Annotated in this window: 39 protein-coding genes; 13 read left to right on the plus strand and 26 right to left on the minus strand. The window is 72.4% G+C overall.

Going from position 1 to position 47,011, the window contains the following annotated elements; all coding sequences use genetic code 11:
• The first annotated feature begins 8 nt into the window (after window positions 1–8).
• Window positions 9–608, plus strand: a complete 600-nt coding sequence (locus ABT070_RS29920) for a GNAT family N-acetyltransferase (RefSeq protein ID WP_351765015.1) — start codon at window positions 9–11, stop codon at window positions 606–608.
• 40 nt (window positions 609–648) lie between these two features.
• Here the strand turns inward: ABT070_RS29920 and ABT070_RS29925 are convergent, their stop codons facing one another.
• The 3 genes from ABT070_RS29925 to ABT070_RS29935 all read right to left on the minus strand — a co-directional run bounded on the left by ABT070_RS29925 (window position 649) and on the right by ABT070_RS29935 (window position 3,702).
• Entirely contained in the window at window positions 649–2,100 is a 1,452-nt protein-coding gene (locus ABT070_RS29925) for a hydrolase (RefSeq protein ID WP_351765017.1), read from the minus strand.
• 386 nt (window positions 2,101–2,486) lie between these two features.
• Window positions 2,487–3,263: a GNAT family N-acetyltransferase gene (locus ABT070_RS29930; RefSeq protein ID WP_351765019.1), complete on the minus strand. Its 777-nt coding sequence runs from the start codon at window positions 3,261–3,263 to the stop codon at window positions 2,487–2,489.
• A 40-nt stretch (window positions 3,264–3,303) separates the two neighbouring features.
• Window positions 3,304–3,702 (minus strand): MerR family transcriptional regulator, encoded by a 399-nt coding sequence (locus ABT070_RS29935; protein ID WP_351765021.1) that lies wholly within the window; start codon window positions 3,700–3,702, stop codon window positions 3,304–3,306.
• A gap of 108 nt (window positions 3,703–3,810) precedes the next feature.
• On the opposite strand from ABT070_RS29935, the gene ABT070_RS29940 reads away from it, so the two are divergent.
• On the plus strand, window positions 3,811–5,010 hold the full coding sequence (locus ABT070_RS29940; protein WP_351765022.1) for an MFS transporter: 1,200 nt from the start codon (window positions 3,811–3,813) through the stop codon (window positions 5,008–5,010).
• Between the two features lie 411 nt (window positions 5,011–5,421).
• On the opposite strand, the gene ABT070_RS29945 is transcribed toward ABT070_RS29940, so the two are convergent.
• Entirely contained in the window at window positions 5,422–6,150 is a 729-nt protein-coding gene (locus ABT070_RS29945; RefSeq protein WP_351765091.1) for a chaplin, read from the minus strand.
• A 329-nt stretch (window positions 6,151–6,479) separates the two neighbouring features.
• On the opposite strand from ABT070_RS29945, the gene ABT070_RS29950 reads away from it, so the two are divergent.
• Both ABT070_RS29950 and ABT070_RS29955 read left to right on the plus strand, forming a co-directional pair.
• Entirely contained in the window at window positions 6,480–8,099 is a 1,620-nt protein-coding gene (locus ABT070_RS29950) for an alpha/beta hydrolase (RefSeq protein ID WP_351765093.1), read from the plus strand.
• The gene (locus tag ABT070_RS29955) at window positions 8,100–9,590 is read left to right on the plus strand and encodes a glutamate synthase-related protein (RefSeq protein WP_351765024.1); all 1,491 of its coding nucleotides are present in this window, start codon (window positions 8,100–8,102) and stop codon (window positions 9,588–9,590) included. It begins immediately after the preceding gene.
• A 126-nt stretch (window positions 9,591–9,716) separates the two neighbouring features.
• Here the strand turns inward: ABT070_RS29955 and ABT070_RS29960 are convergent, their stop codons facing one another.
• The 3 genes from ABT070_RS29960 to ABT070_RS29970 all read right to left on the minus strand — a co-directional run bounded on the left by ABT070_RS29960 (window position 9,717) and on the right by ABT070_RS29970 (window position 13,290).
• Window positions 9,717–10,499: an alpha/beta fold hydrolase gene (locus tag ABT070_RS29960; protein ID WP_351765026.1), complete on the minus strand. Its 783-nt coding sequence runs from the start codon at window positions 10,497–10,499 to the stop codon at window positions 9,717–9,719.
• 92 nt (window positions 10,500–10,591) lie between these two features.
• A complete protein-coding gene (locus ABT070_RS29965) occupies window positions 10,592–11,848 on the minus strand; it encodes an arginine deiminase (protein WP_351765027.1) in 1,257 nt (418 codons plus the stop codon).
• A 26-nt stretch (window positions 11,849–11,874) separates the two neighbouring features.
• Window positions 11,875–13,290, minus strand: a complete 1,416-nt coding sequence (locus ABT070_RS29970) for a basic amino acid/polyamine antiporter (RefSeq protein ID WP_351765029.1) — start codon at window positions 13,288–13,290, stop codon at window positions 11,875–11,877.
• A 150-nt stretch (window positions 13,291–13,440) separates the two neighbouring features.
• Between ABT070_RS29970 and ABT070_RS29975 the strand changes: the two genes are divergently transcribed.
• Together ABT070_RS29975 and ABT070_RS29980 are read left to right on the plus strand one after the other, a co-directional pair.
• On the plus strand, window positions 13,441–14,535 hold the full coding sequence (locus ABT070_RS29975) for a baeRF3 domain-containing protein (RefSeq protein WP_351765030.1): 1,095 nt from the start codon (window positions 13,441–13,443) through the stop codon (window positions 14,533–14,535).
• Window positions 14,536–14,653: 118 nt separating this feature from the next.
• Window positions 14,654–15,679 carry a Gfo/Idh/MocA family protein gene (locus ABT070_RS29980; protein WP_351765032.1) on the plus strand — a complete coding sequence of 342 codons (1,026 nt, stop codon included), beginning with the start codon at window positions 14,654–14,656 and terminating at the stop codon, window positions 15,677–15,679.
• Window positions 15,680–15,689: 10 nt separating this feature from the next.
• On the opposite strand, the gene ABT070_RS29985 is transcribed toward ABT070_RS29980, so the two are convergent.
• Entirely contained in the window at window positions 15,690–16,103 is a 414-nt protein-coding gene (locus tag ABT070_RS29985) for an SsgA family sporulation/cell division regulator (protein WP_351765034.1), read from the minus strand.
• 349 nt (window positions 16,104–16,452) lie between these two features.
• On the opposite strand from ABT070_RS29985, the gene ABT070_RS29990 reads away from it, so the two are divergent.
• Window positions 16,453–17,850, plus strand: coding sequence for a PP2C family protein-serine/threonine phosphatase (locus ABT070_RS29990; RefSeq protein ID WP_351765036.1), 1,398 nt, complete (start codon window positions 16,453–16,455; stop codon window positions 17,848–17,850).
• A 25-nt stretch (window positions 17,851–17,875) separates the two neighbouring features.
• On the opposite strand, the gene ABT070_RS29995 is transcribed toward ABT070_RS29990, so the two are convergent.
• Entirely contained in the window at window positions 17,876–19,387 is a 1,512-nt protein-coding gene (locus ABT070_RS29995; RefSeq protein WP_351765037.1) for a DNA-binding protein NsdB, read from the minus strand.
• A 233-nt stretch (window positions 19,388–19,620) separates the two neighbouring features.
• Here ABT070_RS29995 and ABT070_RS30000 point away from each other — a divergent pair, with 233 nt between their 5' ends.
• Both ABT070_RS30000 and ABT070_RS30005 read left to right on the plus strand, forming a co-directional pair.
• Window positions 19,621–20,760 carry an aminoglycoside phosphotransferase family protein gene (locus ABT070_RS30000; protein WP_351765038.1) on the plus strand — a complete coding sequence of 380 codons (1,140 nt, stop codon included), beginning with the start codon at window positions 19,621–19,623 and terminating at the stop codon, window positions 20,758–20,760.
• 242 nt (window positions 20,761–21,002) lie between these two features.
• Window positions 21,003–22,931 carry an N-acetylmuramoyl-L-alanine amidase gene (locus tag ABT070_RS30005; protein WP_351765039.1) on the plus strand — a complete coding sequence of 643 codons (1,929 nt, stop codon included), beginning with the start codon at window positions 21,003–21,005 and terminating at the stop codon, window positions 22,929–22,931.
• Window positions 22,932–22,949: 18 nt separating this feature from the next.
• Here ABT070_RS30005 and ABT070_RS30010 read toward each other — a convergent pair whose 3' ends face one another.
• The 6 genes from ABT070_RS30010 to ABT070_RS30035 all read right to left on the minus strand — a co-directional run bounded on the left by ABT070_RS30010 (window position 22,950) and on the right by ABT070_RS30035 (window position 28,023).
• Window positions 22,950–23,447, minus strand: a complete 498-nt coding sequence (locus ABT070_RS30010; RefSeq protein ID WP_256905972.1) for a hypothetical protein — start codon at window positions 23,445–23,447, stop codon at window positions 22,950–22,952.
• Window positions 23,448–23,612: 165 nt separating this feature from the next.
• Window positions 23,613–23,855, minus strand: a complete 243-nt coding sequence (locus ABT070_RS30015; RefSeq protein WP_351765040.1) for a DUF397 domain-containing protein — start codon at window positions 23,853–23,855, stop codon at window positions 23,613–23,615.
• 83 nt (window positions 23,856–23,938) lie between these two features.
• A complete protein-coding gene (locus tag ABT070_RS30020) occupies window positions 23,939–25,105 on the minus strand; it encodes a thiolase family protein (protein ID WP_351765041.1) in 1,167 nt (388 codons plus the stop codon).
• Window positions 25,102–26,151, minus strand: coding sequence for a thiolase family protein (locus ABT070_RS30025; protein ID WP_351765042.1), 1,050 nt, complete (start codon window positions 26,149–26,151; stop codon window positions 25,102–25,104). Before ABT070_RS30025 ends, ABT070_RS30020 begins: the two co-directional genes overlap by 4 nt.
• Window positions 26,148–27,089, minus strand: a complete 942-nt coding sequence (locus ABT070_RS30030; protein ID WP_351765043.1) for a Zn-ribbon domain-containing OB-fold protein — start codon at window positions 27,087–27,089, stop codon at window positions 26,148–26,150. The genes ABT070_RS30025 and ABT070_RS30030 overlap by 4 nt, the downstream gene beginning before the upstream one ends.
• Window positions 27,090–27,222: 133 nt before the next feature.
• A complete protein-coding gene (locus tag ABT070_RS30035; RefSeq protein WP_351765045.1) occupies window positions 27,223–28,023 on the minus strand; it encodes a crotonase/enoyl-CoA hydratase family protein in 801 nt (266 codons plus the stop codon).
• 174 nt (window positions 28,024–28,197) lie between these two features.
• Between ABT070_RS30035 and ABT070_RS30040 the strand changes: the two genes are divergently transcribed.
• Window positions 28,198–29,802 carry an acyl-CoA synthetase gene (locus tag ABT070_RS30040; protein ID WP_351765047.1) on the plus strand — a complete coding sequence of 535 codons (1,605 nt, stop codon included), beginning with the start codon at window positions 28,198–28,200 and terminating at the stop codon, window positions 29,800–29,802.
• Between the two features lie 12 nt (window positions 29,803–29,814).
• On the opposite strand, the gene ABT070_RS30045 is transcribed toward ABT070_RS30040, so the two are convergent.
• Complete coding sequence (locus tag ABT070_RS30045) at window positions 29,815–31,323, minus strand: esterase/lipase family protein (protein ID WP_351765049.1); 1,509 nt, start codon at window positions 31,321–31,323, stop codon at window positions 29,815–29,817.
• A gap of 44 nt (window positions 31,324–31,367) precedes the next feature.
• A complete protein-coding gene (locus ABT070_RS30050) occupies window positions 31,368–32,237 on the minus strand; it encodes an alpha/beta fold hydrolase (protein WP_351765051.1) in 870 nt (289 codons plus the stop codon).
• A gap of 200 nt (window positions 32,238–32,437) precedes the next feature.
• Between ABT070_RS30050 and paaK the strand changes: the two genes are divergently transcribed.
• Window positions 32,438–33,733 carry a phenylacetate--CoA ligase PaaK gene (gene paaK / locus ABT070_RS30055; protein WP_351765053.1) on the plus strand — a complete coding sequence of 432 codons (1,296 nt, stop codon included), beginning with the start codon at window positions 32,438–32,440 and terminating at the stop codon, window positions 33,731–33,733.
• Here the strand turns inward: paaK and ABT070_RS30060 are convergent.
• From ABT070_RS30060 to ABT070_RS30075, 4 genes are all read right to left on the minus strand, one after another.
• The gene (locus ABT070_RS30060; protein ID WP_351765055.1) at window positions 33,728–35,224 is read right to left on the minus strand and encodes an acyl-CoA synthetase; all 1,497 of its coding nucleotides are present in this window, start codon (window positions 35,222–35,224) and stop codon (window positions 33,728–33,730) included. The two genes, paaK and ABT070_RS30060, sit on opposite strands and share 6 nt — an antisense overlap.
• A gap of 124 nt (window positions 35,225–35,348) precedes the next feature.
• Window positions 35,349–36,902, minus strand: coding sequence for an acyl-CoA synthetase (locus ABT070_RS30065; RefSeq protein WP_351765057.1), 1,554 nt, complete (start codon window positions 36,900–36,902; stop codon window positions 35,349–35,351).
• The gene (locus tag ABT070_RS30070) at window positions 36,899–38,008 is read right to left on the minus strand and encodes an NAD(P)H-dependent flavin oxidoreductase (RefSeq protein ID WP_351765059.1); all 1,110 of its coding nucleotides are present in this window, start codon (window positions 38,006–38,008) and stop codon (window positions 36,899–36,901) included. The genes ABT070_RS30065 and ABT070_RS30070 overlap by 4 nt, the downstream gene beginning before the upstream one ends.
• 69 nt (window positions 38,009–38,077) lie before the next feature.
• On the minus strand, window positions 38,078–38,929 hold the full coding sequence (locus ABT070_RS30075) for a helix-turn-helix transcriptional regulator (protein WP_351765061.1): 852 nt from the start codon (window positions 38,927–38,929) through the stop codon (window positions 38,078–38,080).
• 87 nt (window positions 38,930–39,016) lie between these two features.
• On the opposite strand from ABT070_RS30075, the gene ABT070_RS30080 reads away from it, so the two are divergent.
• Complete coding sequence (locus ABT070_RS30080) at window positions 39,017–39,826, plus strand: SDR family NAD(P)-dependent oxidoreductase (RefSeq protein ID WP_351765064.1); 810 nt, start codon at window positions 39,017–39,019, stop codon at window positions 39,824–39,826.
• Between the two features lie 17 nt (window positions 39,827–39,843).
• Here the strand turns inward: ABT070_RS30080 and ABT070_RS30085 are convergent, their stop codons facing one another.
• The 5 genes from ABT070_RS30085 to ABT070_RS30105 all read right to left on the minus strand — a co-directional run bounded on the left by ABT070_RS30085 (window position 39,844) and on the right by ABT070_RS30105 (window position 46,335).
• Window positions 39,844–41,460: a phytoene desaturase family protein gene (locus ABT070_RS30085; RefSeq protein WP_351765066.1), complete on the minus strand. Its 1,617-nt coding sequence runs from the start codon at window positions 41,458–41,460 to the stop codon at window positions 39,844–39,846.
• A 45-nt stretch (window positions 41,461–41,505) separates the two neighbouring features.
• Window positions 41,506–43,740 carry a serine/threonine-protein kinase gene (locus ABT070_RS30090; RefSeq protein WP_351765068.1) on the minus strand — a complete coding sequence of 745 codons (2,235 nt, stop codon included), beginning with the start codon at window positions 43,738–43,740 and terminating at the stop codon, window positions 41,506–41,508.
• 58 nt (window positions 43,741–43,798) lie between these two features.
• Window positions 43,799–44,644 (minus strand): oxygenase MpaB family protein, encoded by an 846-nt coding sequence (locus ABT070_RS30095; protein WP_351765070.1) that lies wholly within the window; start codon window positions 44,642–44,644, stop codon window positions 43,799–43,801.
• A 9-nt stretch (window positions 44,645–44,653) separates the two neighbouring features.
• Window positions 44,654–45,832, minus strand: coding sequence for an acyl-CoA dehydrogenase family protein (locus tag ABT070_RS30100; protein ID WP_351765072.1), 1,179 nt, complete (start codon window positions 45,830–45,832; stop codon window positions 44,654–44,656).
• A gap of 110 nt (window positions 45,833–45,942) precedes the next feature.
• On the minus strand, window positions 45,943–46,335 hold the full coding sequence (locus tag ABT070_RS30105; RefSeq protein ID WP_351765074.1) for a four-helix bundle copper-binding protein: 393 nt from the start codon (window positions 46,333–46,335) through the stop codon (window positions 45,943–45,945).
• A gap of 146 nt (window positions 46,336–46,481) precedes the next feature.
• On the opposite strand from ABT070_RS30105, the gene ABT070_RS30110 reads away from it, so the two are divergent.
• Window positions 46,482–46,847, plus strand: coding sequence for a DUF6479 family protein (locus tag ABT070_RS30110; RefSeq protein ID WP_351765076.1), 366 nt, complete (start codon window positions 46,482–46,484; stop codon window positions 46,845–46,847).
• The last annotated feature ends 164 nt before the right edge of the window (window positions 46,848–47,011 follow it).

Here is a 47,011-nt window from a genome sequence, read left to right on the forward strand (position 1 = left end):
TCACCCGCATGTCACGGGCCGCCACCGGCCAGGATCTGCTCATGCAGACCAAGGGGAGTTTCGTCGTGCCGCCCGCACCGCTGCGGCTCGAAGGCGCGGGGATCGTCCTGCGCGAATGGACCGATGACGACCTGGACGCCCTGGTGGAGGTGTACGACGACCCCGAGATCGCCCGATGGACCCCGGTCGTCTCCCCCTTCGACGCCCGGGCGGCCCGCGCCTACCTCGACAGGGCGCGGACGAGCCGGGCCGAAGGCCGTACGGCGCAGCTCGCGATCACCACGGACGGCGGGCGCCCCAGGGGCGAGGTGCTGCTGTTCCGCAGCGGATCGGACGAGCGGGACGCCGAACTCGCCTACGGGGTCGGCGCCGGACACCGCGGGCAGGGCCTCGCCGGCCGGGCCGTGCGCCTGGTCACGGAGCTCGCGCTGCGCGAACCACGGCCACGGCGTGTGGTGTTGTGCATCGAACACGGGAACACCGCGAGCGAGGCCGTCGCCCGCACGTGCGGGTTCACGCTCGCCGCCGAGCCGCCCGCACTCCGGCAGGCCAAGGGCCGCGAGGTCCGCTTGCGCACCTGGTCCCTCCGGCCGGAGGGTACCGGGTGACGGCCGGGCCACCCGAGGGGGCGACCCGGCCGCCGTCGGGTCAACCGACGTCGAGCGCGGTGTCGTCGATGACGAACGACGTCTGGAGGGTCGAGCCCTCCGTGCCGGTGAACTTGAGGGTCACCGTCTGTCCGGCGTAGCTCGCCAGGCTGAACGAGCGCAGGGTGTAGCCGCTCGCGGCGTTCAGGTTCGAATAGGTCGCCAGGGTGCTCAGCACGGTGCCCGAGCTGTTGAGCACCTGGACCTTGAGGGTGTCGTAGGCCGTGCTGGTGGTGGTCTCCGCCGTGTCGATGTGCAGAGCGAAGCTCAGGGCGGCGGTGGTGCAGCCGGACGGGACGGTCACCGACTGGGAGAGCGTGTCGGTGGTCGCGCTGCCGTAGCCGTCGAGCCAGGCGTAGTACGAGCCCGAACGCGCCGACTGGCTACTGGAGTTGGTGATGACACCGCTGGTGGCGCTCCAGGTGACGGCGCCGGACTCGAAGCCGTTGTTGCCGAGGAGCTGTGCGGCGGCGCAGGTGCCTCCGTCGTCACCGCCGTCGTCGCCCCCGCTGCCGCTCGCGCCGGAGAGCCACTCGGTGGCGTTCAGGGCGAGGGCGGCGTTGGTGGCGCCGGTGTCGTTCCAGCCGTCGTAGAGGGTGTTGCCGGACTGGCCGGTTCCGTCGTCGATCGGTGAGCTGTCGCCCCAGAAGGCGACGCGGCCGCTGCCGAAGGTGCTGGTGGCGAAGAAGGCGCCGGTGTTCCCGGAGTAGCCGCTGCGGTACAGCAGGCCCTTGACCGAGGAGTTGTCGGCCGGCTTGAGCGTGGCCGTGGTGCCGGAGGCGATCAGGCTCTTGGTGACGGTGCCGAAGGAGCCGTGCAGGACGGGGTCGCTGCTGTCGCTGATCGCGGCCGGATAACCGGAGCTGACGGAGAGGGAGTCGACGGAGAAACCGAACGGGTCGGTGGAGTCGACGCTGTTGTTGGTCATCAGATCGTTGAGGATCTCGACCGCGTCCTCGCCGTCGTTGTTGCGGTCGGCGCCCGTGTGGTCGGAGACCATGAACAGGCCGCCGCCGTTCTTCACGAAGTTCATGATCGCCGTCTTCTCGGCGGTGGTGAACAGCGTGTTGGGCTCCGGCAGGACCAGCGTGTCGAAGTTCGACAGGTCGGTGGTGGCCGAGCCGCCGTAGGTGAGGGCGCTCGTGGCGGTCTTGAGGCTGTAGTCGCCGGTCTTCTGCAGGGCGACGCCCCACGACGACAGCGCGCCGGTCCAGTCCGTCTCGGAGGACGGGGAGGAGTCCTGGGAGAGCGGGTCGGGCTTGCTGGTCGAGATGATCCAGTCGGCGTTGCCGGCCTCCTCCGCGTGGCCGTCGTCGAACAGGATGCGGTGGGGGGTGGCCGCGTGGGCGGGCGTGGCGCTGGTGCTGATCTGAAGGGCGGCTCCGGTGACGAGCAGTCCGAGACCGGCCAGGACGGTGGTGACCTTACGGCGGGATCTCTGTGATCCGAGCATCCGGCGAACCTCCGTGAGATGGGGGGACACGAGGCGGGTGCGGGCGCCAAAATCTGCGCGCGTAGATACCGCATTCGAGGGTTCTACCCGCGTGGAACGATTGAAAGGTACATGGCATGACTGAGCGGTGAACATCAAACGCAGGCAATAACGCGACCGAAAACGTCAACACCCGGCCGCTGGTGCCACCACCCCCACCGCCAAGGTCGTCGACGCCGCCCGGCGCGTGGCGCGACCCGGCCGCAGCGACCCGGCCGCGACGGGCGCCGTGGCGCCCTGCCGCGCTGCCGCGCTGCCCTTCCCCCTCTGCCCCTCTGCCCCTCTGTCCCTCAGCCCCTCAGCCCCTCTGTTCCTCTCCCCCTCTGTTCCTCTCCCCCTCAGCCGTTCTACCGCGCGTACACGTACGGCGTCGTGGTGGTCAGCGGCGCGAAGCCCAGGCGTTCGAGGATGGGGCGGCTCTGGTCGGAGGCGTCCACCTGGAGGTAGCGGTAGCCGCGCTCGGCGGCGATACGGGCGCGGTGCGCGATCAGCGCGCGGTACACACCCCGGCCGCGCCAGCCCTCGACGGTGCCGCCGCCCCACAGGCCCGCGAACCGCGCGCCCGGGATGAGCTCCATCCGCGCCGAGCTCACCGGCACGTCCCCGGCCATCGCGAGGAGGGCCACGATCGCGTCCGGGTCGACGGCGAGACGGGCGAGCAGGAGGTCCCGGAGCCAGGAGCCGTCGTGACCGAACGCCTTCTCGTTCGCCTCGACCATCAGCTCGACGCCCGCCCGGTCGGCGACGGGAACGATGCGGACCCCCTCGGGCGGTTCGGCGTCGACCAGCTGGTCACAGGTCTCGCCGACCATCAGCGTCTCCTCCGGATCGGCGGTGAAACCGGCCGAGACGAGACGTAGGCCGAGGTCGGCGGGACGGTCGTGCCCGTGCAGCTTCCACTCGAACTCGTGGCCGAGCCCGGTGAAGTAGGCGACCTGCTGCGCGATCACCGCGTCGGCGTCGACGGAGTCCAGGTCCGACCAGAGCACCCCGCTCCAGCCGCCCTCGCCGCCGACATGGCGGACCACGCCCCCGGTGCGTTCGACGCGCGCGTCGGAGCTCTCGGGGCGCGCGCCTTCGCGCATGTCCCGGTCGTACAGGGCCAGTACCGCAGCGTGATCCATACGCCCACTCCAGCACCCCCGAGCGGCCCCGACAACGGAATTACCGATGCTGGACCGAGCCGGACGCCGCCACGCCGTCCGGCCGCACCGCCGCCAGATACGCGCTCAGCCGGTCGCGGTTGCGGGCCAGGCAGTCGATCCGGGCCTGGATACGGTCGATGTGCCCCTCGAGCAGGGCGGCGGTCTGCGGGGTGAGGTGCTCGGCGGGCAGGATGATCTCCTCGGGTCCCGACAGATACGGCAGGATCGCGCGGATCATCTCGGTGGTGAGGCCGGAGTCGAGCAGCCCGCGGATCTGCTGGACGTCCCGGACGGCCGCCTCCCCGTAGGAGCGGTAGCCGTTCTCACCGCGCTCGGGGTGCAGCAGATCCTGCTCCTCGTAATAGCGCAGCAGCCGGGTGGGGACACCGGTGCGCCCGGAGAGGTCGCCGATCTTCATCCCGCGCTCCGATCGTCGCTCCGCGTCGCCGCTCCTGGCCGTCGCTGCGTGAGCGGCTCCAGGACCACGCTTGCCTTCACACTGATGTGAATGTTCGACCATGGTCGCATGTCCACCACCTCCACGGTCAAGGGCACAGCCCTGCCCGCATCCCTGCCCTGGCCGGGGCTGCTCGCCCTGTCCACGGCCGCCTTCACCGCCGTGGTGACCGAGCTGCTGCCCGCCGGGCTGCTGCCGCACATAGCACCGGCCCTCGGCGTTCCCGAGGCCCGGGTGGGTTTCCTGGTCACCGGGTACGCGGTGGCGTCGTTCGTGGCGGCGATCCCGGTGACCGCGCTGCTGCGCGGTCTGCCGCGCCGGCCGGTTCTCGTCGGCACCCTGCTGGGCTTCGCGCTGAGCAACGCGGTGGTCGCGCTGTCGTCGTCGTACGGCCTCACCTTCGCGGCGCGCCTGGTGGCCGGCGTCATGGGCGGCACGCTGTGGGCGATGCTCGCCGGGTACGCGGCGCGGATGGTGCCGGCCGAGCGACGCGGCCGGGCGATCGCGGTCGTGCTCGCCGGCATCACGCTCGCGCTGTCGCTGGGGGTGCCCGCCGGGACGGCGCTCGCCGAGGTGGTGGGCTGGCGCGCGGCGTTCGGGCTGCTGTCCGGGCTCGCGGTGCTGCTCGTGGGCTGGGTGCGGTGGCGGGTCCCGGGCTTCCCGGGCGAGGCGCGGGGTGAGCGGGTGCCGCTCGCCCGGGTCGCCCTGCTGCCCGGGCTCCCGGTGATCCTTTCCGTCACCCTGTTCCTGCTGCTGGGGCACCAGGTGCTGTACACGTACATCGCGCCCTTCGCCGAGCACGCCGGGTTCGGGCGTACGGATGTGGTGCTGCTGGTGTTCGGGGCGTCCACGGTCGCCGGGATCTGGGCGACGGGCCTGCTGGTGGACCGGCGCCCGCGGGCCACGCTGCTCGGCGCGCTCGCCCTCTGCGCGGCGGTCATGGCGGCCCTCGGCCGGTACGCCGACACGCCCGCCGTGCTGCTCGTCTCGGTCGCCCTGTGGGGAGTGGCCTTCGGCGGGGCGCCGACCCTCATCCAGACGGCGCTGGTGAACGCCTCGGGGCCCGCGGCCTCCGACGTGGCGACCTCACTCCAGACCACCGTGTACAACGCGGGCATCGCGGGCGGTTCGCTGACCGGAGGTGTGGCCCTGGAGGCGCTGGGCGCGGGGGCACTGCCGTGGACGGCGCTGCCGCTGGTCGCGCTGGCCCTCACCGCGGTCGCACTGGGCCGCCGGCACGCGTTCCCGGTGGCGCGGAACCCAGCCTAGGCCGGGGAGCAAAGCCCGTCCCGGCCTCGCCGGACGGTTCCGCCGAGTCGATCGGCGGGATGGTGCGGCCGAGAGGTCCACCAGGGTGATGCGGCGGGGCGGTCCGGCGGGGTGGTCCGACCGAGCCGTCAGGCGGAGTGGTCCGACCGAGTCGATCGGCCGAGGGCGCGGCCGAGTCGATCGGCGGGGTGATGCGGCCGAGTGGTCCGGCCGGGGGTGGTCCCGGCCAAATCGATCGGCGGCGGGCGCGGCCGAGTCGGCCGGCGGGATGATGCGGCCGAGTCGGCCGGGCGGCTGCGGCGGGCCCGGCCGCGGAAGCCGCCGGGCCGCCACAGGCCCCCTCCCCCGCTCAGCCGGCCGGTGTCACCGGCGTCGAGGGGGCCTGCACACCGTCCGCTGCGAGGCGGCGGCTCAGCGCTCCGCGTGCGGGCGGAAGCGCCGCTGGAGGGCCAGACCGGCGAGCAGCAGGGCCGCGCTGCCGCCGAGGGCGGGCAGGGTGGCGTCGGCTCCCGTGTGGGCGAGCGACGACGCGGCCTCGGGCACCCCGCCCTGGTGGGCAGGGGTCGGCGCCTGCGGACCCTCCTGCGGGCCCGGGTTCTGGGGCTCCGAGGGCGGGTTGTGCCGGGTCGGCGGCTTCGGCTTGGGCGCCGGCTCGGGCTCGGCGGGCGGCGCCGGCTGCTCACCGGAGACGTTGACGGACTCGTTGCCGAACGCCGGGTTCGCGATGCCGACGACGTTCACACTGTTTCCGCTGACGTTCACCGGGAGCTGTACCGGCAGCTGGACGCCGTTGCCGGAGACGACGCCCGGGGAGCCCTGCGTGGCGCCGTGCGCGGTGGCGCCGCCGCCGGACGACGCGCCGTGCTTCCCGGGGGCGGTGGCACCACCACCGGACGAGGCGCCGTGCTTCCCCGGCGCGGCCGCCGCGCCCTTGTTGACGCAGGTGTTGCCTGCGGCGGGGTTCAGCACGCCCACCACGTTCACCGTGTTCCCGCACAGGTTCACCGGGAGGTGCACCGGGAGCTGGACGCCGTTGCCGGAGATCAGTCCGGGCGAGCCGGCCGCGGCGCCGTCCGCCGTGGAGTCGGCGTGTGCGGGCAGTGTCACAGCCATCGCGCCGGAGACTGCGGCGACGGCCATCACACCGGTTCGGGTAACCCGTCTCATGGGTCCCTGCCTTCCAGACTTGAATCGCGGGCACTCGCCCGCACCCGGTAGAACGTCGGCGCACCGTCCGGGTTATGCCTGAACACCCTTTCACCCCATTGGGCCCCCTCCGCGACCCCCCTTCGGTCCTCTCGTCGAACTGGTGTCAGCCCCGCCGCGCGGGCGCCGCAGGGCGCGCGGAGAACGGTCCGAGAAGGGGCGCGGGGCGGCCCCTGTCCGCCCGGAGGCGGGTCGTCGGCAGGCCGCCTATCGTGAGCGAGGGCGCCGTTCCCGGACCGCTGCGGGCGTCCCTGGAGGCACCGATGCTGGTCAAGCTGCCGACACCGCCCGGGCTGCGACGCTGCGCGCTCGCCGCCACCGCCGCACTGACCCTGCTGGGCGCGGGCCTGCCGACGGCGACCGCGAACCGGAACGCCGACGGGGACGACCGTCCCGACCTCTCCCGGTTCTACGGCCAGAAGGTCACGTGGTCGGCGTGCGAGGGCGACGGCATGCCCGAGGACCTCCAGTGCGCCGACCTGACCGTCCCCCTCGACTACGCCCACCCCAGGGCCGGCACGCTCGACCTCGCGCTCGGCCGCTACCGGGCCACGGGCGACAAGCGCGGCTCGGTGGTGCTCAACTTCGGCGGGCCCGGCGGCCCCGGAGTCCCCGAACTCGCCTACGGCGGCAAGGAGTTCATGGACCTCACCGACGGCTACGACGTGGTCACCCTCGATCCCCGGGGCGTCGGCCGCTCCTCCCCCGTCAGCTGCGGGGACGGTGAGGACAGCGGGCTGGCCTCCCTCGACGACGACTCGGCCCTCGCCGACCCGCAGGCGCTCCTCACCCGGTTGAAGCAGGTCGCCGCCGACTGCGCCGAGCACTCCGGACCGGTGCTGCCGCACATAGGCACCGTCGACGCGGCCCAGGACCTGGACGTGCTGCGCGCGGCACTCGGCGACCGGAAGCTCAACTACCTGGGGTTCTCGTACGGCACCCGGCTCGGCGCGGTCTACGCCGCCCGGTTCCCCGACAAGGTGGGCCGGCTGGTCCTCGACGGCGTCGACACCCTGACCGAGCCGCTCACCGAGCAGGGCATCGCGGGCGCCCGGGGGCAGCAGGTGGCGCTGGACGACTTCGTCGGCTGGTGCACCAAGGACATCGCCTGCCCGTTCGGGCAGGATCCGCGGGTGGCCCGCGAGGAGGTCGTCCGGCTCGTGCGCTCGCTGGACGAGGACCCGTTGCCGACCGACTTCGGCGCGGACTTCACCGGGCAGGATCTCGTCGGCGCCCTCGGACAAGGGCTGTACAGCAAGGAACTGTGGCCCCTGCTGGAACGGGCGCTGGCGCAGCTCGTCGAGAGCGGCGACGCCAGCGGCGTACTCGGCTTCGCGACCGGCGGCATCGCCCTTCCGCTGCCGTTCCCGCTGCGCGCCGCCGACCGCGGCGAGCCCTCCCCCGGGGCGCTGGTCGACGAGGAGGACGTCCCCCTCGACAACCTGCCCGCGGCGCTCATGGCGATCAACTGCGCCGACGACCCCGACCGGCCCACGGCGGCGCAGATCACCGCGGACATCGAGCGGCTGCGCGCCGCCTACGACAAGGCCTCACCGGTCTTCGGCCCGTACCGCCTCACCGAGGTCCTGATGTGCTACGGCCGCCCCAAGGGCACCGACTTCATCCGCGACGAGGTGAAGAACCTGGACACTCCGGACATGCTGCTGGTCGGCACCCGCGGCGACCCGGCGACGCCGTACCGCTGGACGGTGGAGACGGCGAAGCGTCTCGGCACCCCGGCCGTGGTGCTCGACAACAAAGGCGACGGCCACACCGGGTACGGCTCGTCCAAGTGCGTGCACCGCAAGGTCGACGACTTCCTGCTGTACGGCTCCCTCCCGCCCAGCGGCAGTTCTTGCGGGCCCGACGAGGACGACGACTAGGTGCGCCGGCTCCTGCCGCTGGGGCTCGTCTGTCTCCTCGCGACCGGGGCGACGGTCGCCGCGTCCGCCCGGTCCGCCTGGTGGTGGCTCGCGGCCGGACCGCTGCTCGCGTCGGCCTGTCTGGGCGGCCGGGACCTGCTCCAGCGGCGCCGTCCCGTGCTGCGCAACCACCCGCTGGTCGGACGGCTGCGCCGTCCGGCGGAGCAGGTGGGCGTGCGTACCGGGAGCGGTGATGCCCGGGAGCCGTTCGGCGGCGACCGGGACGGGCACGAGTATCTGGTGCCGTCGCTGCGGCCGGTCGAGCCGCCCGAGGAGCCGCCGGTGGTGCGGGTGGGCGGCCCGGACTGCTCCCAGCCCTACGACATGGCGCTGCTGAATGTGTCCGCGATGAGCTTCGGGGCGCTGTCGTCGCGTGCGGTCCTCGCCCTCAACAGAGGTGCGGCGCTCGGGCGTTTCGCGCAGGACACCGGGGAGGGCGGGCTGTCCGAGCACCATCTGCGCGGCGGCGGCGACCTGGTCTGGGAGATCGGGACGGGGTACTTCGGCTGCCGTGGCGCCGACGGCGGCTTCGACGCACGGGAGTTCGCGGACAAGGCGGCGCTGCCCGAGGTGAGGTGTGTGTCGCTGAAGCTGTCCCAGGGGTCGGCGCCGGGTACCGGCGGGGTGCTGCCCGGGGTGAAGGTGACCGCCGAGATCGCGCGGGAGCGCAAGGTCCCGGTGGGCGAGACGGTGGTGTCGCCGCCGTCGCACCGGGAGTTCTCGACGCCGCGTGAACTGGTGCTGTTCCTGGGCCGGCTGCGTGAACTGGCGGGCGGCAAACCGACCGGGTTCAAGCTGTGCGTGGGCTCACGCCGGGAGTTCCTCGCGGTGTGCGCGGCGATGGTCGCGGAGGGGCTGACACCCGACTTCGTGGTGGTGGACGGATCGGAGGGCGGCACCGGCGCCGGGCCGGCGGGGTTCGCCGGGCACCTCGGCATGCCGCTCACCGAGGGGCTGATCACGGTGCACAACGCCCTGGTCGGCGTCGGGCTCCGGGACCGGGTGCGGATCGGGGTGAGCGGCCGGGTCGCCACCGGCTCGGACATCGTCACCCGCCTCGCGCAGGGCGCCGACTACACCAACGCGGCCCGGGCGATGATGCGCGCCGTCGGCTGTGTCGGCGCCCTGCGGTGTCATACGGGGACCTGCCCGGCCGGCGTCGCGACCCAGGATCCGCTGCGGGCCCGCGCCCTGAACGTGGCCGACACGGCCCGGCGGGTCCGGCGCTACCAGCGCGACACGGTCCGTGACGCCGTCCGGATCATGGCGGCGATGGGCCTCCGCGAGCCGGCCGGGCTCACGCCGGGCCATCTGGTCCGGCGGACGCGGCCGGGCACGGTCCGCTCGTACGCTGAGCTGTACGAGTGGCTGGCGCCGGGCGAACTGCTCGCCGGACCACCGGAGTCCTGGGCGGCGGACTGGAAGGCCGCCGACCCGGACAGCTTCGGCTAGCACCCCCGCGGTCGACGGCCACGACGGCCACGACGGCCACCAGGGCTACGCCAGTTGCGAGGGCTGCGAGGGCCACGAAGGCCACGAGGGCTACGAGGGCTACGAGGGCTACGAGGGCTACGAGGGCTACGAGGGCTTGACGGTGACGAAGGCGTCGATCGCCGCCGTCAGCTCGGCCGGCTTCTCGACGGGGAGTTCGTGGCCGGCGTCGAGGACGCGGACGGTGGCGTCCGGATACGCCTTGGCCATGCGCAGCATCTGCTGCACCGGAAGCTGGATGTCGTGGTAGCCGTGGATCATCAGGGTCGGGGCCTGGATCTCGCCGACCCGGTCCAGCACGTCGAAGGCACGCATGGCGCCGTACAGCGTCATGACCACCTCGCGCGGGGTGTCCGCGGAGGACTTGATGTACGCGCGGATCTCCTCGCGGGGGTAGCCGGGGGCGAAGGCCCGCTGGATGTTGGTGGCGACGAACAGCTTGAAGGGGACGAGGGTGGAGACGCCCATCAGCAGACCCCTGCCCCGGCTGTAGGTCATCTTGCCGATGGAGTTCACCAGCACCATGCGCTCCACCCGTGCGGGGTGGGAGAGAGCGACGGTCTGCGAGATCATCCCGCCCATCGAGTGACCGACCAGCACGAACCGTTCGATCTCCAGGTGGTCGAGGAGGGCCAGCAGGTCCGTCGCCAGCTCCGCGATCGTCTTCACGCCCGCGCCGCTGCTCTCGCCGTGCCCGCGCAGGTCGAACCGGATCACCCGGCGCCGCTCGGCGAAGTGCGCCACCTGGTGGTCCCAGCGGTGCCGGTTCGCCGTCCAGCCGTGCACGAACACCAGGGGCACCCCGTCGCCGTCGCGCGGACCGTCGTCGTCGTACGTCAGTGCTGCGCCGTCGACTTCGAGCTGCGGCATGGGTGCCTCCTGCGGTGCGGTCCCGGTTACTGACGCGTACGGTAACCGGCCGAAGGGGTCGCCGTCACCGTCCGGCGCCTGCGGGATCCCGCTCAGAACTCCACAGGATCGCGCAGGAGGGGGCAGGTCATGCAGTGTCCGCCGCCGCGTCCGCGCCCGAGCTCGGCGCCCACGATGGTGATGACCTCGATGCCCGCCTTGCGCAGCAGGGTGTTGGTCTGGGTGTTGCGGTCGTAGGTGAAGACCACCCCGGGCTCCAGGGCGACCGCGTTGTTGCCGCTGTCCCACTGCTGGCGTTCGGAGGCGTAGACGTCGCCGCCCGTCTCGACGATCCGCAGCGCGGGCAGGCCCAGCGCCTTGGCGACGACGTCGGTGAAGGGCGTGGTGCCCTCGTCGGTGATGTCGAAGCCCGGCGCCCGGTCGCTCGGGCGCAGCGAGAAGGTGTGGACGCCGTCCATGATCGCCGGGTAGAGCGTCACCAGGTCGCGGTCGGCGAAGGTGAAGACCGTGTCGAGGTGCATCGCGGACCGCAGTCTCGGCATCCCGGCCACGATCACGCGTTCGGCGGCGCCCTGGTCGAACAGCGCCTTGGCCACCTGGGTGACGGCCTGCCGCGAGGTGCGCTCGCTCATGCCCATCAGCACGACGCCGTTACCGACGGGCATGATGTCCCCGCCCTCGAACGTCGCCTGCCCCCAGTCGAGTTCGGGGTCGCCCCACCACACGGTGGAGCCCGCGTAGTCGGGGTGGAAGGTGTAGATCGCCTTCATCAGCAGGGTCTCGTCGTGCCGGGCGGGCCAGTACAGCGGGTTGAGGGTGAGACCGCCGTAGAGCCAGCAGGTGGTGTCCCGGGTGTAGAGCGTGTTGGGCAGCGGCGGCATGAGGTACTCGCGGACGCCGGTCGACTCACGGGCCAGGGCGAGGTGGCCGGTGCGGTACTCGTCCGGCAGGTCGGTGGTGGCCAGGCCGCCGATCAGATACCTGGCCAGCCGCTCCGGTTCGAGGGTCTCCAGGTAGGCGCGGGTGGTGTCGATGAGGCCGAGACCGACCTCGCCTGCGACGATCTTCCGGTCCAGCAGCCAGTCCCGCGCTTCGGGGATCGCCATGGTCCGCGCGAGCAGATCGTGCAACTCCACGACCTCCACGTCGCGTTCACGCAGCTTGTTGACGAAGTCGGCGTGGTCGCGCTGGGCGTTCTCGACCCACATCACGTCGTCGAAGAGCAGGTCGTCGGAGTTGGTGGGGGTGAGTCTGCGGTGGGCGAGCCCGGGGGCGCAGACGAGGACCTTGCGCAGCCTGCCGACCTCGGAGTGGACGCCGTACGCGGGACGGGCTTCTTGACTGGTCACGGGGTGCCTTTCCGGAATCGGCGGACTCAGAGGCTGATCCAGCCCAGGGCCAGGGCGACCACGCCGACGACCGCGCCGGCCACCGAGACCGCGAGGACGAGCAGTTCGCGCGGCGAGAAGAGCCGTCGGCCCTGTTCCTTGCGGACCTTGACGAACAGGGCCGTCGCGGGGGCGTAGACGATGAGCGAGACGAGGAGGTATTTCAGACCGGCCGCGTAGATGAGGAACGCGGTGTAGACGGTGGCGAGGAGGGCGACCGCCAGTTCGCCGGGCGGGCCGGTCCGTCCGATCCGCACGGCGAAGCCCGCCGCCAGCAGGAACGGGACGAGGCTCAGTGCGCTGGTCAGGTCGAGGGCGAAGTTGAAGGCGTCGTCCGAGAACAGGGTGACGACCAGGACGACTTGGCTGAGCAGGGTGGTCATGGCCAGCGCGGGGACCGGTACGTCGTCGGCCGTCGAGCGCTTCAGGAAGCGGGGCATGTCGTCGTCCCGGGCGGCGACGAACAGCACCTCGGCGGCCATCAACGTCCAGGCGAGATAGGCGCCGAGCACGGAGACGATCAGTCCGACGCTGACGAAGACCTTCCCCCAGGTGCCGACCGCGTGCTCCAGCACCCCCGCCATGGACGGCTGGCGCAGTTCGGCGATCTCGCCCATCGGCATGATGCCGTACGAGACGATGGTGACCGACGCGAAGATCGCGAACACGCTCAGGAAGCCCAGCACGGTGGCCCGGCCGACGTCCTCGCGGCGGCGCGCGTGCCGGGAGTAGACGCTGGCGCCCTCGACCCCGAGGAAGACGAAGACGGTGGCCAGCATGGTGCCCTTGACCTGGGAGAACAGCGACCCCGCGTAGTCGGCTCCGGCGAAGTTGTCGGCGAAGACGCCCGGTTCGAGGTAGAAGAGCGCGAGCACGACGAAGACGAGGATCGGCACGAGTTTGGCCACCGTGACGATCCGGTTGATCGCGGCGGCCTCCTTCACTCCCCGGCTGATGAGCAGGAAGAACAGCCACAGCCCGGCCGAGGAGAGGACGACCGCGAGCACGGTGTCACCGTCCCCGAGGGCGGGTGCGATCGCGCCGATGGTCGACATGATCAGCACCCAGTACGTCACGTTGCCCACGCAGGCGCTGGCCCAGTAGCCGAACGCGGCGAAGAAGCCGAGGTATTCGCCGAACCCGGCCTTGGCGTAGGCGTAGACACCGGCGTCGAGGTCGGGGCGGCGCACCGCGAGGTTCTGGAAGACGAAGGCGAGCATCAGCATCCCGGTGCCCGCCACGGCCCAGGCGATCAGCGCGCCGGCGACGCCCGTCTCCTGGGCGAACCGGCTCGGCAGGGAGAAGACACCGGCCCCGACCATCGAGCCGACGACCATGGTGGTGAGTGTCGGCAGGCTCAGTTTCGCGGTGGCCGGCCGGGACCCGGTCTCGGTCTGCGTCATGGGTGCCCTACGACGGAGGGACGGAAGTGGTGCGCAGGCGGCCGAGGAACGCCCGCCGACCACCGCTGCGACCTTAACCACGCATGCGCCCGGACATGTATTTGTATTGCCCCAAATGCCTGAACGTCGATTGGGACCTATCGTGCTGATATGGAGCACGCACTGAGCCCAGCGACCCTCTCCGAACTGCGCCGCCCGCGCCCCTATCCGGCGGTGTCCGTGCTGACGCCGACACACCGGCGGGAACCCGAGAACACCCAGGACCGGGTCCGGCTGCGCAATGTCGTGGCCGAGGCGAAGAAACAGCTGGAGACCGACCCGGCGGTCAGCCGCGAGCGGCGCGCCGACGTCGCCGACCAGCTCGACCTGGCCCTGGCCGAGGTCGACCTGGCGCACACCGAGGACGGCCTGGTCATCTACGCGGCCCCGGGCGAGCACCAGGTGTGGTCCCTGGCCCGTGCCGTCCCCGAACGCGTCGTGCTCTCCGACACCTTCCTGACCCGCAACCTGGTCTCGGCCCAGGCCGCCGAACGGCCGTTCTGGGTGCTGTCGGTCTCCGCCGACCACGTCACGCTGTGGAACGGCGGCATCGACCGGGTCACCGAGGAACACGCCGGTGGCTTCCCCCTGGTCAGGAGTCAGCCGAACTTCGACGCCGAGCGCATGGAGCGGATCGGCGACTCGCCCAGCACGTTCCGCGACGAAGGCACCCGCCACTTCCTGCGCGAGGCCGACACCGCCCTGGGCAGGCTGCTGCGCGAGGACCCGCGACCGCTGTACGTCACCGGCGAGCAGGCGGCGCTGTCGCTCCTCGACGAGCTGGGCGGAGTCACCCGGGACGCGGTGCACGTCGCGCACGGCGGCCTCTCCCACGGCACACCCGACTCCGTGTGGCAGGCCGTGCGCCCGCTGCACGACGCGGAGGGCCGCCGCAACACCGCGGCCGTCGCCCGGGAGCTCGACTCGGCCCGTGGACACAAGATGTTCGCGGCCGGGGTCGACGAGCTCTGGCAGAGCGCGCGGGAGGGCCGGATCCGGCTGCTGGCCGTCGAGGAGAACTACCGGGTCACGGTCCGCGACGGCGGCGACCATCTCGTCCCCGCCGTGAGCGGCGACCTCGACGCCCGCGAGGACATCGTGGACGAGATCGTCGAGCAGTGCCTGGAGACGGGCGCCGAGGTGCGCTTCGTCCCCGACGGCACACTGGGCGACGCGGACGGGATGGCAGGCGTGCTGCGCTACTGACCCGCGACCGCCCCGCACAGCGGCGGCTCGGCCGGTTGCCCTGGTCGGGGGCCCGTTCGGCGGCTCTCACCGGCGGCGTACGCTACGGCGTGATCGTCGACCGGGAGGGTGAGTACGCGTGAGTGACCTGCTGGGCGTGGCCGTACTGGGTGCCGGACACATGGGCGCCGACCATGTACGCCGCCTCGATCGCGTGGTGAGCGGAGCCCGGGTCGCCGCGGTGGCCGATCCCGACGCCGCGCGCGCGAAGGAGGCCGTGGCCGGGATCGAGGGCGTGACGGTCCACACGGATGCCGAGGCCGCGCTCGACGCGCCCGGCGTCGAGGCCGTACTGATCGCGTCGCCCGGCCCCGCGCACCAGGAGGCGCTGCTCGCGGCCTTCGCCCGCGGGCTCCCGGTGCTGTGCGAGAAGCCCATGGTGCCGGACTCGGCCGGGGCGCTGCGCGTGCTGGAGGCGGAGGCCCGGCTGGGACGGCGGCTGACGCAGATCGGGTTCATGCGGCGCTACGACGCCGGGTACCGCAGCCTCAAGACGCTGCTGGACGACGGGCGGCTCGGCCGGCCGCTGATGCTGCACTGCGTGCACCGCAACGTCTCCTCACCGCCTGGCTTCACCAGCGCGATGCTGATCGACAGCTCGGTGTCGCACGAGATCGACGCGGCCCGCTGGCTGCTCGGCCAGGAGCTGACCGCGGTCACCGTACGGCGCCCGCGCCCCTCCGCCGGCGCCCCGCAGGGCCTGCTCGACCCGCAGTTCGTGCTCTTCGAGACCGACGGGGGCGCCCTGGTCGACGTGGAGGTCTTCGTCAACTGCGGATTCGGCTACCAGGTGCGCTGCGAGGCCGTGTGCGAGGCGGGCAGCGCGCGGATCGGCGACGAGCAGGGAATGCTCGTCACCACCGGGGGCACCGCCGGCGCGGACGTGCCCCAGGACTACCTCGTGCGGTTCGCGGACGCCTACGACCGCGAGGTGCAGGCCTGGGTCGACGCCACCCGGCGCGGTCTGGTCACCGGCCCGACCCTCTGGGACGGCTACGCGGCCTCCGTCGTCGCCGAAGCGGGGATCCGGGCCCTGGAGAGCGACACCCGCGTCGCGGTCGAACTCGCCCCGCGGCCCGGCCTGTACACCGCGGAAGGTCACTGACACCCGGGGCTCAGACATTGCCGAGCAGGGCCTCCAGTCCCTGGTCGACGGCGGCGCCGACATCCTCCCGGCCCGCCGCGACCACGGCGTAGCTGCGCAGCAGGAACCGGCGCAGGGCGTCCGTGTCGAACTGGAGCAAGGCCAGGCCGAGCGGGGAGTGGAACTCCACGACCGTACGGACCGGCCCACAGGGCCAGATGTGCACGTCCCCGCTCCCCGCCGGACCGCTCACCCCCTGCTCCAGCAGGGTCCGTCCGAAGGTCCAGGTGACCGCCTCGCCCGCGAGGGAGACCTCCGGCGGGAAGTCGACGTGCACGGCGAACGGGTCGGAGGAGACGTAGCGGAGCGTGGCGGGCACGGGCAGCTCCTGGTCCTCCGCGGTGATCAAGCGGGCGCGGACGGGTTGTTCCAGAGTGATGTCCATGCAAGTACGACCTCGCGGGGGCCACTTGCATTACGCGAAAGCGGTGTCCAATTCATGTGACCTGCGTCACAACGCCCCTTGCCTGGAACATCAGGCCTCCGAACAGGCGACCGATGGTCACCTCGAACCCCCCAGGAGTCCCCCAAGTCACGTACGTCACCTACGACTTGAGATGCTTCCGGGGCCCGCCGGCCACCTCCCGCCACCCCTCCTTGAAGACACTGGCATATGCCAGAAGCACCACCGAATCGTGTGTTGCCAAATCCCTTACACACCGTCGCGGGCTGTGCAACAGTCGTAACGGCCCTTGTGCCAGCCTTCGCCGTACCGTCCCGCATCGGAGTGCGTCATGCCGCCCCATGTCTCCGCGGACCGCTCAGCCGCCCAGCCGCCGGGGCGCGGCTCGGTCGACGCGCTGATCACGCAGACCCGGCGACTCAAGGGCGACATGGACGCCGTACGGCAGGACGCCCGCGGCGACACGGCGGACCCGCAGAGCCGCTGGCAGCGCGCGCTCTACGACCTGGCGCTGCACCAACTCGACGACCTCGACACGCACCTGGCGCAGTTGCGGGACGGTCCGCCGCCCGTGCCGGCCGCCGATCACCCGCCGGCCGCACCGGCCGCGCCCCGGCGCGAGTCGCTGCTCAGCCGGGTCGGCAGCGCGGAGTGGAACCTGCTGACGGACGAGGCGGTCTGGTCCGAGGAGCTCTACGGGATCCTCGGCCGCGACACCGCCGCTCCCCCGCTCACCCTCGACGAACTGCCCGCGCTCGTCCTCGACGAGGACCGGCCGAGGCTGACGGCCATGGTCACGGACTGCCTGATCGACGCCCGCCCCATCGACGGCGAGTTCCGCGTCGTGCGCCCGGACGGCGAGCACCGCACCGTGCACATGATGGGCGAACCCGTGCTCGACGCCGAGGGCGGCACCACCTCGATGTGGGCCGTGCTGCGGGACGTCAGCGCACTGCGCCGCAGCCAGCGGGCGGTGCACGAGAGCCGTGACTCGCTCCAGCGGCAGCGCCACCACGCCCAGACCGAACACCGGCTCGCGGTGGAGCTCCAGGAGGCCGTGCTGCCGCCGTGGCGCGGCTCCCCGCGCCTGCCGCACCAGGGCCCCCGCTCCCTCGACCTCGCCGCCCACTACCTGCCCGCCGCGACGACCTCCCGGATCGGCGGCGACTGGTACGACGCGCTCGAACTCTCCGACGGCCAGACGCTGCTGAGCGTCGGTGATCTCACCGGCCACGGCCCGACCGTCACCTCGACCACGGCGATGCTGCTGGGCGCCCTGCGCGGGATGGCCATGGCGGGCACCCGACCCGCCCAACTGATGTCCTGGCTCAACCAGTTACTGGACACCACGGTCCAACCGGCGCTGGGCAGCGCGGTCTGCTGCCGCTACCGGCCGGACACCCGCACCCTGATGTGGGCGCAGGCCGGACACCCCGTCCCGTTGCTGTTCCGCGACGGGACGGGACGCCGGCTGGACGCACCGCAGGGCGTGCTCCTCGGAGCCAACGCACACGCCGACTACGGGCAGGCCGAAGAAACCCTCGAACAGGGCGACCTGCTCCTGCTGCACACCGACGGGCTGGCGCCCGCCGACCGCCTCCTCGGCCTGGCCCCTCGTCTGGACGCGGCACGCACCGCACAGGAGTGTGTGCGCATGGTCGTGGAGGAGTGCGGCGAGAGCGAACGCGCCGACGACGCCTGCGTACTCGTCGCCCGGGTCACCCGGTGAGTGGACCCGACCGACGACAACCCGCTCACACCTGAGCGCCGTTGCCCCCCTTGCTCCCCCTGCTGCCCTTCTGCTTCGGCAGCGCCAGCATGATCTCCTCACGCAGCTCGCTGATCCTCGGGGAGTTGGCGTACTCCGCGGTGAGCCGGTACATCTGGCTCAGCCGGTCCCAGGTGCGCCGGGAGGAGTTCGACCCCATCGACATCAGGGCCAGCCGCGCGAACCGGTCCGCCTGCTCGGGATCGTCGGCGATGAAGCACGCGGATGCCATGGACAGATGGTCGAAGATCTTCGACCGCTCCCGCCCGTCGACGCGCAGCGCCAGTGCCCGCTCCGCGTAGTACTGGGCGTGCGCGGCCGCCTGCGGCTCGAACTCGGCCAGCGTGCGGTAGGCCAGCGCCTGCATGCCGTACAGATCCTCGTCCTTGAAGGTCTGCATCCAGGACGGCGGTGTGACGTCGCCCTTGTCGGAGACGAAGAGGTCCTCCGCCCGGCCGAGGGTGCGGCGCATGGCCTGGCCCTTGCCCATCGACGCCTGTGCCCAGGCCTCGACGGTGTGGAACATCGCCCGGGTGCGCGGCGTCACGTCGTCGCCGGATCCGGACTGGGCGAGCTTCATCAGGTCGAGGGCCTCGTCGGGCCGCCCGAGGTGGACCATCTGACGGGCCGCCCGGGAGAGCGCCTCGCCGGCCCGCGGCCGGTCACCGCCCTCTCTGGCGGCATGGGCGGCGATGACGAAGTACTTCTGGGCCGTGGGCTCCAGACCGATGTCGTGCGACATCCAGCCCGCGAGGACGGCGAGGTTGGCCGCGACGCCCCACAGGCGCCGCTGGAGATGGGAGGGGTGGTGGTAGGCGAGGATGCCGCCCACCTCGTTCAGCTGTCCCACGACCGCCTTGCGTTGCAGCCCGCCCCCGCGGGCCGCGTCCCAGGCCCGGAACACCTCCACCGAACGCTCGAGTTCGTCCACCTCCTCCTTTCCGATGGGGGCGGCCTCGTAGCGGTCGAACCCGGCGGGGTCGGCATGGTGGAGGAGGGGATGGTCGATGACAGGAGCGTCGGAGGAGAGGGTGGGGTCGGTGTGCAGCCACTCGTACATGGCACTGCTGAGAGCTGATCCCGCGGCGAGCGCGGCACCCGCGCCCACCAAGCCGCGTCGGTTGAGCATGAGGTCCATTCCCGTGAATTCGGTGAGGACCGCAGCAGTCCGTTCGGGCGCCCACGGCACACCGTCGGGATGTTCCACACTCCCGCCGCCGGACCGTTTCCCTGTACGCCCGTGCCGGACCAGACCGAGGTCCTCGATGGTCACGACACGGCCGAGACGCTCGGTGAACAGAGCCGCCAGCACCCTCGGCACCGGATCGCGCGGGATCTCTCCCATGTCGATCCAGCGCCGCACCCGAGAGGTGTCGGTCGACAGCTGGGGGTGGCCCATGGCCGCCGCCTGCCGGTTGACCAGCCTCGCGAGTTCCCCCTTGGACCAGCCGGCCAGGCCGAACAGGTCCGAGAGGCGGGTGTTGGGTTGTCCGCTCACGTCAAGCCCCCAGGTTCTCGGCTGAGTTGACAGTAGCCCGGTGAAAGTTGCCGGGCGACTATTCGCCATGGTTCGCCAGGGTGCGCCAGATGGTGTGCCACTGGGCGACGGGTGTCAGGTAGGAAAGCGCCACCCCGACCCGGTCGCCGAGGGACATTCCCCAGGGTGTACCCGAAAGGACCGGTCGGGGCAGCGTTCTGAACGTCCGGCACACGAAGGGATCTGTTTCTCCCATGTACGCAGCATCGTCCTCCGTGTCCGCCCCGCCCCGGTCGCTGCACACCCGCCCGGGCGGCGGCGGCCCCTACCTCGACCCCGCCGCGCGGTCGGCGGCCCCCGCGCTCGGCGCCGGTCTGGTCCGGCGACCCGCGGGGCTCGGCACGCAACCGCTCAGCGGAAGACTCGACCTGTCCGGCGCCCAGGGCGCCCAACTGCGCACGGCGATCGCGTCCGTGCACCGGATCTGCCCGGAGTTCGCCCCGGTCCAGGTACTGCGCCGCAGCGGACGCTCGGTGTTGCTGGTGGGCACGACCGGCCGCAGCACGGCGGTCGCCAAGTGTTTACTCGACCACTCCCCGGTGTGGGCCGAGCAGATCCGGCACGAAATAGCCGCATACCGCACGTTCGTCCGGCACCGCCCCCCGGTGCGGGCGCCGAGACTGATCGCGGCGGACCCGGACAACTGCACCCTGGTGATCGAGCGGATGCCGGGCCGGGTGGCCGCACTCCAGCGGCACCCGACCGAGGCCCCGCCGCGCGCGGACGTCCGGGCGGCACTCGGCGCGGTCTGCCGGCTCAACGCCTGGCGGCCCCCGGCGGGGACGTTCGACGCCCCGCTGGACTACGCCGCCCGTATCTCCCGCTACCACGAGCTGGGTCTGCTCACCGACCGGGACATGGGCGACCTCCAGAAGCTGCTGCACGGCATCGCGGCCACCGCGGGCCGGCAGGGCATGGGCCAGTTCTGTCACGGCGACGCCCTCCTGTCGAACATCCTTCTCTCACCGGCCGGTCCAGTGCTGGTGGACTGGGAGCACGCGGGTTGGTATCTGCCGGGCTACGACCTGGCGACGCTGTGGTCGGCGCTGGGTGACGCGCCGGTGGCGCGCCGTCAGATCAGCCAGATCGCCCAGTCCGCCGGCCCGGCCTCACGGGACGCCTTCCTGGTGAACCTGATGCTGGTCCTGACCCGCGAGATCCGCACGTACGAGACGGCCGTGCAGCGTTCGATGCACGACGTCACCCCGACGGCCCCGGGCGCCCATCCGGGTGGCGCGCCGTCCGGCGAGGAACAGCGCCTGCTGCTGCGACGGCTGCACGACGACTGCCAGCTGGCCCGCCGGGCCGTGCGCGCGGCGGTCGGCACCCGCTGAGGGGACGGGGGTCCGCGGTCGCCTGAACGGCGGCGCACCGCGGGCCCCCGGGGTGCGTCAGCAGTGTCTTGGCAAGGGAAATCGGTTGCCTGTGGGCATGATTGACGGGTTGTCGGCAAGCCGGTGACAGATGGTTCATGTCCGGCCCCGCACGCCCGCCCGCTCGTTCCCAGGAGGCAGCCTTGCGAAAACCCGTCACCCACCCCGGACCTGGCAGACACACCCGTAGAGCCGCAGGCGCCATGGCGTCGGCGGCTCTGCTGCTCCCGCTGCTCGGCGCGGCCTCCCCGGCCGAGGCCACGGATCCCTCGGTCTCCCCGGCGGGCCGGGCTGCCACGGCGGCCGGCCTCCAGCGGGCGTTCGCCGCCGCGGCCGCCGAGTACCACGTGCCGCGGAGCCTGCTGCTGGGCGTCTCCTACCTCCAGTCCCGCTGGGACACGCACGCCGGAGCGCCGAGCGTGACCGGCGGCTACGGACCGATGCACCTCACCGACGCCCGTACGGCGCTCGCCGCGGCCCCGCACCACAGCCACGGCACGGAGGACGCCCGCGGCGACTCCGCCCGCCCGGCCCGGGTACCGCAGACGCGGCTCCCGGCCGCCGACGAGCTCCCGGCCCGGCTGCGTACCCTGCCGAGGGCGGCGGAGCTGACCGGCCTGAGCGCCGAGCAGCTGCGCACTGATCCCTCGGCCAACATCGCGGGCGGCGCGGCGCTGCTCGCCGCCGCGCAGCGGAGCCTGGGCGAGCCGCTGAGCGCCGACCCGGCGGACTGGTACGGCGCGGTGGCGCGCTTCTCGGGCGCGGACGACAGCGCGACGGCCGGCGCCTACGCCGACGACGTCTACGACGTGCTCCGTACCGGCGCGGAGCGCTTCACGGACGCCGGTGGGCCGGTCGCCCTGGCCGCCGCGCCGGGCCTGACCCCGCGGACCGCCCAGCTGCGGGAGACCGGTCTGCGCACGGCGTCCGCAGCCGGCACCGAGTGCCCGACGACGGTGTCCTGCGAGTGGATCCCGGCGCCCTACGAGCAGTTCGGCGACAACGACTACGGCAACCACGACCTCGGGGACCGGCCCGCCGCGCCGAGCATCAAGTACATCGTCGTGCACGACACCGAGGGCGGCTGGGAGGGGGTGCTGAACATGGTCCAGGACCCCACCTATGTGTCCTGGAGCTACACCCTGCGCTCCACCGACGGGCATGTCGCCCAGCATGTGAAGGCCAAGGACGTGGCCTGGCACGCGGGCAACTGGTACGTCAACGCCAAGTCGATCGGCCTGGAGCACGAGGGCTTCCTCGCCCAGCCGGACTCCTGGTACACGGAGGCGATGTACCGGTCGTCGGCGCGGCTGGTGAAGTACCTGGCCGGACGATACGGCGTCCCGCTGGACCGGCAGCACGTCCTGGGCCACGACAACGTGCCCGGGCCGACCACCGCGACCGTCTCCGGGATGCACACCGACCCGGGCCCGTACTGGGACTGGCGGCACTACTTCGAGCTGCTGGACCGGCCCTTCGCGGCGACGGCCCGCAGGAGCGGCGGTCTGGTGACGATCCGGCCGGACTACCGCGCCAACCAGCCGGTGTACACGGACTGTGTCGCCAAGGGCCGGCCGTGCGCGGCGCACGGTTCCGGCGCGGTGCGGCTGTATTCCGACCACGACGAGACGTCGGCGCTGATCAAGGACATCGGCCAGGGCTCGGCCCCGACCACGGGCGTGAACGACACCTCCTCGCGGGTGTCCACCGGCCAGCAGTACGCGGTCGCCGACCGGTGGGGTGACTGGACGGCGATCTGGTACCTGGGTCAGAAGGCGTGGTTCCACAACCCGAAGGAACAGCCGACGGCGGTGCCCGCGGCGGGCCAGGTGATCACTCCGAAGGACGGCCGCGACAGCGTTCCGGTCTACGGCCGCGCCTACCCGGAGGCGTCGGCCTACCCGGCGGGCGTCCCGGCCCAGGCGGTGTCACCGCTCCCGTACACCCTGCCGAAGGGCCAGAAGTACGTGGTCGGTGACAAGGTGCCGGGCGAGTACTACTACGCGGTCACCTTCGCCACCGGCTCGCACCAGGTCGTGATCGGCGAGGACCAGTACTACGAGATCCAGTACGGCCACCGGGTGGCGTTCGTGCGGGCCGCGGACGTGCGGCTGATGTCGTCGATGTCGTAGCCGCGCCTCAGCCCCGCCTCAGCCCTGCTGGAACAGCTCCGCCGGGAGCGGCTTCAGCAGGGCGTACAGGTCGTCGGTGATGGGACGGTCCCAGGCGGCGATGGTCACCAGGACGTTGTCGCTGCGGTCGAACTGCACGCAGGAGACCCGGCCCTCGGAGAGCTTGAGGCGGCGCACGATCAGGAGGTTGTCGCCCTGCATCACCGGCATGTCCTCGGTGCCGACGACGGTCACCTCCTCGTCGTTCTCCAGCGCGAGCAGCAGCTGGGCGACCTCGAAGGGGACCTCCCCCTCCTCCACCTCGCGGGCCGGGGAGCCCTCGGGCAGATTACCGATGATCATCGCGGGGCCGCGGCCGCCGAAGAGGTCGTAGCGCAGGAAGACGCCCTGGCAGCTGCCGTCGGGGGCGGGCAGCAGCCCGGCACCCAGATTGCCGGGCCAGTCGCCCGGATCCATGGCCAGGACGTCGAAGTCGGGCCCGGCGGGAGTGGCGCTGCGGCGGCGGAGGAACGACATGCGGCCATGGTACGTGGACAGCGCCGTCCGGCGACCGCCGGGAGGGACGCGGTTCGTCGTCCCGGGGCACCGTTGCTCCCCGGGTGGTGGCGGCCGACGACGCCTGCCCGCCCGGATCCCCGCCCGGGCAGGCTCACCGTGCCGGCCGGACGGCCGGTACCGGTCTCAGGTCAGGTCGAACTCCCCCTCCCGCGCCCCCGACACGAACGCGCCCCACTCGGCGGGCGTGAAGATCAGGGAAGGGCTCGCTGGGCGGCCACTGTTGCGCATCGCGATGAATCCCTCGACGAAGGCGATCTGGACATCCCCCCGCCCCTGGCTGCTGGACTGCCACTCGGCGCTGCTGAGGTCCAGCTCCGGCTTGTCCCAGCCCGCGAGCGGCTGCTGCTGGATGGTGCTCTCGGCCACGTCCGTGCTCCTCCCGGTTCGTCGTCCGCGGGCCAGCCTAGCGATCGGTTCCGGACCCCGACAGAGCACGTGAGGGGGACCTTTCAGGACTCCGGTGGCCGCGCTCCCACGAGCCACATGGAGAAGAACTGCGAGCCGCCGCCGTAGGCGTGCCCGAGGACCTTCCCGGCGCGCTCCACCTGGTGCTCCCCGGCCTGGCCGCGTACCTGGAGCGCCGCCTCCGCGAAGCGGATCATGCCGGAGGCGCCGATTGGGTTGGTGGACAGGACGCCGCCCGACATGTTGACGGGCAGGTCGCCGTCGAGCTCCGTCACCCCGGCCTCGGTCAGCTTCCAGCCCTCGCCCTCGTCGGCGAAGCCGAGGTTCTCCAGCCACATGGGCTCGTACCAGGAGAACGGTACGTACATCTCGACGGCGTCGATGTCCCGGCGCGGGTCGCTGACACCGGCCTGCCGGTAGACGTCGGCGGCGCAGTCCCGGCCTGCCCGCGGCGACACGGCGTCCTTGCCGGCGAACAGCGTCGGTTCGCTGCGCATCGCGCCGCCGAGCATCCAGGCGGGCGGCCGGGGCGCGCGGGCGGCTCCGGCCCGGTCGGTGAGGATCATCGCGCAGGCGCCGTCGGAGGAGGGGCAGGTCTCCGAGTAGCGGATCGGGTCCCAGAGCATGGGCGAGGCCTGGACCTTCTCCAGCGTGATGTCGTGTTCGTGCAGGTGGGCGTAGGGGTTCTTCAGCGCGTTGCGCCGGTCCTTGTACGCCACCAGCGAGCCGACGGTGTCGGGGGCGCCGCTGCGCCGCATGTACGCCCGTACGTGCGGCGCGAAGAAGCCGCCCGCCCCGGCGAGCAGGGGCTGCTGGAAGGGGACCGGCAGGGACAGTCCCCACATGGCGTTGGACTCGGACTGTTTCTCGAAGGCGAGGGTCAGCACGGTGCCGTGGACGCGGGCCGCGACGAGGCCCGCGGCGACGAGCGCGGTGGACCCGCCGACGGAGCCGGCCGTGTGCACCCGCAGCATCGGCTTGCCCACCGCGCCGAGCGCGTCGGCGAGGTAGAGCTCGGGCATCATGACGCCCTCGAAGAAGTCGGGGGCCTTGCCGATGACGACGGCGTCGATGTCGGCCCACGTCAGCTCGGCGTCCTCGAGGGCGCGGCGGGCGGCCTCGCGGACGAGCCCCGCGATCGACACGTCCCGGCGTGCCGCGACGTGCTTGGTCTGGCCGATCCCGACGACGGCCACGGGCTCCTTGCTCATCGCGGTTCCCCTTCGAGTACGGCGACCAGGTTCTGCTGGAGACACGGTCCTGAGGTGGCGTGGGCGAGGGCGCGGTCGGACTCGCCCCGGTGGATCCGGGCGGCGGCCTCGCCGACGCGGATGAGGCCGGCGGCCATCATCGGGTTGGCGGCGAGGGCGCCGCCGGACAGGTTCACCCGCACGCTGTCGTCGAGCCGCAGCGCCTTGCGCAGGACGACCTCCTGCGCGCTGAACGGGGCGTGCAGTTCGGCGGTGTCGACGGGCCGTTCGAAGGCGCCGGCCCGTTCGGCGGCCAGGCGGGTGGAGGGCGAGTCGGTCAGGTCGCGCACGCCGAGCGAGTGGGCCTCGATCCGGTGGTCGATGCCCCGGATCCAGGCGGGCCGGGAGCACAGCTCGCGGGCCCGCTCCCCGGCCGCGAGGATCACGGCGGCGGCGCCGTCGCCGACGGGCGGGCAGTCGCCGGTGCGCAGCGGCTGTACGACGTAGTCCCCCTGGGGAATCGCACCGCGCAGCTGAGCACGCGAGTTGAGGGTCGCCACCCGGCGGCTGCGGGCACCGATCGCGGCGAGGCCGCTCTCGTCGGTGTCGCCCGCGTCGATCAGGGCCTGCGCCTGGAGGGCGGCGAGGGCGACGGAGTCGGGCCACAGCGGGGCGACGTAGTACGGGTCGAGCTGGCGGGTGAGCACGTCGCGCAGGGAGCCGGGCGAGGACTTGCCGTAGGAGTAGACGAGCGCGGTGTCGGCGTCGCCGGTGAGCAGCTTGGTCCACGCCTCGTACAGCGCCCAGGCGCCGTCCATCTCGACATGGGATTCGGAGATGGGCGGCCAGGCGCCGACGCCGTCGAGGGCGAGGGTGAAGGAGAAGGCCCGGCCGGCGAGGTAGTCGCTGGAGCCGGAGCAGGTGAAGTCGATGTCGGCGGTCTTGAGGCCGGTCCGGTCCAGGACGCTGTGCAGGACCGGCATGAGCATCTCGACCTCGGAGAGCTCGTCGGTGGTGCGCCGGACGTCGGTCTGCGCGAAGGCCACCACCGCGATGTCCCGGGTCACAGCAGCTCCTTGTAGGCGTCGTAGTCCGCGTCGGGTTCGCCGGTCGGCCGGTAGTGGTCGGGGTAGCGGGCCCCGTCCGTCCACACGGGCTCGACGCGCAGGCCCATGCGCACCTGGTCGTAGGCGATGCCGCCGATGCGGGCGTGCAGCGCGAGGTCGGCGCCGTCGAGGGCGATGTGGGCGTAGACGTAGGGCACCTCGATGTCGAGGTTCTTCGCCTTGATGTTGACGATGCAGAAGGTGGTGACGGTCCCGCGCGGTCCGACCTCGACCTGCTCGGCGGTCGGGACGCCGCAGGTGGGGCAGGCTCCGCGCGGCGGGACGTACACCTTGCGGCAGGACGGGCAGCGTTCGCCGACGGTCCTGCGGTCGGCGAGGGAGTTGATGTAGGCGGTCTGGGCGCGGCCGGGCGAGTAGGTGTAGTCGAGCCGGGCGGCGGCGACGATGCCGCCGACCGGGTCGGCGAACTCGCCGCTGCTTCCGGTGAGTTCGGCCGGTTCACCGTCGTGGGGCTCGAAGCAGGCGATGTCGGTGACGGCGCCGGTGCGTTCCTCGGCCCAGCGGATCCGGACGCGCATGCCGGTGTGGACGGCGTCGGGGCCGGGGGCGTCGAGGGCGTGCAGGAGGGCGGTGTCGGCGCCGTCGAGGCGGACCAGGACCCAGGCGAAGGGGGTGGTGAGGGGCTGTCCGCGGCGGGGCGCGTGGTTCCAGGCCCAGGTGGTGACGGTGCCGGTGGGGGCGACCTCGACCAGGTCGCGCAGGTCGTCGGCGGTGACCGGGTCGTACTCGACGGGCGGGACGAGGGTGCGGCCGTCGGCGGCCGTCACCCCGAGGACGACCCGCTCGCGCAGGCCAGTGAGAAAGGCACTCTGGACGGGGCCGAGGGACCTGGTGAACGGAAACTCGACGACGAGGGGCGCTTTGAGGACTTCGGGCATCGGGGCTGCCTCCTTGGGATTTCGGCATGCTGCGGCCGGGCCCCGTAAGGGGCGCGGGGAACTGCGCGACCAGCCCAACGACGGCCGGCAGTCGGCAAGCGGCGTCACCCCCGTCCGCTCAACCCGCGGAGCGTCACGCACGCCGGAAGACCGGCGCCCGCTTCTCCGCGAAGGCGCGGGCGCCTTCCTTCGCGTCGTCCGTGTCGAACACCGGCCATCCCTTGACGAGTTCGGCGGCGAGCCCGTCGGTCTCGGTCAATTCGGCGGCCTCGTAGACGGACGCCTTCACGGCCTCCACGGCGAGTGGCGCGCAGGCGTTGACGCGTTCGGCGATCTCCAGGGCCTTCTCCAGGGCGGTGCCGTCGGGGACGACATGGCCGATCAGGCCGATGTCGGCGGCCTCGCGGGCGGTGTAGGACCGGCCGGTGAGCAGCATCTCCAGGGCGTGGGTGCGCGGGATCTGGCGTGGCAGGCGGACCGTCGAGCCGCCGATCGGGAAGAGGCCGCGTTTGACCTCGAAGAGGCCGAAGGTGGCGGACTCGCCCGCGACACGGATGTCGGTGCCCTGGAGCATCTCGGTGCCGCCCGCCACGCAGTACCCCTCGACGGCGGCGATCACCGGCTTGCGGGGGCGGTGGTGGCGCAGCATCGCCTTCCAGTGCAGGTCGGGATCGGCCTTGAGCCGGTCGCGGTGCCGCTCGCCCTCCATGCCGCGGCCGGCCAGGGCCTTGAGGTCCATGCCGGCGCAGAAGGAACCGCCCGCGCCGGTGAAGACGACCGAGCGGATCGAGTCGTCCGCGTCGGCCTCGAGCCAGCCGTCGTACAGGCCGACGAGCATGGCGATCGAGAGCGCGTTCCTGGCCTCCGGTCTGTTGAGCGTGAGCACGAGTGTGGCGCCTTCGCGGCGCACGGTGAGGTGTTCGGTGCCGCTCATCGCAGATCTCCCCTCGGAAAGAACGAGAACAGGTTGCAGGAGGCGTGATGGCAGTTCAAGGGTTTTCTGACAGTCAGTCAGATTTATTGGCGCGAGCCCTTCCCACTTGCCGCCCCCTTTGCTCAGATGACCGACGAATCGTCGGAGAACCAGGCCCCCCGGTCAGGAGGAGCGGTGGAGTACAACCTTGCCGACCTGTTCGAGTCGGTCGTCGACGTGGCGGCGGACCGTGAGGCGCTCGTGTACGTCGACCACCCCGGTACGGGCGCGGAACGCCGTCTGACGTACGCGGAGCTGGACGCCGCGGCCAACCGCATCGGTCACCACCTCCTCGACAGCGGGATCCGCCCCGGCGAGCATCTCGGCCTGCATCTGTACAACGGCGTCGAGTACCTCCAGACGGTGCTGGGCTGCCTCAAGGCGCGGATCGTACCGGTCAACGTCAACTACCGTTATGTGGAAGAGGAGTTGGTCTACCTCTACCGGGACGCGGATCTGGTGGCGCTCGTCTTCGACGCGGAGTTCACGGACCGGGTGGCGGCCGCGCTGCCGCAGACCCCCGCGCTGCGGCACCTGATACGGGTGGGCCCGCGGGACGAGGCCATCACCTCCTTCGCGGACGCCGAGGCGGGCGGCTCCCCCGGGCGCGGGTTCCCCGACCGCTCGGGCGACGACCAGTTCATCATCTACACCGGCGGCACGACCGGCCTGCCCAAGGGAGTGATGTGGCGTCAGGAGGACCTGTTCTTCTCGGGGCTGGGCGGCGGTTCACCGACCGGTGAGCCGGTGAAGAAGCCGGAGGAGATCGCCGAGCGGGTCGCGGCCGGCGGATCCGGGATCACCTTCTTCCCCACCCCGCCGCTGATGCACGGCACCTCCACGCTCACCGCCTTCATCGGCTTCAACTTCGGTCAACGGGTCGTGATCCACCGCAAGTTCGTCCCCGAGGAAGTCCTGAGGACGATCGAGAAGGAGAAGGTCACCAGCATCTCGCTGGTGGGCGACGCGATGCTGCGGCCGTTGATCGACGCGCTCGAAGGCCCCCTGAGGGGCACCGACTGCTCGTCGGTGTTCAGCGTGTCCTCGTCCGGCGCCATCATGTCGGACACGGTCCGCCGCCAGTTCCGGGCGCTGATGCCCAACGCGATGCTGCTGAACAACTTCGGCTCCTCGGAGTCCGGGTTCAACGGCACCGCGACGGACGACTCGGGGCCCGAGCGCGGCTTCCGGGTCCGCGTCAACTCCCGTACCCGGGTGGTCGATCCGGCCACCCACGAACCGGTCGCGGCGGGCGAGGTCGGGCGGGTCGCCCAGCGCGGTCACGTACCGCTCGGCTACTACAACGACCCGGCGAAGACGGCCGAGACCTTCTTCCGCAAGGACGGCGAACGCTGGGTGCTGCTCGGCGACATGGCGACCGTCGACGAGGAGGGCGTGGTCGTGGTCCTCGGGCGCGGCTCGCAGTGCATCAACACCGGGGGCGAGAAGGTGTACCCCGAGGAGGTCGAACAGGCGCTGAAGTCCCATCCGGACGTGTACGACGCCCTGGTGGCCGGGGTGCCGGACCCGACGTGGGGCAGTCATGTGGCGGCGGTCGTGCAGGTGCGCAGCGGTGCCGCGCAGCCCTCGCTGGAGGACATCCAGCACCATTGCCGCTCCCGGCTCGCCGGCTACAAGATCCCGCGTCAGCTGGTGGTCACGGAGTCCATCCGCCGCTCGCCGAGCGGGAAGGCGGACTACCGGTGGGCGCGGGAGGTGGCGGTCGCCGAGGACCGCTGACCCGGCCGGGCGTCAGCCCCAGGGTGTGACCGTCAGCCGGACGCTCGCCCCCTCGCCCAGGATCGGCGCCGCCGTCGCGGGCAGGGGGATGTGGGCCAGCCAGACGCCGCTGCGGGGGTCTTCGTCGCCGCACGGGGTGCCGGTGGGCCGGTGCTCCCAGATGGCGCCGGGGAGGTCCGAGTTCCAGACGGCCCAGACACCCGGGCCCGGCTCGGCGGAGCCGACGTCGACGACGAGGATGTCGGCGAAGTCCGCGGTCTGTTCGAGGTGGTCGGTGAAGCGCAGGATGCCGTCCCGCTCCCGCAGGGACAGGATCCGCAGGTGCAGCGCGTACCGCAGCGTGGGAGTCTCCGGGGGCCGGGGCGCCTTGCTGTTGAGGAAGGTCGTGGCCAGCGGGACGGGTTCGGCGGCCGCGCCGTCGCCGTGCGGGTCGGGCAGCTGGATGGGGCACCAGTGGGCGGCCAGTTGCTCGTGCATCACGCTGGGCAGCCCGCGCACGGCCAGCCGCACCTCGGCCTGCCAGCTGGTGCCGCCGCCCTCGCGGGGCAGTCGGAGGCCGACCAGTTCGGCCTGGACCCGCAGATCGCCGAAGAGGAAGCGCTGGAGGTTCTGGTAGCCCTCCTCGGAGTTGACGAGTCCGTAGCGCCCGCTGTGACTGCGGTGGACGAACGCCCGGTGCGCGTGGGGAACCTGAGCGTTGTCGATCTGCACGAGCCCGTCGCTGCGAGCGCCGACGGCACGCGCGGACAGGCCGTGGGCGACGTCGTAGTCGGTGGGATCCGTGCCCACCAGACAGAAGACCCGGTGCGGGGGGAATCCGCCCTCGGGTATCTCCCGCGGGTCCCAGTTCTCCGGCGGGCCGCCGTCCTCCCGCAGGGAGTCGGGCGTGAGGTACTCGTACATGCGCCGGGGGGCGAAGACATCGGCGCCTTTGATGCCGGTCGCGCCCATCAGCCGTTCGACGAGCCCGAATCCGATGTCGAAGGCGATGCCTCCGTGCGGGGTGCCGTAGGTGAAGAACCGGTCCACGTGGTCCGCCGGGTCCTCGCCCAGCTCGGGGAGGATCTTCTGGATCAGGCAGCGGCAGACGAGGCCGCCCATGGAGTGGGCCACGAGATGGACCCGCGGCGCGCCGCTCTTCTCCTTGAGCCTGCGGACGAGGCGGAGCAGGTCCTGGGCCGCGTCCTCGATGCGGAACGTCCTGGGGCTCGTGCTCCAGGTGCTCGCCGAGGCGTCGTAGAAGCGGTGGATCCAGATGCTGTCGGACGGGATCGCGTCATGGGTGTCCAGGTACGTCTCCTGGCCGCCCCGCACCAGGATCTGGTACCCCTCGTCGAGATGCAGCCGCAGCAACGGGCTCTCGAACTGGTGGAACGCGGGCTTGTCGTCCGGTCCGACGCGCACATGCGTCGAACCCTCGTTGAAACCGTAGAAGGGGTCCTGGACGGCACTGTTGATTCCCGAGGTGTCGCCCGCGTATCCCCTCACGTACACGATGGGGAGCTTCGGCTGGTCGGGCATGGCCCACTCCGCGGCTCGAGTTCGCTGGTGGAGGCACCCTCAGTTTAGGCGGGCGGCACCGAAGCGGCGACCGGTGTGCCGTCGAGGAAGGCTCCGGTGCGTGCGGCGAACCACTCCGGGTCGTCCAGCCACGGGTAGTGGCCGGCGCCGGGCTGTACGGCGAACTCGGCGTTCGGGAAGGCGTCGGCGAGGAGCCGGGCGAGTGCGGGCCGGGGCCCGCCGTCCAGCTCGCCGGCGAGCACCAGGGCCGGGGCGGTCAGGTCCGCGAGGGCGGCCCGCAGGGCGGGCGGATCGAAGGCCTCCGGGTCCAGGAACCCGTTCTCCGCCTCGGAGTTGGTCTGCTCGTCCGCGGCGGCGTCGTGGGCGCGGGCGGCGTCGTCCCACCGGCCGTGGAAGAAGGCGCCGACGACCGCCCAGTCCGGATCGTCCCCGCCCGCGAGCCATGCCTCGAACGCCGGGTACGCCGTCGCGAACCAGGGTTCGGCCGTGCGCAGCCGGGCCGCCGTCAGCCGGTCCTCGGCCGTGGCCGGCCGGCCCAGGGCCCAGGGCGTGGCGGTGATCAGCGCGAGCCGCGACACCCGGTGCGGGTACCGGGCCGCGTACAGCAGCGCGAGGCTGCCGCCCGCCGAGTGGGCGAGCACGTCGATCCGCTCGTGTCCGAGTCGGACGCGCAGCGCCTCGACGTCGTCGACCTGCCGGTCGCAGCGGTACGTCGCCGGGTCCGCCGGGACGGCGGAGTCGCCGGTGCCGCGCAGGTCGAGGAGGATCAGCCGGCGGTGGGCGGCGAGACCGCCGAGGTCGCCGAGGTAGGCGGAGGCGCGCATGGGGCCGCCGGGCAGTACGACGAGCGGTTCGCCCTCGCCCCGCACGTGGTAAGCGAGCTCGGTCCCGTCCGGGGCGGTGAAGGTCGGCATGCCCCGATCCTCGACGCGGGCAGGCCCGGTCCGCAACGCGGTTCTCCCGGGCGAAAGTCACGGCCGCCCTCTTGCCTGCCGCCGGCCGGCCTGGATTACTGATCCCGAGGAAGATCGACCGAATGATCGGTCGCCCGTATTGACATGGTTCGACGGCCGGATCGGCATGGTTCGACGAGGGTGACGAGGGAGAAGGTCCCATGACGGACGCGAGGAACCTGCTGGACGAGGGCGAGCGCCTCGACGAGGACGCCCTGCGCGCCCTGCAACGGGAGCGGCTGCGGGCCTCGCTGCGCCACGCGTACGCCCACGTGCCCTTCTACCGCGAGTCCTTCGACAAGGCGGGCGTCCACCCCGACGACTGCCGCGACCTCGGCGACCTGTCCCGCTTCCCCTTCACCACCAAGGCCGACCTGCGCGAGCACTACCCGTACGGGATGTTCGCCGTGCCCCGGGACCGGGTCCGCCGCATCCACGCCTCCAGCGGCACCACCGGCCGCCCCACGATCGTCGGCTACACGGAGGCCGACCTGTCCCTGTGGGCGGACCTGGTGGCCCGTTCGATCCGCGCGGCGGGCGGCCGGCCCGGCGACACGGTCCATGTGGCCTACGGCTACGGCCTGTTCACCGGCGGACTCGGCGCGCACTACGGCGCCGAACGCCTCGGCTGTACGGTGATCCCCGCGTCCGGCGGTATGACGTCCCGTCAGGTCCGGCTGATCCAGGACCTGGAGCCCCGGATCATCATGGTGACCCCGTCCTACATGCTCACGCTGCTCGACGAGTTCGAGCGCCAGGGCGTCGACCCGCGCTCCACCTCGCTGCGCGTCGGCGTGTTCGGGGCCGAGCCGTGGACGGAACGGATGCGCCAGGAGATCGAGGGCAGGTTCGCGATCGACGCCGTCGACATATACGGGCTGTCGGAGGTGATCGGCCCCGGCGTCGCGCAGGAGTGCGTCGAGACGAAGGACGGCCTGCACATCTGGGAGGACCACTTCTATCCCAAGGTGGTCGACCCGGTCACCGGCGAGGTCCTGCCGGAGGACGAGGAGGGCGAGCTGGTCTTCACCTCGCTCACCAAGGAGGCGATGCCGGTCGTCCGTTACCGCACCCGGGACCTGACCCGGCTGCTGCCGGGCACGGCACGCGTCTTCCGGCGGATGCGGAAGGTGACCGGGCGCAGCGACGACCTGGTCATCCTGCGCGGGGTCAATCTCTTCCCCACCCAGATCGAGGAGATCGTGCTGCGCACCCCCGGAGTGGCGCCCCACTTCCAGCTCCGGCTGACCCGGGAGGGCCGCCTCGACGCCCTCACGGTCCGCGCGGAGGCCCGCCCCGGCGCGACCCCCGAGGACCGCGACACGGCCGCGCACACCATCGCGGCGGCGGTGAAGGACGGGATCGGCGTGTCGGTCGCCGTCGAGATCGTCGATCCGGAGTCGCTGGAGCGGTCGGTGGGCAAGATCAGGCGGATCGTGGACCTGCGGGAGTCATGAGGCGAACCGTTCGCGCAGCTCCCGCTTGAGGATCTTCCCGCTGGCGTTGCGCGGCAGCTCGTCGACGAACAGCACCCGCTTCGGCGCCTTGAAGCGGGGGAGGTTCTCGCGGGCGTGGGCGACGAGTTCCTCCTCGGTGACCGCGCCGCGCGTGACGACCACGGCCGTGATCACCTCGATCCACTTCTCGTCGGGGAGGCCGATCACGGCCGCCTCGGCGACGGCGTCATGGGTGTACAGCGCGTCCTCGACCTGCCGGGAGGCGACCAGCACTCCCCCGGAGTTGATGACGTCCTTCACCCGGTCGACGATCGTGAAGTAGCCGTGGGCATCGCGCACGGCGAGATCGCCGGAGTGGAACCAGCCGTCGCGGAAGGCGGCCGCCGTCTCCTCCGGCTTGTCCCAGTAGCCCTCGCACAACTGCGGGGAGCGGTAGACGATCTCGCCGGCCGTGCCGTCGGGGACGTCCTTGCCGTTCTCGTCGACGACCCGGGCGTCCACAAAGAGGACCTGGCGCCCGCAGGAGTCCAGCCGGCCCTTGTGCTCGTCGGGTGCGAGGACGGTGGCGAGCGGGCCGATCTCGCTCTGCCCGAAGCAGTTGTAGAAACCCAGCCCGGGAAGGCGTTCGCGCAGCCGTTCGAGGACGGGCACCGGCATGATCGACGCCCCGTAGTACGCCTTGCGCAGACCGCTCAGGTCACGGGTCGCGAAGTCGGGGCGGCCGGCCAGACCGATCCACACGGTCGGCGGGGCGAAGAGGCTGTCGACGCGGTCCGCCTCGATCAGGTCGAAGAGACGGTCGCCGTCGGGCGCGTCCAGCACGATGTTCGTGGCGCCGACCGCGAGGTACGGCAGCAGGAACACGTGCAGCTGCGCCGAGTGGTACAGCGGCAGGGAGTGCGCGGGACGGTCGCCGGCGCTCAGGTCGAGGGCGGTGATCGCGCTCAGGTACTCGTGCACCAGGGCGCGGTGGGTCATCATCGCGCCCTTGGGCAGCGCCGTGGTGCCCGAGGTGTAGAGCAGCTGCACCAGGTCCTCGGAGCGCGGCTCGGGACCGTCGTACGCGGGGGTCCCGGGCAGCCGGGCCAGGAGTGAGTCGTCGGCGTCCCGCAGCGCCAGCGTGCGGGTGCCGGCGGGGAGCCGGCCGGCCAGGTCCGGGTCGGTGAGGACCAGTGCGCTGCCCGACTGGCGCACGATGTACGCCAGGTCCTCGCCGGTCAGGTTCTGGTTGACGGGGACGTGCACCAGGCCCGCGCGGGCGCAGGCGAGGAACGCGAGGAGGTAGGCGTCGGAGTTGTGGCCGTAGGCGCCGACCCGGTCGCCGGGGACGAGGCCCTCGCCGAGCAGGACGCTCGCCGCGCGCGAGACGGCCTCGTCGAGTTCCTCGTAGGTCCAGGTGCGGTCGCGGTACTCCACCGCGACGCGTGCCGGGGTGCGGCGGGCGCTGCGCCGCAGCACCCCGTCGACCGTGCTGCCATGTCCGGGCGTCATGACTCATGATCCTCGGGCGGCGGCCGGGGCGGGTCAAGTCGCCGGCGGCCCGGGATGCCGGCCGGACCGTCGTGGCACCGCTCCCTCCGGGGAAGGAGCGGCACACCCGTCCGCCGGACCCCGCTCACACGGGCCGTGTCCGCCCCTCCCAGTACGGCTCCCGCAGCCGCCGTTTGTAGAGCTTGCCGTTGGGGTCGCGGGGCATCTCGGTGATGAAGTCGATGCTCTTGGGGCGCTTGTAGCCGGCCAGCCGTTCGGCGCAGTGGTCGAGGAGGGCGGCGGCGAGGTCGGGTCCGGGCTCGCGGCCGGGGGCCGGTTCGACCACGGCCTTGACCTGCTCGCCCCAGTCGTCGTGCGGGATGCCGAAGGCGGCGGCGTCGGCGACGGCGGGGTGGGCGAGCAGCGCGGACTCGATCTCGGCGGGGTAGATGTTGACGCCGCCCGAGATGATCAGGTCGATCTTGCGGTCGCGCAGGAAGAGGTAGCCGTCCTCGTCGAGCACGCCGAGGTCGCCGACGGTGAAGAAGTCGCCGATGCGGTTCTTCCTCGTCTTGTCGTCGTCCTTGTGGTAGGCGAAGCCGCCGGTCGTCATCTTCATGTAGACCGTGCCGAGTTCGCCGGGCGGCAGACGTTCTCCGTCGTCGTCGAAGATCGCCAGTTCGCTGATGGGCCAGGCCCTGCCGACCGTGCCGGGCTTCTTCAGCCAGTCCTCGGCCGTGGCGAAGGCGCCGCCGCCCTCGCTGGCCGCGTAGTACTCCTCCACACAGGTGCCCCACCAGTCGATCATCGCCCGCTTCACATGGTCGGGGCAGGGCGCGGCGCCGTGGATGGCGTGCCGCATGGACGACACGTCGTGGCGCGCCCGGACGTCCGCGGGGAGGGCCAGCAGCCGGTGGAACTGGGTCGGGACCATATGGGTGTGCGTGCACCGGTGGGTGTCGATGAGACGGAGCATCTCCTCGGGCGTCCACTTGTCCATCAGGACCAGCGGATGGCCGATGTGCAGGGACGCGGCCGCGAACTGGAGCACCGCCGTGTGGTAGAGCGGCGAGCAGACGAGGTGCACGTTGTCGTCGAACGGCCGGACGCCGAAGATGCCGAGGAATCCGCCGAGGTACGCCTCTTCGGGCAGCTTGCCGGGCAGCGGGCGCCGGATCCCGCGCGGGCGGCCCGTCGTGCCCGAGGTGTAGTTCATGACCCAGCCGAGGGTGCGGTCGGCGGGCGGCGACTCCGGTTGTCCGTCGAGGAGTTCGGCGTAGGGCCGGAAGCCCTCGACCTCGCCGACGGCGTACCGGTGGGTGCCGGGCAGGTCCGCCTCGTCGGCGGCCCGGCGTGCCTGGTCGGCGAACCGCTCGTGGGCGAGGAGGACCTTGGCTCCGGAGTCGGAGACGATCCAGGCGATCTCGGGGCCCACCAGGTGGTGGTTGACCGGGACGAGGTAAAAACCGGCTTGGGTGGCGGCGAGGTGGGCGGTGAAGAACTCGACCGAGTTGGGCAGCACGACGGCGAAGGCGTCGCCGCGCTCCAGACCGGCGGCGCGCAGTCCGTGCACGAGCCGGTTGGCGGCCGCGTGCAGACGTCCGGCGCTCCACCGCGCTCCGTCCGGCGCGATCAGGACCGTGCGGTCGGGGTCCTCGGCCGCCTGGGCCCAGAAGCCCGCGGGGGGTGTGGTGGTCATGTGCCGCTCCTTCCGGCGATGCGGTTGACGCGGTCCACGGCCCGCTCGAAGCCTCGGGTGAGGTCGTCGAAGACGGCCTGGACGCTGCGGACGTCGTTCATCCGGCCGACGATCTGGCCGACGGGCGTGCCGAGCAGGGGGTCGACCTCGTACTTCTGGATGCGCGAGACGGCCTCGGCGACGAGCAGCCCCTGCAGTGGCATGGGGAGGGTGCCGGGTCCGTCGTCGGCGTCCCAGGCGTCGGTCCATTCGGTACGCAGCTGGCGTGCGGGTTTCCCGGTGAGGGCGCGGGAACGGACCGTGTCGCCGGAGCCGGCCGCGAGGAGTTTGCGGGTGAGGGCGGCCGAGTGCAGGTCGGCCTCGGCGGTGGTCAGCCAGACCGACCCGAGCCACACCCCCTGCGCGCCCAGCGCGAGGGCGGCGGCGACCTGCTGTCCGCTGCCGATGCCGCCGGCGGCGAGGACCGGCAGCGGGTGGACGGCCTCGACGACCTCGGGGGTGAGCACCATGGAGGCGATCTCGCCGGTGTGGCCGCCCGCCTCGTAGCCCTGGGCGACGACGATGTCGATGCCGCCGTCCTGGTGTTTGCGGGCGTGCCGGGCGCTTCCGGCGAGGGCGGCGACGAGCACGCCCTGTTCGTGGGCGCGGGCGACGATGTCGGCGGGCGGGGAGCCGAGGGCGTTGGCCAGCAGCCGGATCGGGTAGTCGAAGGCGACGTCGAGCTGACCGCGGGCGACCTGTTCCATCCAGCCGGTGATCCGCCATCCGGACGCCTCGCCCTCGGCCAGCTCGGGCACGCCGTACTTGGCGAGGGTGTCCTGCACGAACTGCCGGTGCGCCGGCGGGATCATCGCCTCGACGTCCGCCTCCGTGACGCCTTCGACCTTCTTCGCGGGCATGACGACGTCGAGACCGTACGGCTTGCCGTCGACATGCGCCTCGATCCAGTCGAGGTCGCGCTTGAGGTCGTCGGGCGCGGTGTAGCGGACCGCGCCGAGCACACCGAAGCCGCCGGCGCGGCTGATGGCCGCGGCGACGGCGGGGAACGGCGTGAAGCCGAAGACGGCGTGCTCGACTCCCAGTTGATTGCTCAGCTCCGTCTGCATGGGCGCAGGATGCCGCAGCCGATGCGACGACGGAAGCCTCTTTCTGATACTCCGTCAGATTTGCTGTCCTCAGCCGGGCACGTTCATCCGCTGGGTGCCCACGACCGACAGCAGCCGCAGCGCCTCCTCGGACGGCGAGCCCGGGGCCGCCGTGTAGACGACCACCCGCTGGTCCCGGTCGGTGATGTCCAGGACATCGCAGTTGACGGCGACCAGACCGACGACGGGGTGGTCGAAGGTCTTGCACAGGGTGGGCCGCGCGGTCACCTCGTGGGCCGCCCACAGCTCGGCGAACTCCGCGCTGCCGGTGAGGAGTTCGTCGATCAGCGCGGTCAGTTCGGGATCGCCGGGGTAGCGGGCGGCGGCGCCGCGCAGGTGCTGGACCGCGGTCCGGGCGAACTCGTCGGCGTCGGACACGCTGTACAGCCGGGTACCGCCGCGCCAGGGCTCCAGGAAGGCCCTGCGGACGAGGTTGCGGTCACGCCGCGGCAGGGCGGAGAAGTCCTCCAGGAGGGCGGCGGCCAGGCCGTTCCAGGCGATGACCTCGTAGGCCGCCGACAGCACGATCGCCGCGGCCTGCGGCAACCGGTTCAGCAGGTCGACGATGCTCTGCCGCACCTCGCGCGAGGGGCCGGGACGAGGTCCGGGCGGTGTGCCCGCGAGGTGGTGGAGGTGGTCGCGCTCGGCGTCCGACAGCCGCAGGGCGCGGGCGATCTGGGCCAGCACCTCGCGGGACGGGTGCGGGGCTCGGGCCTGCTCCAGGCGGGTGTAGTACTCGGTCGAGATGAACGCCAGCTGGGCCACCTCCTCGCGGCGCAGCCCAGGGGTGCGCCGGCGCGCTCCGGCGGGCAGTCCCACGTCGGCAGGGGTGATGCGCTCACGTCGGCCGCGCAGGAAATCGGCCAGTTCTCGTCGGTCCACCCCCTCAGTGTGCGCGGACCGCCGTGCGCCCAGCCAGGTACCGGTGGTGCCTGGATCGGCGGCGCGGCCGGGCGCAGGCTCTTCGGCATGACCCACACAATGACCAGCACCACCTCCCGCCCGGCTTCCCACCCGGCCTCGGGCCTGCTCGCCGGCAAGGTCGCCTTCGTCAGCGGCGCCGGTCGCGGCATCGGCGCCGCGGCGGCCCGGCTGTTCGCCCGGGAAGGCGCCGAGGTACTCCTCGCGGCCCGCACGGAGACCCAGCTCAAGGCCGTGACCGAGGAGATCCGGGCGGCCGGCGGCACCGCGGAGTACGTGCGCTGCGACCTCGCCGAACCGGCGAGCGTCCGGGCCGCCGTCGACCGGACCGTCGAGCTGTACGGCAGGCTCGACGTCGCCTTCAACAACGCGGCGACCATCCAGCCGCCCGGCCCCCTGGACCAGCTGCCGGAGGACGACTTCGACCATGTCCTCGCCGTCAACCTCAAGGGGCCCTGGCTGGCGATGAAGGCGCAGATCGCCGCGATCCGCGCCACCTCGGGGACCGGCGCCATCGTGAACACCTCCAGCGTCGGCAGTCTGATGGCCAACCCGAATCTTCCCGTGTACGGCGCGGCGAAGCGGGCGCTGAACAGCCTGACCGCGTCGGCCGCCGCCACCTACGGCCCCGAGGGCATCCGCGTCAACGCCATCGCGCCCGGCACCACGCTGACGGAGATGATCGACGCCTGGGAGGCGAGCACCCCGGGAATCGTCGGCCGGCTCAACGCCCAGACCCCGCTGGGCCGCGCCGCCGACCCGGACGAGGTCGCCCAGGCCGCGGCCTGGCTGCTGAGCGACCGGGCGTCCTACGTCACGGGCACGGTCCTGCGGGTCGACGGGGGCCTGCGGGCCTGATCCCGCGCCGCTCACGCTCAGCCGCCGGCGAGCTCTTCCAGCACCGCCATCGCCGCGTTGTGTCCCGGCACCCCGCTGACCCCTCCCCCGCGCACCGCGCCCGCGCCGCACAGCAGCACGTTGGCGTGCCGGGTCTCCACGCCCCAGCGGCCGGCCCCCTCCTGGGCGTACGGCCAGGCCAGGTCGCGGTGGAAGATGTTGCCGCCGGGCAGCCCGAGGTCGCGTTCCAGGTCCAGCGGGGTCCTCGCCTCGATGCAGGGGCGGCCGTCCGCGTCCGTGGCCAGACAGTCGGCGAGGGGCTCGTCGAGATGGGCCTCCAGCTGGGCGAGGGTCGCCTTCAGGAGCTCCTCGCGCACGGCGTCGTTGTCCCGTTCGAAGAGCCGGGCGGGCGTGTGCAGGCCGAACAGGGTCAGCGTCTGGTAGCCCCGCGCCACGAGGTCCGGACCGAGGATCGTGGGGTCGGTCAGGGAGTGGCAGTAGATCTCGGACGGCGGGGCGGCCGGCAGTTGACCGGCGGCCGCCTGCGCGTGCGCGGCGGCGAGCTGCTCGTAGCCCTCCGCGATGTGGAAGGTGCCGGCGAACGCCTCGCGCGGGTCGACGGAGCTGTCCCGCAGCCTGGGCAGCCGCTCGAGCAGCATGTTCACCTTGAGCTGGGCGCCCTCGGCAGGGGTGGGCGGCTCGCCGCCCGTGAGGGCCGCGAGCGCCTGCGGGGAGGCGTTCACCAGGACGTGCCGGGCGGTGGCGACGCCCTCGCCGTCGGCGGTGCGGTAGGTGACCTCCGCCGTACGGCCGTCCGTGTCGATGCGTACGGCCTCGTGCCCGGTGGCCAGGACGGCGCCCGCCGCCCGGGCGGCGCCGGCGAGGGCGTCGGTCAGGGCGCCCATCCCGCCCACGGGTACGTCCCAGGCGCCGGTGCCGCCGCCGATCACGTGGTAGAGGAAGCAGCGGTTCTGCTTCAGGGAGGGGTCGTGGGCGTCGGCGAAGGTCCCGATGAGGGCGTCGGTCAGGACCACACCGCGCACCAGGTCGTCCGTGAAGCGCTCCTCGACGGCGACGCCGACGGGCTCCTCGAACAGGGTCCGCCAGGCCTCCTCGTCGTCGACGCGACGGCGCAGCTCGTCCCGGGTGGGCAGCGGTTCGGTGAGGGTGGGGAAGACCCGCCGGGCGACGCGCCCGGTCATGCCGTAGAAGCGCTCCCAGGCCGCGTACTCGCGCTCGCCGCCGGTCAGCCGTGCGAACGCCTCCCGGGTGCGTTCCTCGCCGCCGCCGACGAGCAGGCCGGTGGGCCGCCCGCCGCGCTCCACCGGGGTGTACGAGGAGATGGTGCGGCCCTGGACGCGGAAGTCCAGCCCCAGGTCCCGCACGATCTTCTGCGGCAGCAGGCTGACCAGGTACGAGTAGCGTGACAGCCGGGCGTCCACGCCGCTGAACGGGCGGGTGGAGACGGCGGCCCCGCCGGTGTGGTCGAGCCGTTCCAGCACCAGCACGGACCGGCCGGCCCGGGCCAGATAGGCGGCGGCGACCAGTCCGTTGTGGCCGCCGCCGACGATGACGACGTCATGCGCACGGTGTCCCCGGCGATCCTCGTGTTCCGCGTGTCCGGTGTGTCCCGCGTGTCCCTCGTGTTCAGGCATGGTTCTTCGTAACACGGGCCGATCAAGGTCGGCCAGAGGTGGGGGCTACGCTCCGCCGGCCGCCCGCTGCTGCTGCAGCACCGCCACCCTCCGGTACAGCTCGACCGCCTCCTGGCCCCGGCCGAGCCGCTCCAGGCAGTGGGCCTCGTCGTTGCGGCCGGCGAGGGTGTCGGGGTGATCGGCGCCCAGCACGTGCTCGCGGGCCGCGGCCACCCGCCGGTACTCGGTCAGCGCGTCGGTCCAGCGGCCCAGCCAGCCCAGGCCGACGGCGACCTCGCGACGGCTGACCAGCGTGTCCGGGTGGTCGGCGCCGAGCACGCGCTCACGGATGGCGCACACGTCCCGGGACTCGGCGAGCGCCTCCTCCCAGCGGCCCAGCCGGCCGAGGTTGACGCCGAGGCCGTGGCGGGCCCGCAGGGTCTCGGGATGCGCCGGGCCGTGGATGCGGGTGCGGTCCTCCACGAGCTCGCGGTAGAGCTGGAGCGCCTCCGTGCTGCGGCCGAGCCGGCCCAGGCTGATGCCGGTCTCGTAGCGGGCGGCGAGGGTGTCGGGGTGGTCGGGTCCGAGAGCCTGCGCGCGGGCCGCGGCGACCTCGCGGTAGGTCTGGAGGGCTTCCGGCCAACGGCCCAACTGCCCCAGGGCATAGGCGACTTCGTAGCGGGTGACCAGGGTGTCCGGATGGGCTGCGCCCAGGACGCGGGCACGGGCGACGGCCACCTCGCTCGCCATCCGGTGGGACTCCTCCAGACGGCCGAGCCTGCTGAGGTTGAAGGCGAGGTTGTGGCGGCAGCGCAGGGTGTCGGGGTGATCGGGGCCCGCCGTGCGTATCCGGGCGGCGAGGACCGAGGTGTACACCTGGTGGGCGTCGAAGTGGCGGCCCAGCCGGCCGAGCACGTAGGCCATCTCCTGCCGGGTGGCGAGCGTGTCGGCGTGGTCGGCGCCGAGCACCCGGGTACGGGCGGCGGCCACGTCCTGGTACTCGCGCAGCGCGTCGGCGGCACGGCCGGTGCGGCTCAGGGTGAAGGCGACCTCGTAGCGGCTGGCGAGTGTCTCGGGGTGGTCCGCGCCGAGCAGGTGCGCGCGTTCGGCGGCGACGGCGCGGTGCACCTCCCCGGCCTCCGCCCAGCGGCCGAGCCGCCCCAGGCTGAGGCCGGCGCCGTGCCGTCCGGCGAGCGCGGAGAGCGCCTGCGGGGACGGCGCGTCCGGGGCCGCCGGGGCGGGGACCGCGCCGAGCGCCGGCCGGGGGATCCACTCGCCGGTCAGGGCCGCCCCGGCGTCCGGCGGCGCGACCCGCAGTCCGGCGGCCCCGGTGGCCTTGTGGCCGGTGGTCATGCCCTGCGTCCAGGACGGCAGCCGCGGCTCGCGGCCGGCGGGCCCGGACGGCAGCGGCTCCGGCCGGGGTGTCACCAGGGTGGGCACGTACGCCGGTGCGGTGCGGCCCGCGGCGATGCGCCGGACGATCTCCCCGGCGTCCTGGGGGCGCCGGTCGGGCCGTTTCGCCAGCAGGTCCAGGATGATCCGGTCGAGGTGCTCGGGCAGGTCGGGGCGCAGTTCGCGCGGCGGCCGGGGCGGGGTGTCCCGGTGTCCGACGAGGATCGCCCAGGGGTCCTCCAGGTCGAACGGCGGGGCGCCGGTGGCCATCTCGTACAGCACACAGCCCAGCGAGTAGAGGTCGCTGCGCTGGTCGACCTCCTCCCCGCCGATCTGCTCCGGGGACATGTAGTGCGGGGTGCCCATGGCGATGCCGGTGCCGGTGAGACGGGAGGTGAAGCCGATGTCGTGGCCTAGGCGGGCGATGCCGAAGTCGCAGATCTTCACCGTGCCGTCGGTGAGCCGCACGATGTTCGCGGGCTTCAGGTCGCGGTGCACGACGCCCTGCCGGTGCGTGTAGGCGAGGGCCCCCGCGACCTGGTCGGCGATCTCCAGGACGTCGGGGACGGGTAGCGGCCGGCGCTCGTTGTCGTCCAGCAACTGGCACAGGTTGCTGCCGTCGAGGAGCTCCATGACCAGGAACAGGACACCGTCGCTGTCGCCGAAGTCGTGGACGACCGTCACCCCGCGGTGCTGGAGCCCGGCCGCGACACGGCCCTCACGCCGGAACCGTTCCCGCAGCACGCGCCCGGAGGACGGGTCGTGGTGCGGGGCGATCGGTTTGAGGCACTTCACGGCCACCTGCCGGCCGAGGGACTCGTCACGGGCCCGCCACACCTCGCCCATGCCACCGCGCCCGATCCGGTCCAACAGCCGGTACCGGCCCTGGATCAGCTTGCTCTCCGCCATAGTGCGCCGCCGCCCCCGTCGCTTTCCGGCCCTCTCCTGGCCGGTCCAGTATGGCGGCCTATCGCCCGACTTTGAACGGGGCCGGGCGAGCTTCGGGCCCGAGCCTCGCCATGGCCCGCAGGATGTGTTTGGGCGGGAGTTGCCACTGCAGACGTGCGGGAACGCAGCGCAGCAGGGTGCCCGTGGCGCGCAACTGCCTGGTGACGGTGGCGGGTTCCGGGGCCCGTCTGCCGTACAGCTGGTGGGCGTACGGCGGCAGGGAGGCGTACGCCAGGTGCGCCACCCGCCGCCACAGCAGGGCGCGCGCCGGGACGAGCAGGGGGTGGACCGGCGGCCGCCGCAGGAAGTCGTCCACCTCGTGCGCCTCCGCCCCGGCGGCGAGTTCGGGCCGCGTCTTCTCGAAGTACGCGTCCATGTCGGCCCGGTCGGCGGGTACGGCGTCGGGGTCGAGCCCCACCAGGCGGGCGCTGACGCGGTGTTCGGCGAGGTAGCGGTCGGCGGCGGCGTCGGTGAGGGGGTAGCCGGAGCGGCGCAGGACGTGCAGGTAGGAATCGATCTCGGCGCAGTGCACCCACAGCAGCAGCTCGGGTTCGTCGACGCCGTACCGCTCCCCAGTGTCCGGATCGGTCGCAGACAGCATGCGATGGATCTTGCGGACACGGGCGCCGGCCTTCTCGGCGGCCTCGGTGGTGCCGTACGTCGTGGTCCCGACGAAGTCGGCCGTGCGCATCAGCCGGCCCCAGGCGTCACGCCGGAAGTCGGAGTTCTGCATGACCCCGCGTACGGCACGCGGATGGAGCGCCTGGAGATAGAGCGCGCGGACCCCGGCGACCCACATCATCGGATCACCGTGCACCTGCCAGGTCACACTGGTCGGTCGGAAGAGCCCCGGGTCGGCCTTCATACCGGCAGGCTAACGCCGTACCCGTGGCATCCCCAGGCCGATCCAGGAGATGATCTCCCGTTGGATCTCGTTGTTGCCGCCGCCGAAGGTGAAGATCACGGCGGAGCGGTAGCCGCGTTCGAGCTCGCCGTGCAGCACGGCGCCCGCCGAGCCCTCCTGGAGTGCGCCGGGGGCGGCGACGACCTCCATCAGCCAGGCGTAGGCGTCCCGGCGGGCCTCCGAGCCGTAGACCTTGACGGCGGAGGCGTCCTGCGGGGTGAGGGTGCCGTTCTGGAGGGCGCCGACCATCTGCCAGTTGAGAAGCTTCAGCGCGTCGAGCTTCACATGGGTCCGGGCGAGCCGCCGGCGCACCCAGGGCAGGTCGACGACCCGGCGGCCGTCGGCGAGCTTGGTCTCCGTCGCCCAGCGCTGCACGTCGTGCAGGGCGCGGATCGCCATCGTGCCGTGCGCGGCGAGGGTCACCCGCTCGTGGTTGAGCTGGTTGGTGATCAGCCGCCAGCCCTGGTTCTCGGCGCCGACGCGTCGGGACACGGGGACGCGCACGTTCTCGTAGTAGCTGGCCGTGGTGTCGTGGGAGGCGAGGGTGCGGATGACCGTGCAGGAGTACCCGGGGTCTCCGGTCGGCACGAGGAGCATGGTGATGCCCTTGTGCGGCGGGGCCTCGGGGTCGGTGCGCACCGCGAGCCACACCCAGTCGGCGGTGTCGCCGTTGGTCGTCCAGATCTTCTGCCCGTTGACGACGTACGTGTCGCCGTCGCGCACCGCGCGCGTCTTGAGCGCGGCGAGGTCGGTGCCCGCGTCGGGTTCGCTGTAGCCGATCGCGAAGTCGATCTCACCGGCGAGGATCTTCGGCAGGAAGTAGGCCTTCTGCTCGTCGGTGCCGTACCGCATGATCGTCGGTCCGACCGTGTTCAGCGCCATCAGCGGCAGCGGCACGCCGGCCTGGGCGGCCTCGTCGAAGAAGACGAACTGCTCGATCGGGGTGAGGCCGCGGCCGCCGTACTCCTCGGGCCAGCCGACGCCGAGCCAGCCGTCCGTGCCGAGCCGACGGATCGTCTTGCGGTAGAAGCGCTTCGCGGCGGCCGGGTCGATGTGCCGGGCGTAGGCGTTGTGCGGCACCAACTCGGCGAAGTAGGCACGTAGTTCGGTGCGCAGCCGCAGCTGCTCGGGCGTGTGGTCGAGGTGCACGGCGCCTCCTGGCTCCCCAAGGCCGGTCCTGACGGCGCACACGGTAGAACGTGTTTCAGAAATTGGGAATGGCGGAGGCTCTTTTCCTCAGGTACGGAGCAGCCCCGGTCTCAGGCCAGCGTCCCGATGAACTCCGTGCAGGCCTCGGCGCAGGCCCGGCAGGCGGCGGCGCCCTCCTCGGCTCCCGGGTGCTTGTCGAAGACATGGGCGGTCTCCAGGCAGACGGTCCGGCACCACTCCAGCTGGGCACGGATGCCGGCCTCGTCCAGGCGGTTGTTCTCGGACAGCACACGGCAGGTCGCGTCGCACACCTCCGCGCACATGATGCCCTTGCGGCGCAGCAGCGCCTGTTCGTCGGTCCCGTCCGGCTCCACGAGGCTCGCGCGCAGCGCACTGGCCCGCGCGCACTCGGTGCACGCCTGGGCGCAGGCGAAGCGGTCCTCCAGAAATCGGAAGAGCTCCTGTTGCGATGTCTGGTACGTCTGGGATGTCGTCGAAGTCACCCCTGACGGGTAGCCGGACGAGGCGGGGCGAAACCCGTGGACCCGCCCGACGGCGGCACCGATCGCCGTGCGCGAGGCGGCGGCGGCGGAGAGTCATCGGGCCGGAATGGCGGGTTCATGCCCTATCTGGTGGGTATTCACCCGATATGACTACCGCAAGCGTTCAGCTGGCCGCCGCGAGCGGCCTGCTCAGCCTCGTGCTGTTCGTGGTCGCGCTGGCCGTCCTGGCCGTGCTGGGCGGCAGCTTCTGGCTGGGCTCGCGTGTGAAGTCGCGCGAGCCGGCCCGGCCGCGCCCCGAGGAACAGCCGCACCTTCCCCCGGGTGGCGCGGTGCACGAGATACGCGAGAACCGGGAACCCGAGGAGGTGCCCCGGACGGCGGAGGGCGGCCGTCCCCTCACCCCGTACGAGCTGACCAACATGCAGACGCGGTCGAGCGGGGACAAGACACGGCCGCGCTGGAGCCGCGGCAGCAGCGGCTCGTTCGGCGGGGGCGGGCTCGGCTCGCACTGACACGGACCGGCGGGACGAGCCACGGAGCGACCGGAGCCGGTCGCCCGCCAGGCCACACGGGAGGAGTCGAGCCGGGCCGGGACCCGCTGGCCGGGCTGGAGGCCCTGGTCGGCGCGGAAGCGGCGGACCTCGGTGATCACGGACTGGAGGCTGCGGATCTCCTG

The sequence above is a fragment of the Streptomyces sp. NPDC002884 genome (genome assembly GCF_040295245.1).
Lineage (GTDB): Bacteria > Actinomycetota > Actinomycetes > Streptomycetales > Streptomycetaceae > Streptomyces.

Excerpts from the sequence above, each read along its gene's own strand:
- ABT070_RS30030 (WP_351765043.1), bottom strand. The coding sequence starts at position 27,089 with ATGCCCGAAGTCCTCAAAGCGCCCCTCGTCGTCGAGTTTCCGTTCACC.
- ABT070_RS30110 (WP_351765076.1), top strand. The coding sequence starts at position 46,482 with ATGACTACCGCAAGCGTTCAGCTGGCCGCCGCGAGCGGCCTGCTCAGC.
- ABT070_RS30010 (WP_256905972.1), bottom strand. The coding sequence starts at position 23,447 with ATGTCGTTCCTCCGCCGCCGCAGCGCCACTCCCGCCGGGCCCGACTTC.
- ABT070_RS30035 (WP_351765045.1), bottom strand. The coding sequence starts at position 28,023 with ATGAGCGGCACCGAACACCTCACCGTGCGCCGCGAAGGCGCCACACTC.
- ABT070_RS30005 (WP_351765039.1), top strand. The coding sequence starts at position 21,003 with ATGGCGTCGGCGGCTCTGCTGCTCCCGCTGCTCGGCGCGGCCTCCCCG.
- ABT070_RS30070 (WP_351765059.1), bottom strand. The coding sequence starts at position 38,008 with ATGCAGACGGAGCTGAGCAATCAACTGGGAGTCGAGCACGCCGTCTTC.
- ABT070_RS29945 (WP_351765091.1), bottom strand. The coding sequence starts at position 6,150 with ATGGCCGTCGCCGCAGTCTCCGGCGCGATGGCTGTGACACTGCCCGCA.
- ABT070_RS30065 (WP_351765057.1), bottom strand. The coding sequence starts at position 36,902 with ATGACCACCACACCCCCCGCGGGCTTCTGGGCCCAGGCGGCCGAGGAC.
- ABT070_RS29950 (WP_351765093.1), top strand. The coding sequence starts at position 6,480 with ATGCTGGTCAAGCTGCCGACACCGCCCGGGCTGCGACGCTGCGCGCTC.
- paaK (WP_351765053.1), top strand. The coding sequence starts at position 32,438 with ATGACGGACGCGAGGAACCTGCTGGACGAGGGCGAGCGCCTCGACGAG.
- ABT070_RS30090 (WP_351765068.1), bottom strand. The coding sequence starts at position 43,740 with ATGGCGGAGAGCAAGCTGATCCAGGGCCGGTACCGGCTGTTGGACCGG.
- ABT070_RS30080 (WP_351765064.1), top strand. The coding sequence starts at position 39,017 with ATGACCCACACAATGACCAGCACCACCTCCCGCCCGGCTTCCCACCCG.
- ABT070_RS29935 (WP_351765021.1), bottom strand. The coding sequence starts at position 3,702 with ATGAAGATCGGCGACCTCTCCGGGCGCACCGGTGTCCCCACCCGGCTG.
- ABT070_RS30000 (WP_351765038.1), top strand. The coding sequence starts at position 19,621 with ATGTACGCAGCATCGTCCTCCGTGTCCGCCCCGCCCCGGTCGCTGCAC.
- ABT070_RS30095 (WP_351765070.1), bottom strand. The coding sequence starts at position 44,644 with ATGAAGGCCGACCCGGGGCTCTTCCGACCGACCAGTGTGACCTGGCAG.
- ABT070_RS30060 (WP_351765055.1), bottom strand. The coding sequence starts at position 35,224 with ATGACGCCCGGACATGGCAGCACGGTCGACGGGGTGCTGCGGCGCAGC.
- ABT070_RS29960 (WP_351765026.1), bottom strand. The coding sequence starts at position 10,499 with ATGCCGCAGCTCGAAGTCGACGGCGCAGCACTGACGTACGACGACGAC.
- ABT070_RS29925 (WP_351765017.1), bottom strand. The coding sequence starts at position 2,100 with ATGCTCGGATCACAGAGATCCCGCCGTAAGGTCACCACCGTCCTGGCC.
- ABT070_RS29930 (WP_351765019.1), bottom strand. The coding sequence starts at position 3,263 with ATGGATCACGCTGCGGTACTGGCCCTGTACGACCGGGACATGCGCGAA.
- ABT070_RS30020 (WP_351765041.1), bottom strand. The coding sequence starts at position 25,105 with ATGAGCAAGGAGCCCGTGGCCGTCGTCGGGATCGGCCAGACCAAGCAC.
- ABT070_RS29940 (WP_351765022.1), top strand. The coding sequence starts at position 3,811 with ATGTCCACCACCTCCACGGTCAAGGGCACAGCCCTGCCCGCATCCCTG.
- ABT070_RS29970 (WP_351765029.1), bottom strand. The coding sequence starts at position 13,290 with ATGACGCAGACCGAGACCGGGTCCCGGCCGGCCACCGCGAAACTGAGC.
- ABT070_RS29975 (WP_351765030.1), top strand. The coding sequence starts at position 13,441 with ATGGAGCACGCACTGAGCCCAGCGACCCTCTCCGAACTGCGCCGCCCG.
- ABT070_RS30085 (WP_351765066.1), bottom strand. The coding sequence starts at position 41,460 with ATGCCTGAACACGAGGGACACGCGGGACACACCGGACACGCGGAACAC.
- ABT070_RS29985 (WP_351765034.1), bottom strand. The coding sequence starts at position 16,103 with ATGGACATCACTCTGGAACAACCCGTCCGCGCCCGCTTGATCACCGCG.
- ABT070_RS30045 (WP_351765049.1), bottom strand. The coding sequence starts at position 31,323 with ATGCCCGACCAGCCGAAGCTCCCCATCGTGTACGTGAGGGGATACGCG.
- ABT070_RS29920 (WP_351765015.1), top strand. The coding sequence starts at position 9 with ATGTCACGGGCCGCCACCGGCCAGGATCTGCTCATGCAGACCAAGGGG.
- ABT070_RS30050 (WP_351765051.1), bottom strand. The coding sequence starts at position 32,237 with ATGCCGACCTTCACCGCCCCGGACGGGACCGAGCTCGCTTACCACGTG.
- ABT070_RS29990 (WP_351765036.1), top strand. The coding sequence starts at position 16,453 with ATGCCGCCCCATGTCTCCGCGGACCGCTCAGCCGCCCAGCCGCCGGGG.